43 protein-coding genes and 2 pseudogenes are annotated in these 45,614 nt (G+C 66.8%); 32 read left to right on the plus strand and 13 right to left on the minus strand.

Translation table 11 applies throughout. The features are described 5' to 3' along the window. The 13 genes from AC1DWT_RS26715 to AC1DWT_RS26775 all read left to right on the plus strand — a co-directional run. Positions 1 to 310 (plus strand): VOC family protein (locus AC1DWT_RS26715; protein ID WP_477922937.1); only part of this gene is annotated, 310 nt, incomplete at its 5' end. 34 nt (positions 311 to 344) lie between these two features. Continuing rightward, a complete protein-coding gene (locus tag AC1DWT_RS26720) occupies positions 345 to 2,747 on the plus strand; it encodes a LuxR C-terminal-related transcriptional regulator (RefSeq protein WP_072943422.1) in 2,403 nt (800 codons plus the stop codon). Positions 2,748 to 2,888: 141 nt separating this feature from the next. Beyond that, positions 2,889 to 3,320, plus strand: coding sequence for a nuclear transport factor 2 family protein (locus AC1DWT_RS26725; protein ID WP_072943420.1), 432 nt, complete (start codon positions 2,889 to 2,891; stop codon positions 3,318 to 3,320). Next, the gene (locus tag AC1DWT_RS26730) at positions 3,317 to 3,826 is read left to right on the plus strand and encodes a nucleoside deaminase (protein WP_206012358.1); all 510 of its coding nucleotides are present in this window, start codon (positions 3,317 to 3,319) and stop codon (positions 3,824 to 3,826) included. The genes AC1DWT_RS26725 and AC1DWT_RS26730 overlap by 4 nt, the downstream gene beginning before the upstream one ends. After that, positions 3,823 to 4,527, plus strand: coding sequence for a dienelactone hydrolase family protein (locus AC1DWT_RS26735; protein WP_206012359.1), 705 nt, complete (start codon positions 3,823 to 3,825; stop codon positions 4,525 to 4,527). Before AC1DWT_RS26730 ends, AC1DWT_RS26735 begins: the two co-directional genes overlap by 4 nt. 158 nt (positions 4,528 to 4,685) lie before the next feature. Beyond that, complete coding sequence (locus AC1DWT_RS26740) at positions 4,686 to 5,648, plus strand: ABC transporter substrate-binding protein (RefSeq protein WP_477922940.1); 963 nt, start codon at positions 4,686 to 4,688, stop codon at positions 5,646 to 5,648. A gap of 6 nt (positions 5,649 to 5,654) precedes the next feature. Continuing rightward, positions 5,655 to 6,482 carry an ABC transporter permease gene (locus tag AC1DWT_RS26745; protein WP_206012361.1) on the plus strand — a complete coding sequence of 276 codons (828 nt, stop codon included), beginning with the start codon at positions 5,655 to 5,657 and terminating at the stop codon, positions 6,480 to 6,482. Further along, positions 6,479 to 7,267, plus strand: a complete 789-nt coding sequence (locus AC1DWT_RS26750) for an ABC transporter permease (protein ID WP_206012362.1) — start codon at positions 6,479 to 6,481, stop codon at positions 7,265 to 7,267. Before AC1DWT_RS26745 ends, AC1DWT_RS26750 begins: the two co-directional genes overlap by 4 nt. Continuing rightward, the gene (locus AC1DWT_RS26755; RefSeq protein ID WP_095864083.1) at positions 7,264 to 8,079 is read left to right on the plus strand and encodes an ABC transporter ATP-binding protein; all 816 of its coding nucleotides are present in this window, start codon (positions 7,264 to 7,266) and stop codon (positions 8,077 to 8,079) included. Before AC1DWT_RS26750 ends, AC1DWT_RS26755 begins: the two co-directional genes overlap by 4 nt. Positions 8,080 to 8,172: 93 nt before the next feature. Next, positions 8,173 to 8,700: a flavin reductase family protein gene (locus AC1DWT_RS26760; protein ID WP_072943410.1), complete on the plus strand. Its 528-nt coding sequence runs from the start codon at positions 8,173 to 8,175 to the stop codon at positions 8,698 to 8,700. A gap of 26 nt (positions 8,701 to 8,726) precedes the next feature. Further along, positions 8,727 to 9,935 (plus strand): acyl-CoA dehydrogenase family protein, encoded by a 1,209-nt coding sequence (locus AC1DWT_RS26765; RefSeq protein ID WP_072943409.1) that lies wholly within the window; start codon positions 8,727 to 8,729, stop codon positions 9,933 to 9,935. A gap of 41 nt (positions 9,936 to 9,976) precedes the next feature. Next, a complete protein-coding gene (locus tag AC1DWT_RS26770; RefSeq protein WP_206012363.1) occupies positions 9,977 to 10,282 on the plus strand; it encodes an NADPH-dependent FMN reductase in 306 nt (101 codons plus the stop codon). Further along, the gene (locus AC1DWT_RS26775) at positions 10,279 to 10,437 is read left to right on the plus strand and encodes a hypothetical protein (RefSeq protein ID WP_206012364.1); all 159 of its coding nucleotides are present in this window, start codon (positions 10,279 to 10,281) and stop codon (positions 10,435 to 10,437) included. Before AC1DWT_RS26770 ends, AC1DWT_RS26775 begins: the two co-directional genes overlap by 4 nt. A gap of 56 nt (positions 10,438 to 10,493) precedes the next feature. On the opposite strand, the pseudogene AC1DWT_RS26780 reads toward AC1DWT_RS26775, so the two are convergent. Continuing rightward, a pseudogene (locus AC1DWT_RS26780) lies at positions 10,494 to 10,948 on the minus strand (hypothetical protein). A 33-nt stretch (positions 10,949 to 10,981) separates the two neighbouring features. Then, positions 10,982 to 12,214 (minus strand): DUF6745 domain-containing protein, encoded by a 1,233-nt coding sequence (locus tag AC1DWT_RS26785; protein ID WP_206012366.1) that lies wholly within the window; start codon positions 12,212 to 12,214, stop codon positions 10,982 to 10,984. Positions 12,215 to 12,542: 328 nt separating this feature from the next. Here AC1DWT_RS26785 and AC1DWT_RS26790 point away from each other — a divergent pair, with 328 nt between their 5' ends. The 3 genes from AC1DWT_RS26790 (at position 12,543) to AC1DWT_RS26800 (ending at position 14,528) form a co-directional block, all read left to right on the plus strand. Further along, positions 12,543 to 13,139: an FHA domain-containing protein gene (locus AC1DWT_RS26790; RefSeq protein WP_206012367.1), complete on the plus strand. Its 597-nt coding sequence runs from the start codon at positions 12,543 to 12,545 to the stop codon at positions 13,137 to 13,139. A gap of 117 nt (positions 13,140 to 13,256) precedes the next feature. Beyond that, positions 13,257 to 13,688, plus strand: a complete 432-nt coding sequence (locus tag AC1DWT_RS26795) for a hypothetical protein (RefSeq protein ID WP_206012368.1) — start codon at positions 13,257 to 13,259, stop codon at positions 13,686 to 13,688. 135 nt (positions 13,689 to 13,823) lie between these two features. Continuing rightward, the gene (locus tag AC1DWT_RS26800; RefSeq protein WP_206012369.1) at positions 13,824 to 14,528 is read left to right on the plus strand and encodes a hypothetical protein; all 705 of its coding nucleotides are present in this window, start codon (positions 13,824 to 13,826) and stop codon (positions 14,526 to 14,528) included. 32 nt (positions 14,529 to 14,560) lie between these two features. Here the strand turns inward: AC1DWT_RS26800 and AC1DWT_RS26805 are convergent, their stop codons facing one another. Continuing rightward, positions 14,561 to 16,591, minus strand: coding sequence for a TerD family protein (locus tag AC1DWT_RS26805; protein WP_206012370.1), 2,031 nt, complete (start codon positions 16,589 to 16,591; stop codon positions 14,561 to 14,563). Between the two features lie 428 nt (positions 16,592 to 17,019). Here AC1DWT_RS26805 and AC1DWT_RS26810 point away from each other — a divergent pair, with 428 nt between their 5' ends. From AC1DWT_RS26810 to AC1DWT_RS26840, 7 genes are all read left to right on the plus strand, one after another. Then, the gene (locus tag AC1DWT_RS26810; protein ID WP_206012371.1) at positions 17,020 to 18,093 is read left to right on the plus strand and encodes an agmatine deiminase family protein; all 1,074 of its coding nucleotides are present in this window, start codon (positions 17,020 to 17,022) and stop codon (positions 18,091 to 18,093) included. Then, the gene (locus AC1DWT_RS26815) at positions 18,090 to 19,085 is read left to right on the plus strand and encodes a nitrilase-related carbon-nitrogen hydrolase (RefSeq protein ID WP_477922944.1); all 996 of its coding nucleotides are present in this window, start codon (positions 18,090 to 18,092) and stop codon (positions 19,083 to 19,085) included. Before AC1DWT_RS26810 ends, AC1DWT_RS26815 begins: the two co-directional genes overlap by 4 nt. A 71-nt stretch (positions 19,086 to 19,156) precedes the next feature. Beyond that, positions 19,157 to 20,797: an ABC transporter substrate-binding protein gene (locus tag AC1DWT_RS26820; RefSeq protein ID WP_206012373.1), complete on the plus strand. Its 1,641-nt coding sequence runs from the start codon at positions 19,157 to 19,159 to the stop codon at positions 20,795 to 20,797. 1 nt (position 20,798) lies between these two features. After that, positions 20,799 to 21,746, plus strand: coding sequence for an ABC transporter permease (locus AC1DWT_RS26825; RefSeq protein WP_477922946.1), 948 nt, complete (start codon positions 20,799 to 20,801; stop codon positions 21,744 to 21,746). Beyond that, entirely contained in the window at positions 21,746 to 22,624 is an 879-nt protein-coding gene (locus tag AC1DWT_RS26830) for an ABC transporter permease (protein ID WP_206012374.1), read from the plus strand. Before AC1DWT_RS26825 ends, AC1DWT_RS26830 begins: the two co-directional genes overlap by 1 nt. After that, positions 22,621 to 23,673, plus strand: coding sequence for an ABC transporter ATP-binding protein (locus tag AC1DWT_RS26835; protein WP_206012375.1), 1,053 nt, complete (start codon positions 22,621 to 22,623; stop codon positions 23,671 to 23,673). Before AC1DWT_RS26830 ends, AC1DWT_RS26835 begins: the two co-directional genes overlap by 4 nt. Further along, a complete protein-coding gene (locus tag AC1DWT_RS26840; protein WP_206012376.1) occupies positions 23,666 to 24,493 on the plus strand; it encodes an ABC transporter ATP-binding protein in 828 nt (275 codons plus the stop codon). Before AC1DWT_RS26835 ends, AC1DWT_RS26840 begins: the two co-directional genes overlap by 8 nt. Positions 24,494 to 24,509: 16 nt before the next feature. On the opposite strand, the gene AC1DWT_RS26845 is transcribed toward AC1DWT_RS26840, so the two are convergent. From AC1DWT_RS26845 to AC1DWT_RS26860, 4 genes are all read right to left on the minus strand, one after another. Then, complete coding sequence (locus tag AC1DWT_RS26845) at positions 24,510 to 25,085, minus strand: TetR/AcrR family transcriptional regulator (protein WP_477922949.1); 576 nt, start codon at positions 25,083 to 25,085, stop codon at positions 24,510 to 24,512. A gap of 67 nt (positions 25,086 to 25,152) precedes the next feature. Next, positions 25,153 to 26,274: an agmatine deiminase family protein gene (locus AC1DWT_RS26850; RefSeq protein ID WP_206012377.1), complete on the minus strand. Its 1,122-nt coding sequence runs from the start codon at positions 26,272 to 26,274 to the stop codon at positions 25,153 to 25,155. A gap of 138 nt (positions 26,275 to 26,412) precedes the next feature. After that, a complete protein-coding gene (locus AC1DWT_RS26855; protein ID WP_206012378.1) occupies positions 26,413 to 27,435 on the minus strand; it encodes a glutamate ABC transporter substrate-binding protein in 1,023 nt (340 codons plus the stop codon). Then, positions 27,435 to 28,775 (minus strand): hypothetical protein, encoded by a 1,341-nt coding sequence (locus AC1DWT_RS26860; protein ID WP_206012379.1) that lies wholly within the window; start codon positions 28,773 to 28,775, stop codon positions 27,435 to 27,437. Before AC1DWT_RS26860 ends, AC1DWT_RS26855 begins: the two co-directional genes overlap by 1 nt. 328 nt (positions 28,776 to 29,103) lie before the next feature. Between AC1DWT_RS26860 and AC1DWT_RS26865 the strand changes: the two are divergent. Further along, positions 29,104 to 29,466, plus strand: a pseudogene (locus AC1DWT_RS26865) (type 1 periplasmic-binding domain-containing protein); the annotation flags it as partial. Between the two features lie 82 nt (positions 29,467 to 29,548). Here the strand turns inward: AC1DWT_RS26865 and AC1DWT_RS26870 are convergent. After that, on the minus strand, positions 29,549 to 29,974 hold the full coding sequence (locus AC1DWT_RS26870) for a hypothetical protein (protein WP_072943395.1): 426 nt from the start codon (positions 29,972 to 29,974) through the stop codon (positions 29,549 to 29,551). A 197-nt stretch (positions 29,975 to 30,171) separates the two neighbouring features. On the opposite strand from AC1DWT_RS26870, the gene AC1DWT_RS26875 reads away from it, so the two are divergent. After that, on the plus strand, positions 30,172 to 31,044 hold the full coding sequence (locus AC1DWT_RS26875) for a hypothetical protein (RefSeq protein ID WP_072943393.1): 873 nt from the start codon (positions 30,172 to 30,174) through the stop codon (positions 31,042 to 31,044). Positions 31,045 to 31,047: 3 nt separating this feature from the next. On the opposite strand, the gene AC1DWT_RS26880 is transcribed toward AC1DWT_RS26875, so the two are convergent. Further along, positions 31,048 to 32,130, minus strand: coding sequence for an aldo/keto reductase (locus AC1DWT_RS26880; protein WP_206012380.1), 1,083 nt, complete (start codon positions 32,128 to 32,130; stop codon positions 31,048 to 31,050). A 155-nt stretch (positions 32,131 to 32,285) separates the two neighbouring features. Between AC1DWT_RS26880 and AC1DWT_RS26885 the strand changes: the two genes are divergently transcribed. Then, the gene (locus AC1DWT_RS26885) at positions 32,286 to 33,209 is read left to right on the plus strand and encodes an AraC family transcriptional regulator (RefSeq protein ID WP_095864068.1); all 924 of its coding nucleotides are present in this window, start codon (positions 32,286 to 32,288) and stop codon (positions 33,207 to 33,209) included. 84 nt (positions 33,210 to 33,293) lie between these two features. On the opposite strand, the gene AC1DWT_RS26890 is transcribed toward AC1DWT_RS26885, so the two are convergent. Beyond that, positions 33,294 to 34,037 carry a Clp protease N-terminal domain-containing protein gene (locus AC1DWT_RS26890; RefSeq protein ID WP_206012381.1) on the minus strand — a complete coding sequence of 248 codons (744 nt, stop codon included), beginning with the start codon at positions 34,035 to 34,037 and terminating at the stop codon, positions 33,294 to 33,296. 141 nt (positions 34,038 to 34,178) lie between these two features. Here AC1DWT_RS26890 and AC1DWT_RS26895 point away from each other — a divergent pair, with 141 nt between their 5' ends. The 3 genes from AC1DWT_RS26895 to mreB all read left to right on the plus strand — a co-directional run bounded on the left by AC1DWT_RS26895 (position 34,179) and on the right by mreB (position 36,988). Further along, entirely contained in the window at positions 34,179 to 34,541 is a 363-nt protein-coding gene (locus tag AC1DWT_RS26895) for a PadR family transcriptional regulator (protein ID WP_477922953.1), read from the plus strand. Then, positions 34,541 to 35,887: a permease prefix domain 1-containing protein gene (locus tag AC1DWT_RS26900; protein WP_206012382.1), complete on the plus strand. Its 1,347-nt coding sequence runs from the start codon at positions 34,541 to 34,543 to the stop codon at positions 35,885 to 35,887. The genes AC1DWT_RS26895 and AC1DWT_RS26900 overlap by 1 nt, the downstream gene beginning before the upstream one ends. A 111-nt stretch (positions 35,888 to 35,998) precedes the next feature. Next, positions 35,999 to 36,988, plus strand: a complete 990-nt coding sequence (gene mreB / locus AC1DWT_RS26905; RefSeq protein WP_072943386.1) for a rod shape-determining protein — start codon at positions 35,999 to 36,001, stop codon at positions 36,986 to 36,988. Here mreB and AC1DWT_RS26910 read toward each other — a convergent pair whose 3' ends face one another. The 3 genes from AC1DWT_RS26910 to AC1DWT_RS26920 form a co-directional block, all read right to left on the minus strand. Further along, positions 36,989 to 39,820: an FtsW/RodA/SpoVE family cell cycle protein gene (locus AC1DWT_RS26910; RefSeq protein ID WP_206012383.1), complete on the minus strand. Its 2,832-nt coding sequence runs from the start codon at positions 39,818 to 39,820 to the stop codon at positions 36,989 to 36,991. Between the two features lie 15 nt (positions 39,821 to 39,835). Beyond that, positions 39,836 to 41,068, minus strand: a complete 1,233-nt coding sequence (locus AC1DWT_RS26915) for a hypothetical protein (protein WP_072943383.1) — start codon at positions 41,066 to 41,068, stop codon at positions 39,836 to 39,838. A 176-nt stretch (positions 41,069 to 41,244) separates the two neighbouring features. Next, positions 41,245 to 42,780, minus strand: coding sequence for a hypothetical protein (locus tag AC1DWT_RS26920; protein ID WP_477922957.1), 1,536 nt, complete (start codon positions 42,778 to 42,780; stop codon positions 41,245 to 41,247). Between the two features lie 172 nt (positions 42,781 to 42,952). On the opposite strand from AC1DWT_RS26920, the gene AC1DWT_RS26925 reads away from it, so the two are divergent. From AC1DWT_RS26925 to AC1DWT_RS26935, 3 genes are all read left to right on the plus strand, one after another. Continuing rightward, complete coding sequence (locus AC1DWT_RS26925) at positions 42,953 to 43,435, plus strand: DUF1931 family protein (protein WP_072943382.1); 483 nt, start codon at positions 42,953 to 42,955, stop codon at positions 43,433 to 43,435. A gap of 188 nt (positions 43,436 to 43,623) precedes the next feature. Then, a complete protein-coding gene (locus AC1DWT_RS26930) occupies positions 43,624 to 44,022 on the plus strand; it encodes a hypothetical protein (RefSeq protein WP_072943381.1) in 399 nt (132 codons plus the stop codon). 277 nt (positions 44,023 to 44,299) lie between these two features. Then, the coding region (locus AC1DWT_RS26935) for an APC family permease (protein WP_477922959.1) at positions 44,300 to 45,614 on the plus strand (1,315 nt) is incomplete at its 3' end.

Below are 45,614 nucleotides of genomic sequence, written 5' to 3' on the forward strand. Positions count from 1 at the left end.
GGTCGACGACATCGACGAGGTCGGCCGCGGCGCCCACACCATGCTCGAGAACAACCCCGAACGCCACATCTGGGGACTCGGCCGCCACCACGCCGGCGCGAACTTCTTCTGGTACCTCAAGGACCCGGCCGGGAACTTCTCCGAGTACTACTCCGACATGGACACCGTCCCCGAAGACGAACTCTGGTCCCCGGAAGTGCTGCACGGACTCCAAGGCCTCTACGCCTGGGGACCACCGCCCCCGCCGTCGTTCCTCGAACCCGACGACCTCGCAGCCCTGATGACCGGAGCGCATTCCGCGAAGGGGTGACTGCGGGCTTCGTCGACATCGAGAGGGTTCTGCCATGGACTCGGACACATTGCCACCACGCGCGCTCGTCGGCCGGGACGACGACGTTGCCTCGATCCTCACACTTCTCCGCGACCCCGCGGTCAGGATGCTGACCGTGGTCGGCACCGGAGGTGTGGGGAAGACCGCGGTCGTCGCCGCAGTGACGAGGGAACTGGTGACATCGGGCACCGACGTCACGCCGGTAGATCTGTCGGGATGCGAGTCCGCGACAGACGCGGTGACCCAGATCGGCAACACCATGGCGACGCCGCCCGAATCGGAGAAACCACACGTCGTCGTGGTCGACAGTCTCGAACGGATCCGCTCCGAGGTGCGCGCCCTCGGCGCGCTCCTGACTGCCCACCCGCACGTCCGGCTCCTCGCAACGAGCAGGGCCGCGACCGATCTGTCACACGAATACCGATATGTACTGCGCCCTCTCCCCTGTCCGGACGCAGACGGTGCCCCCAACATCGACGCGTCGACCAGTCCAGCGCTGAAACTCTTCCTCGATCACGCCCGCCGGGTTGCCTTCGAACGAGACCTCGGGGCCCAGGCCCACACGGTCGCCTCGATTTGCCGGCAACTCGGCGGGCTTCCCCTCGCCCTCGTGATCGCCGCCCATCAACTGAGCACGTTGACGCTGGACGCCTTGGCGGCGCGGATCGAAGACGGTTGGTCGCCGAACATGCGTGGACCCGCTGATCTTCCCGACCGTCACCGCACCTTGACCCGCACCGTTGCGGACACCGTGTCGCTGCTCGAGCCGGTCGATGCCGCCTTGTACAAGGTCCTTGCGGTTTTCGACGGCGTCATCGAACCTCGAGCACTGTCAGCGATTCTCGCCGATTCGGTGGGCGAACTGCATGGACCTGCCGAAGTCTGTTCTCCGCACGCGGTGGTGGATCACCTCGACGAATTCGTGCGCCTCAGCCTGCTCACTCCGGTGCCCGATCGGCCGGACCGTCGCAGACCCGCCTTCGCGATGGCGCAGACCACGCGCGACTACGGCCGGCTACTACTGCGGTCGGAACCACAGCCCGCGACCGCCAGAACTGCCCACGCACAGTACTTTCTGCACAGAGTGCTCGACGGCGCGGACCTCGTGGGGCCTGCCGCCGACGACTGGCTCACACGCACCGACGGTGACCTCGGCGACATCAGGTCGTCACTACGGTTCTACCTCGAACTGGGCGACGAACGCGCAGTCGACCTTGCCGCAGGAATGCGCAGCTACTGGCTCGCGAGAGGTCTCCTGCAGGAGGGCTTGCACTGGCTCACCGACAGTCTTCGGCTCACGGGAGACAGGCGGTCCGTGCCAGCCGTGCGCGCCCGCGAGGCCCGGGCAGTTCTCACCGGTGCCGCGTCGTCATATGCGCATGCGCTCGCCGAACTGGACGAATGTGCACGTCTTTGGCAGGAATTGGGTGAACCGACCACGCGAGCCCGCACTCTCGTCGACCTTGCCGCCGCCCGATTCGAAGTACACGGATTCGACGCCGCCCGCCCGCTCTTCGAGGAGGCCATCGCCAGCCTCGACGACGCGGACGACCAGTGGTGGGCAGCCCGCGCCCGCAGCCTCTTCGGCGCCTCGGCCGCCGCGACCGGCCACCACCGCGAGCTTGCCCGCAGCACCCTGGACCGTGCCGTCGAAGGGTTTCGCGGTGTCGGAGACAGCTCGTACACCAACGTGCCACTGCAACAACTCGGCCGCATTCTCCATGAGGACGGCCACGACACTCAGGCGACAGCGCTGCTCGCAGAGGGACTACGTCTGGCCCAGGACGCCGGTGATGCCTGGAACAGTTCGGTCTTCCTCAACCTCATCGCCGAGATCGAACTGGGCCGTGGCACCGTCGTCGCGGCTGCCACCCATTACCTCGAGAGCCTCGCTCTGGCGGCCGCGATCGGTGCGAGACCACGTTTCATCTGGTGTCTGGAAGGTCTTGCCGTGTGCCTCCACGATCTCGGCGACAGCGACTATGCCGCCCGGCTGGTAGGTCTGGCCATGTCTGTCCGCTCGACATTGAATCTGCATGACTGGATCGAATTCCCCGCCAGAGCGATAGATTTGACCGGAATCCTCACCGGACCGCCGTCCAATCTCTCGGTGCTGCACGCAGAAGGCTTCCGAATGACAGTCGGTGACGTCCTGGCCTACGCACCGCAGCTCGTGGCCGCCCGCAGCGCCCGGCGTAGTCGACAGGATCGCTATCCCGACGGTCTGACCGCCCGCGAGGTGCAGGTGCTCCGGTTGATCGCGGCCGGTTCGACCAGCCGGGCGATCGCCACCGAACTCGTCATCAGCATCGAGACCGTCGGCAGGCACATCAGCAACCTGTATCGCAAGATCGGGGCCTCCGGGCGAGCGGACGCAACCGCGTATGCCATCAGATCCGGGCTGATGGACGACTGACGCCCGCCACGACTCGAGTGCGGTCGGTTGCGCACGGGGTGCGGTTCAGAGCCGGAGTTGACGAGAACTTGTGATGCGCCGACCGGTGTTGTCGGAGAAGGCTTACGAGCGATACGACAACTTCGACTGAAGGAGCGACTGGTGCACGCAATCCGCGGCGACATCGACACCCCCACGCGATCGGCGATACACGACCTCGTCGTCGAATTCACCTGGAAGCTCGACCATGCGGAGCCGGCCGGRTTCGCGGAACTGTTCGAGACAGACGGAAGGTTCGTCACCGGTCAGGCGGTCACGGCCGGCACTGCCGCACTGCAGGCGTTCGCCGACGGACGCACAGCAATGGCTCGCACGTCCCGAAGCGTGCTCAGCAACCATCGCCTCGTTCGTCTCTCCACCTCGTCGATCGAGGGCACGGTGCTCGTCACCTTGTACATGCACGACGGACTCGAGGCTGGTGAACCCATCGCACAGTCGGTGGCGGAATACCGGGACATCTACGTTCGGGGCGCCGACCATGTGTGGCGTTTCCGTGAGCGGCGCTCGGTTCCGATCTTCACGAGGTCGGTGTGAATCCGGCCGGCAGCACGGTCGGCGAGGCCACCGATCGAACGCACCTGCTGCACACGTTGGATCTGGCGAGAACGGCGCGCGCCGACGGCAACCGGCCATTTGGTTCCCTTCTCGTCGATGCCGCAGGGATCGTTCTGCTGACGGCAACGAACACCGCAGTCACCGACCGCGACGTCACTGCGCACGCCGAGACCAATGTGGTGCGCGCGGCGTCGGCGTCCAGGTGGGCTTCGGCTCTTGCCTCGACCACGCTGTACAGCAGCGCGGAACCGTGCCCGATGTGCGCCGGCGCGATCTATCTGAGCGGCATAGGACGCGTGGTGTACGCACTCGCAGCCAAGGATCTGGCGTCATTTCCGGGGGCATCGGACCAGGTCCGCACGGTCCCTACGCCCATGGCGGAGGTGCTCGCAGGTGGCGATGGTCGTCCGGAGATCCGGCATCATCCGATGGGACAGGCCGCCCTCGAACCCCACCTCGACTACTGGACGGGGCAGGCACGATGATCCTCACCTCGACGGTTCGCCTCACTGCCGGGGACGGCCACACGTTCCGGGCCTACTCCGCGGGACCCGAAACACGTCACCATCGCGGTGGAATCGTTCTGCTGCACGAAATCTTCGGTATCAACCGTTACATGCGGACCATGGCTGAGATCTTTGCGGCGCAGGGGTTTCAGGCGCTCGTCCCCGACTTGTTCGCCCGCCAGGAGGCTGATGTCGAACTCGACTACACCGGGGAGGACTTCACTCACGCGATCGAGCTGCGGGACAACCTGGACCTGTCCACCGCCGGCCTCGACATTTCCGCGGCAATCCAGTGGCTTCGCCGAAGCGACTGGGGCAATGGGCGGGTCGGTGCGCTCGGCTACTGCCTCGGCGGCGGTCTGGCTATCCTGGCCGCCGCGAATGCCGACGTCGATACTGCGGTGAGCTACTACGGCGTCGGAGTGCAGGACCGCCTCGACGTGGCCGAACAGATCGATGTCCCCGTCCTGTTCCACTTCGCCGAAAATGATCACTATTGCCCGCCCGAGGCACGAACCGCCATCGCGGAGGCGTTCGCCGGGAACCCGGAGGCGGAGTTCTACCGGTACCCCGGTGCGAACCACGCGTTCGCAACCTTCGGACGCGACACGTTCGATTCCGAAGCAACCGATATCGCGTTCGAGCGCACCCTGCTGCATCTGCAGCGGTGGCTGGACTGACCTGACACATCCCGAGTTCTCGTCATTGCGTCCACAACTCGAACCCGCCAGGCTCAGTACAACGAGACTTTCGCCACACCGCCAGTCTCGAAAGATCGCGCGAACCGCGAGTCCCTTCAGGTCCCCGACCTCACTATTCTCGGAGAAGGAAACGACCGATGCACATACTGCCCCGACACGCCGTCATCGCCGGCCTGGTCACACTTGCCCTGGTATCGACGGCAAGTTGTAGTTCCTCGGACACAGAGTCCCGAACCGATGGCCTTCTCGACGTCACGGTGGGTCAGCTACCCATCGTCGACTCCGTTCCCTTCACGTTTGCGGTCGACAAGGGATTCTTCCGCGAGGAAGGGATCAACGCGACCGCAGACTTCACCAATGCCGGTGCCATGATCACGAACTTGGTCAACGGCTCCGACCAGTTCGCTCTCGGAGAGACAGCGATCGTCATCCAGGCGTTCGACAAGGGGCTCCCGCTGCGGATCGTCGGGGGCGTGACCAAGAGCACCGATCTCCCCGCTGAGGACACCGGAGTCGTGCTCGTCGCGAAGAACAGTGCCGTCAAGACACCCGCAGACCTGACCGGAAGAACCGTCGCGGTCGGGGCACTGAAAGGCAGTGGCGAACTGTCTCTCCGTGCCGCGCTCGACAAGGCCGGGGCGGACAGCGACCAGGTGAAATTCCTGGAAATGCCGTTGTCGGACATGACCGACGCCCTCGCCAAAGGCCATGTCGACGCCTTCAGCACGATCTCACCGTTCGATACCGCCGCGCTCGCCCAGGGTGCCACCCGCTTGATGTCACCGGGCGCAGAGGCGGTGCCGGGTGGCATGCAGCTGACCGTCGCCACCTCGCAGAAGTTCGAACAGGAAAATCCGGAGGCAGTGCAGGGCTTCGTCCGGGCACTGAACCGGGGCATCGAATACGCCGCCGCGCACCCGGACGAGGTGCGGGCAGTGCTGCCGGCGATCAGCCCGGTTCCCGCTGAACTGATTCCGGCAATGCGGCTCCCTGTCTTCGACGCCGGCGACCCCCGCGCCGCACTGACGCTGTGGACCGGGCTGATGGAGCAGTATCAGTTCGTCTCAGGAGACGTCGATGTCGACGAGTTGATGAGCTGATCGATCATGACCACGCTCACGCGCACGCCTCGGCCCCCGGCCGCAACCTCACCCTGGTTTCCACTCCCCCAGCGACGCCTGGCCACGCGGGCAGCGGTCATCGTCGCAGCCCTGGCAGGCTGGCAACTGGCGGTGCAGTCCGGGCTGTTGCCCTCGAGTTCGATACCGACTGCCACACAATCACTGTCGGCTCTCGCGTCGATGACGACCACGCCGGAATTCTGGATGACGCTGGGCCAGACCGCGGTGGGCTGGGTTGCGGGCCTCGCCCTGTGCGTCGTCCTCGCCGTCCCCGTCGGACTGCTGATCGGAACATCCGAGTTCCTCACCCGCAGCACACGCCTGATGATCGACTTCCTGCGCACCATTCCCGCGGTCGCACTCACCCCCGTTCTGCTGCTGATCCTCGGCTCGACGATGGAGATGAAGGTGCTCCTGGTCGTGTTCGGGGCGTGCTGGCCGCTACTGACGTCCACCGTCGACGGTGTGCATAACGTCGACCCTGTCGCCGCCGACACCGTGCGGTCGTTACGACTCTCGCGGTTCGATCGCATGACGCAACTGGTCCTGCCGTCCGCGCTCCCCTTCGTGGTCACCGGATTACGCACTTCGGCCGCCATCGCGCTGATGCTGACGACGGCGGCCGAGTACCTCGGCTCGGCTCCGGGACTGGGCAAGTCACTGGGCATAGCGCAGCAGGCCGGTGGTGTGGACGTGATGTTCGCCTGGCTGATGGTCGCGGGACTGCTCGGTGTTGCCCTCAACGTGGTCTTCCTCCACCTCGAACGCCGGGTGATTCCGTGGTCGCCCGCCAACAGAGAGACAGTGAAATGATACGGAGAACAGCACGAGCGGCAGCCGTCGAACTGTGGCTGCCCATCGTGGCCGTCGCCGTGGTGTGGGTGGCGACAACACGCAGGGAGAGTTTCTATTTCCCTCCACTTCAGCAGGTGGCGCATACCTTCCAGCAGATGTGGTTGTTCGACCGGATCGGATCGGATGCCGTTCCCAGCGTGCGGAACTTCCTCGCCGGTCTGGTGATTGCGACAGTGATCGGAATCGGTGCCGGGTTGGTGCTGGCGCTGCGCGAGGGTCTCTACGATGCCGCTCACCCGGTGTTCGAGTTCATGCGCTCGGTACCTGGGATCGTGCTCGTTCCCGTCGGCCTCGTGCTGATGGGTGTCGGGGACGAGATGAAGATCGCGGTTATCGCCTACGGGACGATCTGGCCTATCCTGCTCGGCACGATCGACGGTGTCCGCTCCCTGGACCCGCTCGTACGAGACATGATGCGCAGCTATCACATTCCGTTCCACCATCGGTTGCTGCGGGTCGTCCTGCCGGGGGCAAGCCCGCAGATTCTGGCCGGAGTGCGGATCAGCGTCGCGCTCGGCGTGGTGTTGATCATCGCCAGCGAATACGTCGCGTCCACGCACGGAATCGGATACGTGCAACTGCAGGCCGAACGCACCTTCGCGATTCCGGAGATGTGGTCGGCATTGTTACTTCTGGGAATTCTCGGTTACACGAGCAACGTCGTGTTCCGCGGCATCGAACGGTATCTACTCCGCTGGTACTACGGGCTCAGGAAAGCTGGGCAAGGAGGTTCTGCATCATGACCACATCCACCACCACCCCGGCCGCAGCCACCGACCCGGATGTGCCCGCTCGTCTCACTCTTGATGTGCGGGCCGTGGCAAAATCCTATGGTCGCGGGACCGCCTCCCGGCACATCCTGGCCGACGTCACGTTCACGGTCCATCAAGGGGAATTCGTCACCGTGGTCGGCCCCTCGGGGGCAGGCAAGACCACCCTGTTGCGGTGCCTCGCGGGACTGCTCTCACCGGACGCCGGCGAGGTCGCACTGGAGGGAGAGAATGTCACCGCTCCCCCGAAGGGCCTGGCCCTCGTCTTCCAGGACTACTCACGGTCCCTGCTCCCCTGGATGAGTGTGCTGGGCAATGTCATGCTCCCGCTCCGCCGTTCGGGCCTGAAACGAACAGAACGCCACCGCATCGCCGAGCAGGCGCTGCAGGCGGTGGGCCTTGCACACGCGACGAACCTCTATCCCTGGCAGATGTCGGGCGGGATGCAGCAACGCGCCGCCATCGCCCGCGCAGTCGCGTGCCGGCCCGAAGTGCTGCTGATGGACGAGCCCTTCGCATCGGTCGACGCGCAGACCCGAGCAGATCTCGAGGACCTGATGCTCAGACTGCGTGAGGAACTGGGGATGACCGTCGTTCTCGTCACCCATGACATCGACGAAGCGGTGTACCTGGCCGACCGCGTCATCGTCCTCTCCGGCGCTCCGACGTCGGTCACCGAGATCATCCAGGTCCCCCTACCCGGCCCCCGGGATCAACTGCACACCAAACTCGAGCCGGCCTTCGCCGAGCTACGCGCACATGTCCTCGGACTGATCCGGCGCTGAAAAATCCCGAGTTCCGGGGATGAACCGACGTTGCCGACCCGAGCAGTATCGAGCAAGAACACCTCCCACCACTGACCTGAAGTGAGGGCACGAATGTCGATCAGCACAGACACCCCCGACCGGACCGACACCACCTCGATCGCCGACGAATTCAAAGACACGATGGCATCCCTGTGCGCCCCGGTCACGGTGATCACCGCCATGACCGAGGACACGCCCGTGGGTGCCACTGTCAGCGCCTTCGGCTCGCTGTCGCTGACCCCGCCCATGATCACTGTCGCCCTCGACCGCCGCTCGCGGGTGCTGACCGCTGTCACCGCCACCGGCCGACTGGGCGTGAACATCCTCGGCGAGCACGATGAGGAACTCGCCCGCATCTTTGCTACCAGCGGCATCGATCGATTCGCCGACGCACCCTGGCGGATGGACAGCGGCCTGCCCCGCTTGATCGACGCCCCCGGCTGGCTCGGATGCGACGTCGCCCGGATCGTCGGCGGCGGCGACCACGTCATCATTCTCGGGCAGGTCAGAACGGTCGAAAACCGGCCCGCCCGCACCCTCTCCTACAGCAAACGCCGATTCGGGATCCATACTCCGCTGCCCGCCTCGGCCCGTCCGTGATACCCCAACCGCAAAGGAACCGACCGATGACCTCCACCACCACTGCCCCGCTGACCTCGTGGCCGCTCGCCCGCACCGATCGGCGCGCCGCGGCCCTCGCCGCGGTCGATTCCATCCGTGACGAACTCGCGATCGGCGCAATCGAATCCGAATCGGGTCGGCGCCTCAGTGACCGCTCCATCGCAGCACTGCGGCAGTCGCGCGTGCTCGGAATCATGACTCCCGACGATCTCGGCGGCAACGTCGTCGATGCCGTCACCGCGTTCGAGGTAATCGAAAAGATTGGGCACATCGACCCCGCCACCGCCTGGACAGCCACGATTCTTCTCGAAGGTGCCGGCGAGCTCGCCACCGTGGTCAGCGAAGACACAGCCCGCAGGATCTTCGCCGGCGGCATCGCCCTCAAGGCGGCGTCCCTCAAGCCCGGCAGCGCGCAAAGGGTGGACGGCGGCTACGTGGTCAGCGGTCGGTGGGACTTCGTCAGCGGTCTCTACCACGCTGACTACGTCACCGCGACGTTCCTCATCGCCGATGAGGCCGGCAAACCGGTACGCCGGGCCGCGCTCCTGCCGCGTGGCGAGATAGAGATCCTCGACGACTGGCAAGTACTCGGCATGCGTGGCACGGGCAGCAGCAGCTTCCAGGCCGACCATGTCTTCGTCGCCGACGACATGATCTACGACCCGATGGGTGAAGGCTGCCGCACCGACACCCCGCTGTCCCGCCTCGGCATGGTGCCCTTCGTGTTGCAAATGCACCCCGGCATGGTCCTCGGCGCGGCCCGCCGGGCTCTGGACGAAATTGTCGGCGCCGCGCCGAAGATCCGGCGCGGTGGGCGGATCAACCTGCATCAGCCTCCTGCCCTGACCGAACTCACCTGGTTCCAACGCGAACTCGGCGAACTCGACGCCCGCGTCCGCGCCGCGCGCAGCCTCTGCATCGATACCCTCCACCAGGTCAACGATGTGATCGACGCAGGAGACCGTGTTCAGCTCCCACTGCTCGACCAGATGCAGACCGCCGCCTCGCTCGCCGCGAAGACCTCGGTGGAAGTGGTCACCCGCGCGTTCCGGCATGCGGGTGCCGCCGCGATCCTCGACGACAGTCTCCTGTCCAAACTCCTCCGCGACCTCAACACCATCTCCGCTCATGGGGTGATGGGTGAGGCCGGTTTCGAAAGCCACGCAGAATTCATCCTCGGCCTCCAGACCGACGAGAACCGCCGGATGGTGTGACCGCGCGACCCTCGGACCCGTCACTCGAAGGAGGAACAGCGTTGCCCAAGCTCGACATCATCGTCGCCAGCACCCGTCCAGGCAGAATCGGTTTGCAGGTAGGACAGTGGGTAGCATCGGATGCCGATGTTCACGGGGGATTCTCGGAGGTCGAACTCGTCGACCTCCGAGAGGTGAACCTGCCGTTCATGGACGAACCCCACCATCGACGACTGAGCCAGAACACGCATCAGCACACCATCGACTGGACCGCCACGGTCGCCGAGACGGATGCGTTCGTCTACGAGCCGGTCGGCCTGGTCAGCTGCGGCGGCATCTCAGCCGGGACACGAGCGCCGCACAGATGATCAAGCAGGTTGTCACGACAGTGAACATGACCCCGGTGGCGGAGGCGGTCGCGATACCGTTCGTCGCCCAGTTCCTCGACGAGAAGCGCAACTTCGTCCCGACCCCGCCGTGTCCGCATCGGCCCAGGCAATGTTCGACGAGCTTGTCCGGGTGAGCCGGCCCTGCGTCCCCCGCGCGGCACGTAGAGCCGAATCGGACGGATCCCGGACGTCAATCGACGACGAAGTGCGTCCGCTCGAAGAACCGCCCGACGCCCCGTTCCCGCTGTCGTCCGATGACATACCGACCGGGGGCCATGCCGGTGGCTCCGTGCTCGGGGTGGATGAGGTAGGCGGTAACGCGGGTGTCGAGGATGCCGAGCGCGAGGCGCCGGGGGTCGTTCACCGGTGTCGACCATATGCACATGCCTTCGTCGGCGACGAGGCTGTGCGGGTTTCCGCCCGCCGCGCTCCGCAGCAACTCCACTCCCGACAGCGGGACGTTCTCCGACCGCGTCCATGGACCGGGCGTGACGACGTCGGCGACAAGCGAATACGGGACTACGATGAGGTCGCCCTGAGCCTGCATACCGTCGATGACGGTACGGATACCTCCTGATCGAGATAGTCGAACACATCGAGGCCCGTGAGGGCCGTGAGATCGGACAAGGTCATGATCGAATTCATGCGAATCACCTTCGGAGTTCGGGTTTTCGGGTTTCAGGTTCGACGAACGAGCCGGGCGTAGTCGGCGCCATTGATGCCGTAGGTCCAGGCTGCGGCATCCAACGCCGACGAAATTCGTGTCGGCACATAGATCCCGTATCGTCGCCGACGGCCGTCGCGTTCGGGGGAACCGTTGACGGCGAGCAGGATGTGATCGCTGCGGCCCCAGCCGTCCGATATCACGTAAAGCTGCAGCGTGTGACCGACATTGCCGGGATCGTCGGCTCGGTCGATCAGCGCGAGTCCGGCCGCGTCGATGTAGGTGTCCCATCCGATGCGCTCGATCGCGCATCGGCGGACCTCGACATTACGTTCGCGGGCGATACGTTCGACCGTCGGCTCGAGGACGACCCAGTCGGGGACGACAGTCCCGTGCTGCACGAAAAGCGCCCGACCATCTTCGAATTCCAGCGCAGGCGCATCCGGGTGATGCAACCGGTGCTCGTTGTGAACACGGCCCGGTATGGGCTCAGCATGCAGGGCGGTGGGCCGTTCGGCAACGACGCACACATTGTCGAACGCCCACCACCACCCGGTCGCGCCGGTCAGGGCGGTATGGACGTCGAGTAGCTCGACATCGTCGGAGCGGAACCTGGCGAGCCCAAACCGACGGTACGCGTCGTAGTACGCGACCCGATGGGCCTCTTGCTGTCCATACCAGCTCACGCCGCCGACGACGGCGGGCATCAGTGTCCGTATCGCAGCCGCGGCCCCATCGAAAAGGCTCGTGCGCAACGAATCCCACACGGCGGCTCGAATGATTGCATTGGGGCTGATGCCGACGCGGGCAGAGTTGTCGGGCGACTGGGCTCGCGCGGTCTCGATCGCCCGGCGTTCGTGCGGCCAGTCGGATCGCCCTCGGGCGATCAATGCGTCCATGCGTCTGCGCGATTTCGAAAGCATGGTTGCTATTCGGGCGGAGACGCACTGAACTCCGTCGCCGGCAAACGACAGCGTCGTCGCCAACCCCTCGGCGGCGATCAGGTCCGATCCCGCTGGAGGTGACGGCACCCAGACGAACTCCGGCCGGCTGAATCCGGCTCGACGATAAAATGTTTCGACAGCCGATTCCGCCGTGGTGCGATCGGATGGGCGTGCACACAACCCGTGCGCGAGCCATGCGTCACGCGCAGCTTCGACACCGAACATGTATTCGGCGGAGTGATCAGTGTTACCGGTGAATGTCGCTCGGTGTCGAGTCGCCGAGCGAAACGGTGCGGCGCTCACGCGACTGTGGCGGAGTCCGCCTTTCCCATAGTCATGCGTACGAGCGTGGCACGCGAATGCCTCGAACGCAAGACCTCCGGCTGACCCCCGCGATCTGTCGAGGGCCGCATCCCTCGCCGACTCGGTCCAGAGGGGTGGCCAGACACCACCCCCAGGGGGTCTAACACGACCCGCCCCTGCGCGCCACGATGGAGGAACCGGAATCGACAACACCCGCCCCGACCGCCAGAAAGCACACCATGACGTCGACCAACTACGGCGACCCGCCGACCGACGGAGCCCGGCAACACACTACCTCAACGGGCGCACTCCGAAAGGGGAACTCCCAGTGACGGACTCTGTTCTCTCGTACACCGACCGTGGGCGTACCGACGAGATGACTCTCGTCCCGGACCACTCCCCGATCGTCATCGGCCGCTCCTCGTACGCCGACCTGTCGCTGCCCACCGACCCCGACATCTCACGCCTGCACGCGACCATCGAACGCATCGGCATCCACTGGACCATCACCGACGACGGCCTCTCCCGCAACGGCACCTTCGTCAACGGCACCCGCGTGCAAGGACGCCAGACACTGCACCCCGGAGACGTCATCCAAGTCGGCGAGAGCATGCTCACCTACCATGGGGAGCCTGGCACCGACTGCGGCGTCACCCACATCGGGGGCACCGTCGACGCCGACATCGTTCTCACACCCGCGCAACGCACCGTCCTCACCGAACTGTGCCGGCCATTCCACGACGGCACCGACCACCCCATCCCGGCCTCGAACCGACAGATTGCCGACGCCCTGCACCTGAGCACCGAAACCGTCAAGACCCATCTCCGTGCCCTCTTCAGCACATTCCAGATAGAGGACCTCCCTCAGAATCAGAAACGCTCCCGACTCGTCACTCTCGCCCTCAACAACGGCATCCTCAACTAGGGTTCTGATCGGTTCCAAGCCGAAGGGGGTCGATTTCCAACCCTAAGATGCGTTTCGATGCGCGGGAGGTCCGGCGGATCCTGTTGTTGCCAACAAAATCTATCAAGCGAGGAATGCATGGATCCGATCATCGTGATTCTCGGTGGTGTGGTGGGCGCCGTCGCCGCATATGTCGTGCCGCTCTGGCTGATTCGAAGCGGCCGCAGTCCGCGGCTCGCCGCGAAACGTGAGGTGTCCACGGCGATCGACAACGGCGCGCTGCCACCGAACGCAGACATCTGGTCATGGCGAACGCGAGTGGTCGAGAACCGACAGTCGGTCGCCCGCGGCAGCTGGGCGATGCTCGCCGCCGGTGTCCTCATGTCATTCGTCGCGCTCGCCAACTTCGCCGACGAGGGTGACTCCTTCCTGACGTGGGTGTTCGTATGGTTGGCCGCCACGTTACTTGCCGCGGTGTTCGGGATGCATCGCCAGGTGAAGCGGGCGGATGCTCTAATCGCGGCTATCACCGCAGGACCAACTGGAACAACTAATTCCGGTCCTCGTTGAGTAGACACTCGCATTCGACATTCGGTCGTACGGCGACGCGCGCGAATAGGACGAGCGCGAATAGACTGTGCCCGCAGGTACGCTCGCCGATCTCGGCGGAGCCCGATACTCGCGAGACAAGGAGGACGCATTCGAATGCGACGCGTCGTGCGGGCCTTCTGGGGGCCGCGGCCGGAGCCGGTCGAAGCGCTGGCGGGGCGGTGGCGGCAGACTGTGGAACAGGTCTCGCAGCTGCTGCCGGAAGTCGCGTCACCGGTGGAAGGCAACTGGCGGCAGGTGCACGCGTCGGGACCGGATACCGCTTGTGCGCCGGATGAGCTGACAGCCGTTCTCCTCGTCGCGCAGGAGGCGGAGGCGTGGTCGGATTTGACGGGCACCGGGTTGCGGTTGCTCTGTACCGGTGAGGCCGGGTGGGCGGTCGAACTCTCCGGCGTGGCCGGAGGTACCCCGCAGTTTCTGTTGCAGTCAATGGTGATGAGTGTCGACGCGCCCCACGGTGCCGTCGTCCCCGAATCTGAACTGCTCACGATGCTTGCGTCGACGTGGGAACCGGACTTCGGCGACGTGACCGACGACGACACTCTCGATGCCCTCGAGGACGACGCCGGATTCGTCGTCGGCGATCCTGTGGTCGGCCGGTCCGGCTACCTGTGCTCGGCCCGCGCAGTCCTGATACCCGACGGCCTGGAGGCGAGCCGTCGGGCCGTTCCGGACGGCGGCGTGCTTCTTCAGATCGCAGCGTCGGGCGAGATCGACACGGTGGTCAGCGTGTACGAGCAGCTGCGGGACGCGGGCGCACTCGCACCGCTCCCACGGCCGCTGGACCGGCCGACGCTGTGAGGTCGCGGCAAGCCGCGCATGTCAACCGAGTTCTACTCGCCTTCGGGTTCTGCAGTCCTCGGCTGCTCGGTCTGCTTGGGTGCAGCCGGCACCCATTCCCGTAGTTGCTGCACCACCGTCCCGTAGAACGCGTCCGCCGAGGACGTCACGCTGCTGATGAAACTCGCCGCCGTTCCCGACCTTCGACCGCCCATCGGGAATGACTGCTCGAGGCAGAAGGACACTATGTCCCCGGACCGGCCGGCGGTGAGCACTTTCGGATCGGCCCGCACCGCCGCGATGTGCTCGCAGGCCTCGTTTCCCCGCTCGGAAAACACCGCCTCCACCTGCACATCGCCGGGGACATCCTTGAGTTGCTTGAGCAGCCACGACAGCCGGCGACCGGAGGTTCCCTCGTTCGGTGCGTCTACGGTGGTGCGGCACCGGATCTTGTTGGTCCGCACATCCGCGATCACCACCAGATCGCCCGCAGTCTCCGGGATCCGCAGGACCGCCTCGAACACGCCGTCGGCCGACAACCGCTCGGCAACCGCCGCATTGCGGGCCACCGGATCGGTGCTGTGCCTGCGCGGCAGGACGTGTTTGACGGTGACCCCCAACTCGGCCGTCAGTCGCAGTGCGAGATGCCGGGACAGGGACACCCAGGTGTCGGCCACGGAGGCGGCTTTCTGGTCGCCGGCGCGCAGGGTGCCGGCGGTGACCGCGTCGCGGACCGTGACCCAGTGCCTTCCCATGTCGACGAACTCGACCGCCCCGGAACGCGGATGGTCCAGGTACCGCACGAACTCGGCAAGGACCCACGCCTGCAGATCGTCGTCGATTCCGCCGTGGGACAGCAGCATCCGCGCCTCGTGCGCCACCTCCGCCCACGACAAATGCCGTAGAGCGACCTTGGCGAGCTTGCGCCGATCGACCTCCACCGGCAGCTCCCCCGCGCTGGCCGGGACGTCGTTCGACAAGCTGACCACGACGTCGTACTTCTTCTTCCGAGCTACGTCGAGATAGTTCTCGAGCTGCTCCTTCTTCAGCTTGCCGCTGCCGGTCTTGACCTCGAGCAGACCGGTCCACACCCTGCTGCCGCGGGCGACCTTCAACACGGCATCCGGAATCACCTTCGTCTCGCCCCGCTCGTACGCCACCTCCACGTACCCCTCGAAGGTGCCCGCGGGAGCCCCCACCCGGGCACACACCGCGCGTGCGAACGGACGCACCGCCTGCATCGTCGCGATCAGTGCGGACGTGGCACGCCGCTCCTGCTCCTCACCCGCGCCGACGCCGATGACCGAGAACAACCGCGCCGGCTGCCAGGTGTCCTGTTCGGCGAGGCCGAACACGAGTGGCTTCGACTTCTTCACCGCCCGCTTGGCAGTGCGGACACCCCGGGTCGTCGCTTTCCGTGGTGCGGCCGGTGTCGTGGGCAGTTCGGGCACCAATTGCGGGGCGTCGCCGGTGGAGCCGGGCGGCGCCACCACGGCGGATTCCTCACTGTCGGATGGGGTGTCGGCGGTCGCGGTGAGTTCGGGGTCCTGGTCGTCGTCGATGTCGACTCCGAAATCCGTGGCCAACCCCGCCAGCCCGGACTCCCAGCCCTGCCCGACCGCCCGAACCTTCCAGTCGCCATTGCGGCGGTACACCTCGCCGAATACGAATGCCGACTCGGTGGTGGCATCGGCAGTGACGTACTCCGCCAACGTGTGCCCGGCACCGTCGACGACCCGGAGGGCGAGTTTGCCGAGGTCACCGAACCCGCCGGCAGCGACACTGCCGCCGAGGGCAACGGTGTGCACATCGTCCGGCACGGCGGACAGATCGATCGCGATCCTCGCCTGCGCCCCTTCCTCGGTGCCGCTCGCGCCTAGGAACCGAATCGATCCGTCGGTCGACTCCGGCTGGTTGTAGAACACGAAATCGGCATCGGAGCGCACCTTCCGGTCCGCGTTCAGCAGCAATGCCGACGCGTCGACCTCGACGTCCGACTCGGTCCACCCGAGCACCACGTCGATCTGCTCCACGTCAGCGGGCAGGGACAGGTTCTGCCCCTTGGACAGCATCGGAAACTCCACCAGAACCACCTTTGTTCGACCCGGTACCGCAACGACCTGTGCCGCCGGACAGGGCCTGTGCCGACAACCGACGTCCGTCGCATCAACTGCGCATACTAATCGGTTCGTTTCGCTCACGGACACCACCCGGCAAACATCGTGTCGCCGCGGGCATTCACGCCGTCAGCGGGTCGACAACACCCCCGGTTCTGTGTCGGCTGCGTGAATGACACTGCCGAACAGACGAAATGAGCACGGATCGACGACTGCCGAACACCAGCAGGTTTCAGCATTCGCAGCCGCGCGACCATGCCCCGCCGACGAGGCTCACCCTGTGCAGCTATCCCCGTGACCGCGCCGGCGGAGGTTCACGAGCAGGCCGCCGGAGGCCGTAGCGCACCACGAAAATGACCATTGACTAATTTTTTAGTCAGTGTGATGATTTCGCCATGACCAACACGCCACAACTGCAGAAGACCACCGGAAGTACCACCTCGACGATCTGGCAGATGCCCGCCGAATGGGCGCCGCACGAACGGTGCCTCATGGCATGGCCCACCCGAGAAAGCCTCTGGGGTCCGTACTTCGAAGAGGCAAAATCCGAATACGCTGCGACCGCGAACGCGATCGGCGAATTCGAACCCGTACTCATGATCGCCAACCCCGGCCAGGCCGGCGAAGCCCGCGCCGCGTGCAGCAGCCGGGTGGACGTCGTGGAATTGGCGATCGACGATTCCTGGATCCGGGATTCGGGTCCGTTGGTCGTACTCGACCGGACGGGGCAACGTTCCGCCGTCGACTTCGGCTTCAACTCGTGGGGCGAGCGTTTCCAGCCATACGACAAGGACGCCACCATCAGCCGGCGAGTGCTCGCTGCCCTCGGGATCGACCGCATACCGTCGGGCATGGTCCTCGAAGGCGGATCGATCACCATCGACGGCGAAGGCACCCTGATCACGACCGAGCAGTGCCTGCTCAACGAGAACCGCAATCCGTCGATGTCGCGGGCGGAGATCGAGAACGAATTGAAGACGCGTCTGGGTGTGTCGACAGTGATCTGGCTCCCCTACGGTCACTTCGACGACGCCCACACCGACGGGCACGTCGACGGCGTGTGCACATATGTGCGGCCGGGAGTCGTGATCGCCCAGACGTGTGAAGATCCCGAGCTGCCCGATTTCGAGCGCATGGCCGCGAACCTGCAGGTCCTACGCGAGTCGACGGATGCCGCGGGACGGCAGCTCGAGATCCTCGAGTTGCCCCAGTTCCCGGTACAGACACTGCCGGACGGCACCGCGACGATGGTGGCGTACGCCAACTTCTACGTCGCCAACGGCGGAGTGGTCGTTCCGATCGCCGGGCACGACCTCGACGAGCAGGCGCTGGCGACGCTGCGCCTCGCTTTTCCCGACCGCGAGGTAGTCGGTGTGCCGGGCAACATCGTCGCGTACGGCGGCGGCGGCGTGCACTGCATCACCCAGCAGATCCCCGCGGCCCACTCCGCTCGGGAGACGGCGCGATGAACCCTCGTGACAACGGCGCCCTTGCGGGGGTGATCGGTCAGAATGTCGTGGACGCCGGCGCCTTCGTCGTCGTGAGTGCGGTCGAGACCGTGCTGCCCTCGCCGGCCCGCGACCGGCCGTCGACAAGGATGCCGGTCCGCGTCGGCGCGGTGCAGACCTCCTGGCACCCGGGCCCCGTAGAACATCGGGCCGTCCTGGCGAGCGGGGTGCGGCGGGCCGCCGACTTGGGTGCACAGGTCGTATGCCTGCAGGAGCTGACCCTCAGCCCGTACTTCGCGACCGTCCCCGACAACACCGACGCCGCGAATCACAGCGAGTCGATCCCGGACGGCCCCACGACCTCGTTCGCGCGGGAACTCGCGGCCCGGCACGACATCTTCGTCCACGCCTCGCTCTACGAGCACAGCGACACCGGACGCGGGTTCAACACCGCGATCCTCGTCGCCCCGGACGGCGCGGTGCTCGCGCGGACCCGCAAACTCCACATTCCCGCCTTCCCCGGCTACCACGAGGACCGCTACTTCGACTCGGGTGACAGCGGATTTCCGGTGATCCCGGCTGCGGGTGGCCAATTCGGGTTCCCCACCTGCTGGGACCAGTGGTTCCCCGAATTGGCGCGAGCGTATTCGATGCGGGGCGCCGAGATCCTCGTCTATCCCACGGCGATCGGGAGCGACCCCGAGCTGAAAGATTTCGACACCCAACCGATGTGGCATCAGATGATCTCGGGGAACGGCCTGGCCAACGCCACCTTCATGGTTGCCGTCAATCGAATCGGCGACGAGGACGGGATCACCTTCTACGGATCGTCGTTCATCTCGGATCCCTATGGGCGCACGATCGTTCAGGCGCCCCGTCACCGCGACAGTGTCCTCGTCGCGGATCTCGATCTGGATCAGCGCCGTGACTGGCTCACGTTCGGCTTGTTCGACACCCGCCGGCCCRCCAGCTACCGCGATCTCGTCGACGAGTCGCATGCAACCACGCCCTGACGGGCAACTGCCGTGCCCGCGGCTCGCTCCGCGGCACACAACACAGGTTCACCACTTTCGAGGGATCGAACATGCGCATCAACAAGTTACGGATCGTGGCGGTCGCCGCGTGCACGGTAGTCGTCCTGGCGGGTTGCGGGGGTCGGCCGGAGCTGGTCCCCGCAACCGGAAACAACACGACCTTCCTCAGTCTCCCCCCGACCACGGATGCTGCCACCGGTCACACCGACAGCGCGACATGGGCGCTGTACCGCGACCCCACCACCGTCGATCCGGCCACCGCATTCGACTATCCGGAGAACACGGTCATATCGACCATGTGCGAATCGCTTCTGCGGCAACAACCGGACGGCGCCATCACGCCCGGACTGGCGATTGAATACCACTACACGTCACCGACCACACTGGTACTGAAACTGCGCTCCGGCGTGCGCTTCTGGGACGGACAGCCCCTCACTCCCGCCGATGTGGTGTTCAGCTTGCAGAGGAACAAGGATCCCGAGGTCGGTGGCTTCTACGGCACCGTCCTCGATCGGATCACGTCGATCAGCGCCGACGGCCCCGACACCGTCACGCTCGTGCTGAGCAGCCCGGACTACTGGCTGCCGGGTGAGCTCGCGGCGATGCCGGGGGTCGTCGTCCAGGAACGGTTCGCCCGCGCCCGGGGCCGTGATTACGGGACACCCGGCGGCGGCGCCATGTGCACGGGCCCGTACCAGTTGGCGGAGTGGACGTCAGGGAAGACGCTGAAGGTCGAAGCGAACCCCGACTACTGGGACTCGTCCCTGAAGCCGATGACCCGCGAGATCGAGTTCCGCGGTGTGTCCGACGCGGCGACCCTGACGACGGGTCTGGCGACCGGCGAGATCAGCGGCACGTGGATCACCGACACCTCCACCCTGCCGCAGCTGCAGCGGACGAGCAACGTCACCGTGCACGTCGGGCCGTCGTTCGAGACCGAGTTCTTCATCCCCGCCAATCTCACCGGCGTCCTCGGCGACCGCCGTGTGCGACAGGCGTTGTCGCTCGCGTTCGATCGGCAGAGCTTCGACGGTGCCGTTTATCAGGGCAACGCGGTCGGCCCGCGCCTGTCGACGAACCCGGGAACGTGGGGATACGCCAGGGACACGTTCACCGCGGCCTGGGACGCCGCCCCCGAACAGACACGAGACCTGGCCAGGGCGAGACAGCTCGTCGACGAGGCAGGCGCGGCCGGCAAGCCACTGGTCATCGGCACATCCACCGGGCTCGCCACCGTGAACACCGCCGCGAACGCGTGGCTGGAGGCGGCCGAGGCGATCGGGCTCGACGCGAGCCTGCACAACGTCTCGCCTCAGAACTACATCAACTTCTTCACCGATCCGGACGCGCGCGCCGCCGTCGACGCATTCAGTTCGACGACGTACGGCGACTACGCGGATCCTGCGGCGTTGATCGCCTCCTACGTAGAGCCGAACGGCGTCCAGAACTACTCGGGTTACGCCAACCCCGACCTGTCTGCGGTGCTGGCCCGGGCCCGCACCGAACCGGACCCCGCACGCCGGGCCGAGGCGACGATCGAGGCCGACCGACTGGTCATGCAGGACCTGCCCTGGATCCCGATGTCCCACCCCGCGTCGTTCCTGGTTCTGGACAAGCGGCTGACCGGCGCCCCGTCGTCGTTCGCCTACATGCAGGCCCCGTGGCTGGCCCAACTCGGCGGCGGGAGCTGACATGCGTGGATTCATTTTCCGGCGCGGCGCCCTCCTGCTCGGGACCTTGGCGGTGGCCAGTGTTGCGATCTACGTCGCCCTGGACCTGGCGCCGGGTGACCCGATCGCGGTGCTGACCGGCGGACGGCAGGTCACGCCGGAAGCACGGGCCCTGCTGACGGCGCGATACCACCTCGACGACCCGCTGCCCGTGCGCTACTGGTATTGGCTGACCTCCGCGCTACAGGGGGATTTCGGGTACTCGCTCGCCGGCAAGGAAGACGTGTCGACCCTGATCGCGCAGCGTGCACCCACGACGATCGAACTGGTGGCCTACGCGTCGCTCATCATCGTCGTCGTCGGGATCGGCATCGGCGTTCTCAGTGCGCTGAAGCCCGGTCTCGTCGACACCGCGGCCCTGCTGGTCACCAYGGTGCTCGCCGCGATCCCGTCGTTCGTCGCCGCCCTCATCCTGATCAGCATCTTCGCGGTCAACCTGAACTGGTTCCCCGCGTTGGGAGAAGGCGAGGGGTTCGCCGACCAGATCGTCCACCTCACGCTCCCCGCCGTCGCGCTGGCCTGCTCCTCCCTCGCGCTCGTCGCACGCATCACCCGCGCGTCGGTCCGTGACGAGGCCAAGCGTGAGCATGTGCACACCGCGATCAGTCGGGGACTGCCGTACCGGGCCGTGTTGCGGCGTCACATTCTCCGCAACGCCGCCATCCCGATCACGACCGTCACTGGCCTCACCATCGCCACGCTGATCGTGCTGGTGTCGATCGTGGAACAGGCATTCAACCTCAACGGATTGGGGTCGACGTTGGTCACCGCCGCACAGAACAAGGATTTCGCTGTGGTTCAAGCTGTCTCGCTACTCATGGTGGTGGCGTTCGTGATCGTCAACGGCATCGTCGACGTCCTCTACGCACTGCTCGACCCGCGCGTGAGTCTCGGAACGGCGGCGGCGTGATGGCCACCGGGCACTCCCCCGTCATCGGAGCCGCCACAACCACCCGCAGGCCCGGAGTTCCAGGCCTGCGCCGGGTGGGATGGCTGGGCTACACGAGCGCGGCGATCATCGTGCTGGCCGCAGTCATCGCGGTGTTCGGCCCACTCCTCGCGCCGTACCCGCCGAATCAGAGCGATCTCGCCCACGCGTTCGTCGGGGCCGGCCCCGCCCATCCGCTGGGATACGACTCCCAGGGCCGCGATATTCTGTCGCGTCTGCTGGTCGGTGCGCGCTCGTCCATGCTCGGCGCCTTCGTCGTCATCGCTCTCGCAATGGTCGCCGGGACGGTTCTCGCCGTTACCGCGGCCTGGCGAGGGGGTTGGGTCGACAGCGTCACCTCCTCGGGTTCGGACCTGGTCTTCGCCTTTCCCGGGCTGTTGCTCGCGGTGCTCGCCGCGGCGGTGTTCGGTCCCAGCCAGTGGTCTGCGGCCCTGTCACTGGCGGTCGCATACACCCCGTACGTGGCGAGGATCGTCCGAGGAGCGGCGATCCGGGAACGATCGCTGCCCTATATCGAGGCACTCGAGGTTCAGGGAAGGGGTGCCTGGGCCATCTGCGTTCGGCACATCGTCCCCAACATCGCACCCATGCTCGTCGCGCAGGGAACCATCCTCTTCGGCTGGGCCGCACTCGATCTGGCCGCGATCTCCTTCCTCGGCCTCGGTGTCCAGCCACCACAGGCCGACTGGGGCGTGATGGTCTCGGAGGGACAAACCGGTGTGTTGCAGGGATTCCCCGCCGAATCGCTGGCCGCAGGCACAGCACTGGTGCTCGTGATCGTCGCGTTCAACATTCTCGGCGAGCGGCTCAACGACAGACAGGCGAAGGAACTCTCATGACAGAAGCGATATCCCACCTCGCATCTCGTTCGCCCATTTCGGCGGCGCCGGCGCCGACCGCCCCGCTCGTCGCCGTCGAGGGGCTGAACCTGACGCTCGATGTCGCCGGCCAGACGCGGCAGGTTCTCCGTGATGTGTCACTGACGATCCAGCGCGGCGAGGCCCTCGGGCTTGTGGGTGAATCCGGTGCCGGCAAGTCCATGACCCTGCGGGCGATCGCCCGGCTGCTACCGGAGCGGGCGACCACGAGGGGCACCGTCCGGTTCGAGGGACACGAGATGCTGAGTCTGCGGGGCGAATCGCTGCTCCGGGCCCGCAGCGGAATTTCGGTGATATTCCAGGACCCCCGGGCGTACATCAATCCGGTCCGGCGCGTCGGGGACTTCCTCACCGAACAACTCCGAATCGTCGCCCGCGTCGACCGGCACGAGGCGACCCGCCGTGCCCAGAGAATACTGTCGGAGGTCGGCATCACCGACACCGCCCGGCGGATGCGCCAGTACCCCGGCGACCTGTCCGGCGGGATGCTGCAGCGGGTGATGATCGCCTCGGCCCTGCTGTCCGACCCGAAGCTGATCCTCGCCGACGAGCCCACCACCGCCCTCGATGTCACCACGCAGTCGGAGGTGATGGCCATTCTCGACGAACTGCGTCACGATGCGGGTGTCGCCCTGCTGTTCATCACTCACGACCTCGATCTGGCTGCCGCCGTGTGCGATCGGACCTCGGTCATGTACGCAGGCCAGATCGTGGAGACCCAGGCCTCCACCGGACTGCACCATCATCCGCGACACCCCTACACGGCGGCACTCGCCGCGGCCCGCCCGGATCTGGACCATCCACGGCCCAGGCTCGCCGCCGTCCCCGGCCGCCCGATCGGAGCATGGGAGGCCGCAGAGACCTGCGCATTCGCCGACCGGTGCCCCCGCAGGCTCACACTCTGCACGGAGTCGGGGCCGGTCCCCCTAATCCGAGAATCCGACCACGCGGTGCGCTGTCTGCGCATCGACAATCACGATCCACTTCAGGAAGGAACTCCGAATGACTGACCCGGTGCTGACGGTGACCGGTCTCAGCAAGACCTTCGGCACGTTCACGGCGGTCGACGGTGTCACGTTCGAACTTGCCGCGGGCTCCTCGCTCGGCGTCGTGGGCGAATCGGGCTCCGGCAAGACGACCGTCGCCCGCATGATCATCGGCCTGGAGCAGCCGAGCGCCGGCACCATCACCTGCTGCGGCATCGACCGCTCCCTCCCGTCCCGGGCGACCCGTGCCCGGCGCGCGCGGGCACGCGAGGCGCAGATGGTGTTCCAGGATCCGTACACGAGCCTCGACCCGCACAAGACGATTCAGCAGACGCTCACCGAGGCGGTGCGGCTGTACGACACCCACTCGGGAGCAACGCAGTCCGATCGTGTGCAGGAGATCGCCGACCTGGTGTCGCTCGATACGCGGCTGCTGGCCTCCATGCCCGGCCACCTGTCGGGTGGCCAGCGGCAGCGCGTCGCGATCGCGCGTGCCCTCGCAGCCGAACCTCGCGTGCTCGTGCTCGATGAAGCCGTCGCGGCTCTCGACGTGTCCATCCAGGCTCAGATTCTGAACCTGCTCGCCGACATCCGCGACGCGACCGGGATCTCGTACGTATTCATCACCCACGATCTCGCAGTCGTCCGGCAGGTCACCGAACACGTCATCGTGATGCAGAACGGGCGAATCGTCGAGAGCAGTCGAACGGAGGATCTGCTCCGCGATCCCCGGCACCCCTACACCCGCACGCTGCTCGACAGCGTTCCCCGCCCCGGATGGAGACCACAGCGGCGGCGGGTGCGGCCCGACGATTCCAGAACGCCCACCGCACCCGGAACGTAGGTGCGAGAGCGCACCGTCAGGGCCGGGGTCCGAGTTCTGCGGTGATCGCTCCGGCGGCGAGCTGCTGGGCCCGTTCGAGGGTGATGGATCCGCTGAGCCAGCGTTCGCTCAGCCCCTMGATGAGGGCGGTGAGGCGTTCGGAGGCGTCGGCGGGGTCGGCGTCCGGGTCGGCCAGTTCGACGGCCTGCGCCTCGACGATGAGGGTTTCGACGTCCTTTGCCCAGGCGCGGGTCGCGTCGCGGAGTTGGTCGCGGAGGTCTTCGTCGAAGATTGCGGTGGCCCGGAGTTCGCCCCAGGCGATGCTGTTTTCACGGACGGAGGGGGTGTTCTGAATCTCGAGCAGGAGCGTCTGTTCGAGCTGGGTCCGGGGGTTCGTCGAGGCAAGGGCCTCCGTGGTGTAGCGCTCGGCCCTCTCGTTGATGTGCTCGAGGGCGCGGCGCAACACACCTGCCCGGTCCTGGAAGTGGTAATAGATCAGGGCGGTCGAGACCCCGGCCTCGGCGGCGAGCTTCTCGATCCGCAGCCCGCGCACACCACTTTGCGCGATCACACGGACGGCTGCTTCCAGAATCAACGTCTGACGTTCGGACACGGAACCTCACTTTACGGGAAGGCGGCGGGGCGGCCGGTGCGGAGACCTCGGTTGACGCAGCGCGCGATCAGCCCGCGGGCTCTTGCTGGGTGGTGCAGTGGATTCCGCCGCCGCCGGCGGCGATGGCGTCGATGGTGATCTGCACCACACGACGGTCGGGGAAGAGTTGTTCGAGTTCCTGTCTGGCGGCCTCGTCCGCGGCCGGGTCACCGAACTCGGGTGCGATCACGGCGCCGTTGCAGACGTAGAAGTTGATGTATCCGGCCGCGAAGTCGTCCGATTCGAACTCGGGCCGAACGGAACCCGGCGCCTCGAGTACCACGACCTCGAGCGGGCGGCCTTGCGCATCCACCGCCGCCTCGAGGATCTCGAGGTGGCGGGTGGTCACGTCGTGGTCGAACGATTCCGGATCCGGATCGTACCCGGCGACGACCACGCCGGGACGGGCGAAACGGGCGTAGAAGTCGGTGTGGCCGTCGGTGATGTCCTTGCCCTTGATCCCGGGCAGCCAGATGATCTTGTCGAGCCCGAGCAGCGGTCCCAGTTCGGCCTCGACGTCCGCCTTGGACCATCCGGGGTTGCGGTTGTCGTTGAGCACGCAGCTTTCGGTGATGATGGCGGTTCCTTCGCCGTCGACCTCGATCCCGCCGCCCTCGAGGATGAGGTCGGTGGGCAACGATTCGACGCCGGCGCTGCCCGTGACGATGTCCGCCACTCCCGCATCCTGGTCGAAGTCCTGCTTCTCACCCCAGCCGTTGAAGTTGAAGTTAACCGCGGCCCCGGTCCCGTTGCCCCTGACGAACACCGGCCCGGTGTCACGCATCCAGAGGTCGTCGAGCGGGGCCACGACCAGTTCGACGGCGGGGCCGACGAGCCCGCGGGCCAAGTCGAGTTCCTCTTCGCGTACCAGCATCGAGACGGGCTCGAACTGCGCGATCGCCTGGGCGATGGCGGCGAGGTTGCGGCGGACCTCGGGAAGCAGCTCGGCTCCCCAGATCTCCTCACTCGCACCGAACGCCATCCAGGTCCGCTTGTGCGGTTCCCCCTCCTCGGGCATTCGCCACATCCGCTGATCATCCTCATCGGCGCTGCTGCCACCTTCGAGGTAGGACACCGGGTCGGTACACGCTGCTACCAGCAGCCCACCGATAGCGCCCAGCCCCGACTGGATGAAGCGCCGTCTGAGCATCACTCTGCTTTCCCCCTTTTTCCTTCCATCGCAACTCCGGTCCAGCCGATAACCCATTGCGACCATACTAGACTGACTAACTTTTTAGTTAGAGGGGATGCGCGAACGCATGAACACTCGTGGTGCGACCCCGTCCTTTCAATCTCGATAGGTGGCCGGGGGTGGGCCTGCGATCGGCCCGAGCGAAGCGGCGAGCCACCGGTCGTACAGGCGCATCCACGTGCCGTCCGCGCGCAGGCGGTCGAGGGTGCCGTTGACGAACCGCACCAGGTCGTCCTTGTACTTGTTGACACCGATTCCCCAGTGCTCTTCGTCCTCCATCGGTGGCCCCACGATCTGAAAATGCGGGTCCTGGGACACCAGGCCGGCCAGGAGCGAGTCGGAGGTGCTGGTCGCGTCGGCCTGCCGTTTCTGCATGGTGACGAGGCAGTCGTCCCAATCGGGGACCGCGACGATCGTGGCCTCCGGCGCGACCCGTTGGACGGTGGGAAGCGACGTGGTGTCGACGAACGTACAGACCCGCTTTCCGGCCAGGTCCGCCGGTCCCGAGATGTCGGAACCCCGCGGGACCATGATTCGTTGAAAGGCGCGGAAGTACTCGGTGGAGAAGGCGACGCGTTGGGCGCGTTCGCACGTGATCGCGGTGGCGTGAACGACGACGTCGACATCGTTGTGCTCGAGTGCTGTGAACCGGCCGGCCGAGGTAAGCAGCCGGAATTCGACTTTTGCCGGATCGCCGAAGATGTCCTTGGTGATCTCCTTCGCCACGTCGATGTCGAAGCCCTGCAGGGTGCCCGTGGTCGGGTCGCGGAAGCTGAACGGGTTCGTGTTCTGGTCCACACCGACAATCAACCGGCCGCGCGACCCGATCTCGGCGAGTGACCCACCGGGCGGCATCTGACCGGGCGGGGGCTGCGGGCCGGGCCGCAGGCTCGCGAGGGCTCCGCACGACTTGGGGGACGGTCCTGCAGGCGGCGGGTTGTTCGTGGGCGGGATGATCTGTGCGCCGTTTGTCATCGGTCGTGTGGTGTACGTGCCCGCGACCGTCGGGGTGAGTGGGTCGGGTGTTGCGCAGCCGGCGAGGACGGCGACCGCGACAATGCCGACCAGGAGCCGAGCACGCGGCGTCGCCCCCGGTCTCGAAATCCTCACCTGCGTCATCAGTGGTACTCGTTCAGTCGCGGCCAGATACCCCCGCCGACGGCGAATCCGCAGGACACGCCAATAATCATGCTACCGATCGCCAAGGACGACATCGACCGATAGGCGTCGGTCACGGCGCTTGCCTCGTCGTCGCGAAGTCGGTCGATCGCCTTTCGGAGGGCCGCGTCCATGGCCGCGAACTTCGCGGCCGACGTGCCGGAGCCGGACCCGGCGGCGATCGCCGCGGCGGTCGGGTAGTCACCGCGCTCGAGGGCGATCTCGATGTCCCGGTGCGCGGCCAGCCAGCCGTCGCGGGCCGCCACGGCGTCGCGGAGGTCGTCCGCGGCGACGTCGCCGTGCGAGCTGTCCAGCTGCCGGGTGAGCTCGTCGGACAACGCCTGGGAGTGCCGCATGTAGTCGACTTCCGATTGGGTGTCGGCCCCGCGCTGCAGGAGGGCGAGGGTCTCGTCGGCGCGGGCTTGCTGCGCCAGGATACGAGCGCGCGCAACAGTGTTGATGGGTTGTGTTCCTTCGGTTCTCGCGTGTTCGCTGGCCGACGTCGACACCAGGCTTCCGGCGATCAGCCAGACCAGGAGTCCCGCCATGAGCAGCGTCCCGACAGCGAGCCCGGGGTTGAACCGGCGCTTGCTCTTCCGCACGACGTACAGCTGGGCGAGAACGAGCGCGACGACGGCGGCCGCGGTCACCGTGAACGCGGCCGCGGGCAGTTGGGCCGTGTGCGTCTGAGTCTCGGCGACCGCCTCGGCCTGACGGACGTAGAGCTGCTCCGCCAACGGGAGGATGGTGTGCTGCATGAGCGCGGACGCATCGGACAGATAGGCCACCCCGACGGGGTTTCCGGCCCGATCGTTCGCTTGAGCCGTGGCGACAAGGTTGAAGTACTCGGCGAGGTTGCGCACGACGTCCGACAAAAGTGCCAGCGATTCGGCATCCTGAGACGACACCCCATTGGTCGCCGTGACCAGCGCATTCGACGCGTCCCCCACCGCCTGCGTGAACTGCTCCGCGCCGGCACCCGACTCGCCACCGGAGATGAAGGAGGTCGTCGCGGCGGCATCGGCGATCGACAGTGAGCTGTAGAGGGCCTGGGCGGCGTTCGCCAGGGGCTCGGTGTGGGTGCGCAGTACCTCGACTCGCTGTTGCCGCGCACCGACCGCCGCCGAGGTGATCACGCCGGCGGCGATGACCACGGCGATGAGCGCGATCCCCAGCACGGACAGCCGTCCGGGGGTGGACGTGAGGAATTCGACCCACGGGCGGCGCCCCTCGGGCTCGACGAGCAGATCCTCGTCGAGCGTCGGGGTTTCGGTGACCACGTGGTCGCCGCGGTGGAACATCCGGCCCTCCTGCACCGCCGCCGCGATTTCGGTTGAGCACCGATCCGGGCAGTGTGGCTGAGTCCAGTGTGCACCGAAGGTGGTGGTCGACGGACCGACATGATGGTCGTCGGTTGCGCTCAATCGGAGCGTGCGGGTGAACCCGAGGTCCTGCGGGGTAGCAGGGTCGGGTCGAGCAAGCTGACCGTACGCGCGGCTTTCCGGTCCCTCGATGCGAGCGACGAGCTTCTGCACGGCGCAGTTTGCCCATCTCGACGTAGGCCGAGCGTTGATCCCGCCGAATCGGAGACCGCACGATGAAAACCACCCGCACTCTGACCTCTCCCGCGGGATCGCACTCACCCTGGCCACACCTGACGCCATGGGCCCGTCGGTCCGCGCCGCCGAGGACGCCCGCAGAACGCTCTGCATCAACCACGAACAGGGCAACGTCTCCCTCGAAGCCCGCTGCGCCGGTGTGGCGCAGGGCCTGTCGGGGGGCAACAGCGAGGTTCTCAATGTCAACAGCCAAGACATGACATCCGTCGAGGCGTCCATCACCGCCAAGCTCCAACAGGACCCTACGATCGACCACGTCGTGGCGCTCGATGCCGCCATCGCCCTCACTGCCGTGCAGTCCAAAGAGACCGCCGGCAACGATGCCACCATCGTCACATGCGATACCAACGCCGACCTCGTCAAGGTCATCCAGCGGGTGATGTCGAAACGCCGCCGACGGCACACGCTGAGCGCGAGACCCCGCGCCCAGTGATCGAGCCCTTCGGTGCACCCGGTCATACACCGAGGAGCAGCACCCCGGTTGCGAGCAGAGCGACGACTTTCACCACTTCCAGACCGATGTAGACGTAGTGCGCGTGAGACCGCGGGACGTCCTCGCCGGCGAGGACGCGGTCGGATCGACGTGTCAACCGGGGCCGAACCCCGACCAGCTGAACCACCAGCACCGCGACCGCGGTCGCGCCTGCCACCGCCACCCGGACCGGTGGCCCCTCGATGAGGAGTCCGGCGACGAGCAACGCTGCCCACACCATCTCGGTGACGTTCAGCGCCCGGAATACGAGACGGCCGATCCCCAGCCCGAGCCGCACCGTCACCCCGGGTGCACGGAACTTCAGCGGCGCCTCGAGGAACGAGATCGCGAAGACCATCCCGAGCCAGGTGAACGTCACCGCGATCGAGACTGCATGAGCTGCGGTCATCTGCCCCTCCCTTCGTCCTGCTCTCGCCCGTGCAGCGGGTGCGATTCGGAACTCTGCAGGCCAACATTGTTTGTCGGTATAGCTGTCTAGCGTGAGCCAGTCTCACTCGAAAGAGTCAGGCGGGTGATCATTGTCGCGGAAGTGTCGAATCCGTTTCGAGCTTTCCTCCCGGACCGGTCGGGTCCGACAATGGGACGGTGAGTTCGCGAGGTTCCGCCGCAGACTGGGCACTCGGCCAGGTCCACGCCGTGCGTGACGACCCTGATGCCCGCCTCGAGCTGAGCGCCCGCACGTATCACGGTCCGGTGGGCAACGCACCGCGGCATTTGCCGTTTCGCCGTGCGGCGCTGTCGTTCATGCGCTGGCAGGTCGGCCGCGGCGTGCTGGCCGCACTCGAGGCGACGCCCCCCGGGAGTCCGTGGTGGCGGGCAGTCAACGAGCGACTGCTGCGCGACGGGTGCGAGGCCGTCGCCCGGAGCGGCGGAATGGGAGGGACGCCGTCATCGCACGCGGTCGACCTGTGGATGCTGTTCGTTGCCGATCCGACCGCACGCACCTGGTACCGGGCCCACAATGCGAGCATCGTCTCCGCCTACCTCGACCATCGCGACCTCGCCGACACCGAGAGCCGTCCCGAGCGCTTCTTTCTCAACGTCGTGCTGCTCCGCGTTCTCTTCGCCCACGCCTTGGTCGCGGCTCCACGTCTGGCGCTCGGGCGGCTCGCGCCGGCAGGCCCCCTGCTCGGCGATCCGCGACTGTCGATGACCGGGATCTTCCTCTCCCTTTCGCGGATTCTCCCCGACCGCTATCCACTCGGTGACGACGTCGCCACGTACGTCGCCGCCGAGCACAACCTCGGCGAGCTGCTGGACTACGGCCTGATCGGGCCGCGCCTGCAGGACCTGTACGAATGGTCGGCCGACAAGCTCGACGAACCGCGGCTGCTCGACTGCATTCGCGACGGCAGCCCGACCTATGCCTGGTCGTACACCGATCGCGAAGTGTGGCATCCGGCGCGACCGGCCGCCACGATCCGCGCGGTCCGGCGCTTCGTACCGGCGCGCCGGTAGTTGTCAGTACCGCACGTCGCTCTGCAGCAGCGGCGGGTACACGGTGGACCGCTCCCCGTCCACGGTGCTGCCGGCGAACTGCAGCATCGCCCGCAGTTCGCCGTGCATCGGCGCCGGATAGTTCAACGTGGGAGCCGAGACCTCGTCGAGCACGCGGAGATGCTCGGGGCCGAGGCTCACCTCGAGGCCGGCGATGTTGTCCGTCAGGTGTTCGACGCGCCTGGCGCCGAGGATCGGCACGACGGTCCCGGATCGGCCTCGCAGCCAGGCCAACGCGACGGCAGCCGAGGTGGTCCCGAGTTCGTCGGCGATTGCGGCGACGGCGTCGATGACGACGAACTCGGCATCGGTCGGGCCGCCGACGAAGGCGGTGCGGGCGGAGTCGGTGACCTCGGTGCCGCGCCGATACTTGCCGGAGAGGAACCCGTTCTTCAGTGGGCTCCACGGCACCAGTGCCATTCCCTGATCGAGCGCGAGGGGCGCGAGTTCGCCTTCTACAGTCCGTGCCAGCAAGGAGTACTCGACCTGCATCGCGATCAACGGCGTCCAGCCGCGCAACAGCGCTGTGGCCTGGGCCTGCGCGGTCACCCACGCCGGGTTGTTGGAGATCCCGACATAGCGGATCTTGCCGGCACGGACCAGGTCGTCGAGGGTGCGCAGGGTTTCCTCGATCGGGGTGTGGCGGTCCCAGTTGTGTAGCCAGTACACGTCGAGGTAGTCAGTGCGGAGGCGGCGGAGTGTCTCGTGCAGCTGGGCGATGACGGCGGCGCGTCCTGCACCGCCCCCGTTCGGGTCGCCGGGGAACAGGTTCGCGAAGAACTTCGATGCCAGCACCACGCGCTCGCGGCGTCCGCGGTGGGCGGCGAAAAAGTCGCCGAGAATCTTCTCCGAATGGCCGTTGGTGTAGAAGTTGGCGGTGTCGATGAAATTCCCGCCGAGATCGAGATAGGTGGCGAGGATCTTCTCGGATTCCGCCACGCTGCAGCCGGCGCCGCCGGCGTCCTCGCCGAAAGTCATGGCACCGAGGGCGAACGGGCTGACCCTCAGCCCTGAGCGGCCGAGGGTGACGTAGTGATCGAGTCGCATGATCTGCTCCATAGGGTGTCGGTCGGAATGTGCATGTTCATCGAAACGCGAACTGCGGTGACGGTGGTAGATCGATCCACGCCGGGGATTGCACGATCCTCTCGAGATCGCCGCGATCGGGTTGCCGGACTGCGACGCGGATGTTTTCGTGAAGTGTGCGCACCTCACCCGACCTGCTGGACGAAATCCGCAGCAGCATCGCGGCCCATGCCCGGCCCGATCTTCGGACGCCGATCGCCGGGCTGTTGTTGTCGAAAGTGACGACGGACTCGGCGGCGCCGGAGTATTCGTTGACGGCGCCACTGCTGGTGATCATGGCCCAGGGCGGCAAGCGACTGCTGCTCGGCGACCGGGTGTTCGAGTACCGGGCCGGGCAGTGTCTGGTCGTCACCGCCAACTTGCCCGTCACCGGCAACTACATCGACGTCGACGACGGCGCGCCGTCGTTGGCCATGGGCCTGGTGCTGCGCCCGGCCGCCCTCGCCGCGCTGGTGCTGCAGGCCCCCACCGAACGGTGGTCCCGTGGAACGAGCGGCCTGCCGGCGATCGCAACCGGCGTCGCAGACGACGATCTACTCGACGCCGCGGCGCGGATGCTGCGGCTGCTCGATCATCCCGCCGATGCACCCGTGCTCGCTCCGCTCGTCGAGCAGGAGATCCTCTGGCGACTGCTCACCGGCCCGCACGGGAGCACCACCCGCCAGATCGGCGTAGCCGACAGCGACCTGTCGCATGTCAGCCGGGCGATCCACTGGATCCGCGATAATTACGCCGAGCCGATGCGAATCGACGATCTCGCGCGGTTGTCCAGCATGAGCACATCCGCATTTCACCGGCACTTTCGTGCCGTTACGGCACTGAGCCCCTTGCAGTTTCAGAAGCGAATCCGACTGCAGCAGGCCCGCTCGATGCTGGTTGCCCATCCCGGTGACGTCGCCGGTGTCGGACATCTCGTCGGCTACGACAGCCCCTCACAGTTCAACCGTGAATACCGCCGCCTGTTCGGTGCCTCCCCGGGGCAGGACGCCCAGGGATTGCGCACCAGGACCGCACTGTCCCACGCCGGACCGCTGCCCTGACCTGTCGCCTCTTGCCCATCTCGATGCAGCGCATCGACGGGTTGCCCCGGCCGCGGGCGGCGCCGCCTACGCTGTGTCGGGGGATCATTCCTTGGTGCGGGCGGCGACGATGGCGGCGAGGTTGGCGGCAACGTTCTCCTCGACGGCGGCTTTGTCGACGCCCAGGCCGGCGAGCACACCGACCCCGTCCTCGACCTCGAGTAGGGCGAGCAGAATGTGCTCGGTTCCGATGTAGTTGTGCCCCAGACGAAGTGCTTCACGGAACGTCAGTTCGAGCGCTTTGCGCGACTGGGCGTCGAAGGGGATGAGTGCGGGTACCTCCTCGGCGGCGGGCGGCAGCGTCGCGGTCGCGGCGTGCCGGACCGTATCCAGATCCACGCCCTGTGCGGCGATCGCCCGGGCGCCGAGTCCGTCGGGGTCGGTCAGGAGTCCGAGGACGAGATGCTGGGGCAGGATCTCGGAGTTGTTCGCGGCCCTGGCCTCGTTCTGCGCGACGACAACGACCTGCCGTGCGCGGGGAGTGAATCGGCTGAATCCCTGATTCGGATCGAGGTCGGAGGCCTGCCCGGGGTCCTTGGGGACGAACCGCTTCTGTGCGGCCTGCTTGGTGACTCCCATGCTCTTGCCGATTTCGGTCCACGACGCCCCCGAACGGCGGGCCTGGTCGACGAAGTGACCGATGAGGTGGTCCGCGAGTTCGCCCAGATGCTCGGCGGCGAGAACCGCGTCGGTGAGTTGCTCGAGCGGGGCCTCCGAGTGCACCTTCTTGATCGCCTCGATGAGGTCGTCGAGGCGGATGGGCGGGGTGGCGGGCGTTGAATTCTCCATGCGTCAACTCTAAGTTGACGCTCTCGAATCGTCAACCCCAGGTTGTCGATCGACGCATTCACGCCGATCCGCCCCGAGCGGGCAATGAGCGACGGGCGGTCTGCTACGTTGATGACTAGCAGATCTAGGGATAGGTGTTCTATGCATATCGAGAAGGACCTGGTTGCCGCGTCGGCCACTCCCCTGGTACTCGGAATTCTCGCCGAGGGCGAGTCCTACGGGTACGCCATCCTGAAGCGAGTCAACGACCTGTCCGGCGGACGGATCCAGTGGACCGACGGCATGTTGTACCCCCTGCTGCATCGGCTCGAACGGCTGGGATTGGTGTCGGCGTCGTGGGGCGCCTCCGACAGCGGGCGCCGGCGCAAGCACTACACGATCACCGATACGGGCCGGGAAATGMTGGCGGAACGGCGCGCTCAGTGGGACGTGGTCGCGGACGCGCTGAGCCAGGTGTGGCGCTCCGTCCAACTGCCCCCGGCACCCGCGGAAGGATGGTCGTGATGGATACCGACAAGGAACTCGAATCTCAGATCGGTCAGTGGCGGGGGTACGTCGAGCGCCGTCACGCGATATCGTCCGCCGACACGGATGAGATGGAAGACCATCTACGCGATCAGATTTCGGATCTGTCCGCCGCCGGCCTGAAGACCGACGAGGCGTTCCTGGTCGCGGTCAAACGGATGGGCAACGTGGACGACATCTCCCGCGAGTTCGCGCGGGAGCACTCCGATCGGCTGTGGAAGCAACTCGTCCTGCTGCCCGCCGCGCCCGACGGCGGTCGCACCCGCCCCACCCGTGAACTGTTCGTCGTTCTCGGGTTCGCGGTCGGCGCAGCACTCGTCCTCAAGGCAGGCTTGGCGACACTCGACGAGCAGGACCTCGCCCGCAACGTCAGCCTGTTCGTTCTTCCCTTCCTCACCGGATACTTCGCGTGGAAACGGAAGGTGACGCACCGACTGGCCGCGGCACTGGTGGTGCCGTTCGCCCTGGCGGCGGTGCTGTTGAACGTCTTCCCGTTCGTCTCGAACGGCTCCACCGAGGTGATCGCGGCGATCCACACACCGATCGCGTTGTGGTTCGCGGTCGGCGTCGCGTACGTCGGCGGCCAGTGGCGGTCGGACCGGCGGCGGATGGATTTCATTCGATTCACCGGCGAATGGGTGGTCTACCTGACCCTCCTCGCCCTTGGTGGCGGCGTGCTCATCGGCCTGACCGTCAATGCTTTCGACGCCCTCGGCCTGAGCGTCGAGTGGGTCGTCGAGGACTGGGTGCTGCCGTTCGGAGCGGCCGGTGCGGTCATCGTCGCCGCATGGCTCGTGGAGGCGAAACAGAACGTCGTGGAGAACATCGCCCCCGTCCTCACGCGTGTGTTCACACCACTGACGACTCTCATGCTGCTGGTGCTGCTCGTCGCATTCGCGACGACCGGCAGCGTGGTCGACGTCGACCGGAACCTGCTGATCCTGATGGACCTCATCCTGGTCGTCGTCCTGGGCCTGCTGCTGTACGCGATTTCCGCCCGCGACCCCTACCTGCCGCCCGACCTGTTCGACCGCCTCCAACTCGTCCTCGTTGCGAGCGCCCTCGCGGTCGACCTGCTGATGCTGTTCGCCATGCTCACTCGAATCGCGGAATTCGGCTTCACACCGAACAAGGTGGCCGCACTCGGAATGAACCTGGTTCTCCTCGTCAACCTGACCTGGTCGGCCGTTCTCATCCTCGGGTTCCTGCGGGGCCGCCGCGAATTCGGCTCCACCGAACGCTGGCAGACCCGTTACCTCCCAGTGTTCGGTGTGTGGGCGGCGTTGATGGGCGGCGTGCTTCCACCACTGTTCGACTTCGCGTGACGACGTCGTGACCGCTTACCGGGATTCTTCCAATGCGCGCGATACCTTCCGAATGACGCTGCCGCTGCGTAACATCAAGCACATCTCGCTGGAATCCCTCTGGAGGCCGACGTGGGTGGACTTGGTATCGATCTCGGAACTGCCAACACTGTCGTCGGAACTCCCGACGACGGCATCGTACTGAACGAGCCTTCTTTCATGTTGGTTCGGACGAAGGAACCGAACCGTGCTCTCGCCATCGGCACCGAGGCGCGAAGTCTCGTCGGCCGTACGCCTATCGGAATAACTCCGGTGCGGCCGTTGCGTGACGGGGTGATCGTCGACCTGGAGTCGGCGCGGACCTTCGTGACGGCGATCGTCAAACGGGTGTCGCCGGGCAGGCGATACGGGGTGCGGCCCAAGGCCGTCATCTCGGTGCCCGCCGGCGCCACTCCGCTCGAGCGCAGGGCACTGCTCGAGGTCGGGCACGAGGCCGGCCTGCGAAAAGTGGGGTTGGTGCCCGAGCCGGTCGCTGGTGCCCTCGGCTGCGGAATCAACCCGCTCGAACCGCGCGCCCACCTCGTCGTCGACATCGGTGGCGGCACTTCGGAAATCACCGCCATCTGTTTCGGTGGCATTCTCTCCCACCGCAGTTGCCGACTTGCGGGCGACGAACTGACCAACGCGCTGTACCACTACCTGCGGGAGGAGCACAACATCGTCGTCGGCGAGCTCACCGCCGAGCGCGCGAAGCTGGGCGCACCGGACACCGACGAAGGGCAGTCGCTCGTCGTCGAGGGCCGCGACGCCGCCACCGGCCGGGCACGGTTCGTCACTCTCGAAACCGAGGAGATCGTGGATGCGTTGCGGGCGACCACAGCCGGAATCGTCCATACCCTGACCGAATGCCTCGAAGACCTTCCGCCGCAGGCGATCGGCGACGTGATGTCGGAAGGGCTGCTCGTCATCGGCGGCGGGGCGATGCTGCGTGGCCTGTCGCAACTGCTCGAGGAGGCGTTCGGATTCCCGGTGAAGACGGCCGAACGCCCCCTCACCTGCGTCGCCGAAGGCGCCACCGCCTGTCTCGTGCACCCCGAGGTCGTTGCCGCCTACAGCAGCTGATCACCGGGTCGGTGCCGGAGCAGGTGGTCGCGGGAAGTAGTGCTCGAGAATCTTCTTGACCACGGGGCCTGAAGTCGCCGACCCGAAACCACCACCACGGACCAGCGCCGTCACCACGATCTCGGGGGCATCGAATGGCGCCACCGCGGAGAACCAGGCGTTCAGTCCCTCCCCCGGCGCCGACGGATCCTCCGCGGTTCCCGTCTTGGCGCCGGCCGGTACCGGGAGGTCCGCGAGTTGCCCGGCGGTCCCGGCCGCCGCAGACGCCCGCATTCCCGCCCGGACAGGATCGAGACGGTCGGCGAACGCGAGCCGCTGTGGGGCCGCTGTGGGGATGGGGATCAGTTCCGGCCCGTACGCCGCGGCGAGCTGAGGGGTCACCATCGCGCCGGTGGCGATCCCGGACGTCCATCGCGCGACCTGGATAGGGGTCGCGCTGACCGTGCCCTGCCCGATACCCATCAACAGCGTCGACCCGGGATACCACGTGGCTCCGATGCTTCCGACGTTCTCCGGGGTGCCGAGAAATCCCTCCGCCTCGCCGGGCAGGTCGATCCCGGACCGCCGTCCCGCGCCGAGTTGGCTCGCGACGTCCGCCATCTTCTCCGGGCCCAGGAGCTCACCGAGCTTGTAGAAGTACACGTTGTCGGACCATTGGATCGCCTGCAGCATATTGTTCGGGCCCATCGGCTGCCAGTTCCGGAAAGTGTGCCCACCGTAGGTGTAGGCAGCGCCGGTCTCGATCACCTCGTCGGGCGACAGCACCGGATACTGCATATCCGTCGACGCGACGACAATCTTGAATGTCGAGCCGGGCGGGACCGCGGTCTGGGTGGCGTTGTTGACCAACGCACTCGGGCCCGGGGTCTGGCTCTGCGCCGCGAGCGCGACGAGGTCGGCCGGGGGTCCGTAGACATTGTTGTCGGCGCCCGGGACGCTGGCGAGAGCCAGCACGGCCCCGGTCCGCGCATCCATCACGACGGCGGCGCCGAGGTCGCCCTTACTGGTGCGCATCGCCTCCACGAGCGCATCGGTGGCCAGGGTCTGCACACCGATGTCGAGGTGCAGGCGCAGATCGTGGCCCCGCACCGGGTCGACGCGCTCGCCGGTGGCCACCGGATTGCCGGACGGATCGACATACATGCACTGTGTGCCGTCGCTGCCGCGGAGCAGAGCGTCGTACTGCTTCTCGAGTCCCGCTTTGCCGACCCGTGATCCGAGTGCGAGGTGAGGCCAGCGTTCCATGTCGTCGGCGTCGGCGACCCCGACGTGTCCGAGGATGGACGCGAGTACGGCACCGTACGGGTACTGCCTGCGACCGGACGGCACGACGAGGACACCGGGAAGGTGCGCATCCACGATGCGCCGAGCCTGGTCGGGCGCGACTGTGCCCACGGCCACCTGGGTTTCGCCCTCACCGCCGGCGTCGATCAGGTCCGACAACTCGTCGGGTGACTTCGCGAGCAACGCGGCGAGCCGGTTGCGGGCGTCGTCGTCGCTGTCCTCGAACATCCGAGCGACCACCGCGACGGCGTACTCGGCGACGTTCACTACGAGAGGGACACCGTTGCGGTCGACGATCAGTCCGCGTTCGGCAGGCAGGCGGATGCACCGCATCATCTGTGCATCACTCATCGCCCGATATTCCGCACCCCGGTCGTGCTGCACCTGCCAAGCGAACACCGACATGGCGACGAGTGCGGCGATCATCGTCATCGTGCCCGCCGACATTCCGCGTGGGCGGCGCCGGCGCCGGGGGTCGGGGGCCCACAGCGGTCGCGCGACGCCGTCTCGGCGCACCGCGAGTACCAGTCCGATGGCGGCGAATCCGACGATCGCGGCCGTCCCGCCGTAGCTGAAGAGCGGAATCGGCATTCCGGTGTGGGGCAGCAGCGACAGACTCTGACCGATCGACACCAGCGCGTGGATTCCGAACAACCCACCGATTCCGGCAGCGACGAGTGCAGCCTCCCGGGTCCGTGCCGTGCGCGCGGCGAGTGCGGCCCGCCACACGATCACCGACGTCGCCACCACGACGGCCAGGCCGGCGATCAGACCCCACCCGTACACCAGGCTGGCGAACGCCAGATCGTGCTCCGATTCGGGGAGAAACTGTGCCCGCACGTCGTACAGCGGGTCACGCGCCAGACCCCACAGGCCGCCACTGCCGATCGCGATGTTCGCCTGCAACTCAGCCCACCCCGCGCCTGCCGGGTCGGCGTTGCTCGACAGGAACACGTGGACCCGTTCGAGCTGATACGGCCGGAGGAACAGCACCGCGAGCGGCAGCGACGCGATCCCCATCACGAACAACGGGACCAGCGGCAGCAGCGGGACCCGCGCGAGGATGAGCATGAACCCGGCCGTCGCAACGAGCACGACGGCCGTCGACAGGTCGGGCTGGACCGCGACGAGTGCTACCGGCACCGCTGCAATCGCCAGGGTCGCGACGAATCGTGCGAGGGTGAACCCACCCGCGAGCATGCCCGCGGGCACCAGAATCAGGGCAAGCTTGGCCAACTCGGAAGGCTGAACGGTGAACACGCCGAAGTTCAGCCAGCGCTGCGCGCCCTTCGTCGCAACCCCCGCCAGGGGAACGGCCGCAAGCAACAGGGTCGCCACCGCGAACACCGCCCAGCCGAAGGCGCGGAGGTCACTGATCCGCAGGCGGGACACCACCCACATGATCGCGAGTCCGGCCACCGCGAAGAGGAGATGGCGAACGGCGTGCCCCGTCATCCCGGTCGCCGTGAGATTCAGGAGTCCGAGCACGACGAGGACGATCGCCGCCCCGACTATCCACGGGTCGGATTCACGCTTGCCGTCCTGCATGGCTGCCCCCGGCACTCAGCAGCGTGCGTTTTCGGCGGGCATCAGCAGCGGCTCGGACGCGGCTGTTGCCGGGGCGCTCGTGATCGCCGCGACGGCGAGCGCGGCCCCGGGCGGCAGATCGGTCCGGACGATGCCGTACACCTGCTGCGACCCGGGCTGAACGCGCTCCGACACGTCGCCGCCCGCCCGCACCTCGCCCGAACAGCGGTCGTACACGTTCACCCTCCAGGTCACGGCATCGACAGTCGCCGCCGGATCGAGGTGGACGTCGATCCGGATCTCGCACGCCTGCCCGGGCCCGCACTCCCCGTTGGCGCGCGTGGCCGTGACGAGCGTGATCGGCCCGGCGCTGCCGGGAGCACCGACGTCGACGGGTGGCGGCACTCGTCCGGCATCGGTCGTAGCCGGCGTGGGCTGTTCGGCCGGGGGTTCCGGTGGCGGCGACACGGGTCGAATCTGATTCTGCTCCTCGGGATTCACCGGATTCAGGACGGCGTCCCAACCTCGCCGCAGGTCCGACCACGCCCGCGGAGCCATCCACACTGCGGCGAAAAGTATCAGGATCGCGACGAGCCCGAGGGCTCCCTGCCTCCGCGAGGGCCGTCTCTTCCTGCGATGCCACGGATTCCGGGCCGGCGGGAACCAGCCCGGCGATGCAAGGGTGGAACCGGTGTCCACCGGCGGCGGCTTCTCACCGGCCGTCCGCTCCTCCACTGTCCGGTCGTCCGGGCGCGGCCGCCCCCTGGTCGCCGCGACCAGCCGGGCGAGCTGGCAGCGTTTCCGACTCTCCTCGGCGGCATCGACGTCGGGTTCGACAGCCAGACGAACTCGCTGCAGCAGCACGTCGAGATCTGTTGTTTCGAGCAGCGATTCGTGCAACCGGCCGGGCAGTGCCGAACCGCGACAGTTCGTCGCGATGCTTCGGAACAGCCCGGTAACCTCCTCGGTCACGTCGTGGCCGGACACCGCACCGCGCGCGTACTCGATCGTGAGATGCCCGCTGTCGGACACCGTCACGTTCCGGAGACGGATGCGGTCCTGCCCCTCGCTGCGCGCCGGTTCGAGCTGATCGAGCGCATCGGCAACGAGCAGCGACGCCTGTGCCGGTGACAGTATCGCCGCCGCGAGGAGCCTTCCGAGTGCCACACCACTGACAGGGGCGGCGTGATCGGGTTGTTCGGGCGGTTCGGATCGAGCATCGGCGGGTTCGTTTCTCCTCGTGAGGAGCCCTGTCACTGCTTCGATCATCGCGCACCCCGACGCTCGGCCTCCCGCGCCGTGGGAACGAGACCGGAGCGGACGGCGACGGACCTTGAGTTGGGCTTACCCTGTGCCGAAATCCTTTACGCCTGCGTCATTCCATTTAACTCCGGCCGATGCTCCGGCGTCCGCGAAATCGTCCCGTCCGCTTCCGCACATTCTCGTCAGCGTGCACTCGGGGGCACACCGAAGGCCTGCATCACGACCGCACCCCAGTCCCGCCATACCGGGCAGGGCACAGGATCCCGGTGGTTCAGGAACCGGATCACCTCATCGTTGAAGGCAGCGGAGGTCGGTAGAGACGAGTGCGCGGCGCGAACCGGGCAACCGTTGCGTTCGACGTCCAGGCGCCAGCCGTGCGGCATCAGCGGAAGATCGGCGGCCGACGCGATACTCAGCACGCGCACGTCCTCGGGCAGTACCTCACCGAAAACGGCCTGTGCGGTACCCGCGGTACCGAGCAGTTGGCGCGCGGCGGGTGTGTCCGGGTCGAACTGAAAGAAGACGAAGTCGATCGCGGGCACCGCCCACCGCAACAGGTCGCCGAACACCCTGCCCGGTCGGTCGACTTCCGGCGGCGGAAATCCGAGCGGGGTCTCCGGGAACACACCCACCAGGATCAGCACGTCCACCTGTGCCCGACCTGTGGCGACCGCTTCCCACGCGATCCAGCCGGCGTGCGAATGCGCGGCAACGGTCAACGGCCGCTGCAGGTTCGCCGCCTGCTCGGTGAACACGGCGACCTGTTCCTCGACGGGTCGATGGGTGTCGGCCGGTTCGTAGGGGGCGCCCGTTCGGATCGGGCAGGTGGCGTCGCGTCGGGGCTGCCCACCCCCGGTTCCGGCGTAGGAAAAGTAGTACACCTGTTCGCATTCATACCCCAGCCGCTGCACGTCGGCCCGGTGGATCGTCCCCTCCCCCGAACGCGAGTCGATGCCGGACATGACGAGCAGCGAACCAGCCTGTCGTGGTCCGGGTTCCGGATCGTCGTAGACGCGGGTCCGAACGAAGATCACCGACACGATCGTCGACGCGACGAGCACCGCGGCGAGCGCCGCGACGGGCCGCCTCAGCGGCGCACGGCCCATCGCCCACACCGTCAGTCCCGTTGCCGCTGCCGATACCGGCACGAGCAGCACGGTGAGGGCAGGCACGCGGTCGGCCAGGGCGCCCAGTGCGAGGATCGCCGCGCAATACGGCACCATCACCTCGATTCGCAGGCCCCGGCGCCACGCCCGCCCCATGGCCGCGCGCAGGCCGGCGCCGCCCTGCCACGGCACCGGCCCGAGTATCGACACCAGCACCGCGACGAGCGCTACCGCCGGCCAGAACGCCCGCGAGTACAGCATCGCGTAGGCGGTCGCATCGGCGCACGACGCCAGCAGGACGGGACCGAACGCAGTCGCGTAGAACGCCACGGCGAAGCGGATACGCCTCGTGTCGAGTCCACCGAGCAGCCAGGCCATCAGCATGATCCGCACGGCCGACACGACGCCCAGCAGCACGATGCACTGCGACCACGAGTCGGTGCGTACCAGCAGAAGTCRCAGGTCCGCGAACTGATCCAGCGGCGGCAGCGCGACGAGGTGCAACAGTCCCGGCCACACGGGGACCACCCCGCACAGCGCCAACACGACGACCAGCACCGCGGCGGCCGCCAACGGCCACCACCGCGCCCCGCGCCGCACCCACCGGGCCATACCCTTCGCTGTACTCGCAGTCGGTGGTCGTGCACAACCCGGTCGGCCGGCCACGCAGGACTTCGTGCCGGACAACGCGATTCCAGAGCGCGACATCCGTGACCTCGGCATGACATCGGGCGGAAGAATGAACATGACATAGCCGGGGCGTATCGGGGAGGATGATCACCTGATGGACGGTGCGGAGGTCGGAAGCCACGGGTCGCTCATGACGTTCGACCAGTTCGAGGACATCTTCCGGGTGGCCGCCAGTATCGGCGTCGTGAGGGACGACTTTCACCGATTCGACGACGTCGTCACCGGGAAACTGTACGACCTGCTGCTGGTCGCCCAGTCGGATGCAGCGGCCCAGCACCGGCACGTCATCGAACTCACCGACCTGCCGATCACCAGAGGCCTGCAGGAGAACATCGGGTTGTTCCGGGAACTCGGCCCGCACCTTCGGGTCGACCCGATCCTCGCGCGACTGGCCGCCTACCCGCCGCTCGACGGCGTCCTCGCGGTCGACACCCGATCAGGGCTCCCCGACATCACCGGCGGACTGGGCGTCGCCCTCGCGCGCACCTTCCGCATCGTCTACCCCGAGCTGAGGACCCTGCGGGCCCGGACCACGCACTGGTCGCTGGTCAGCACCCTCGTCGACCTTTATCTCTGACGTCACCGGCGGCGGGCCACTGTCCGTTCACAGCTGTGGGAACACCCCTGGGGGTGCAAACATCCACCCCCGGATGGACGGCCGACCACCCCTCTGGGGGGAGTTGGCGGGGCCCTGTAACGGCGAAGACTGGTGTCAGTCCACAAGGGACACGGAAACCCACCCCCACCACACTCAGGAGAAACGCAATGAATTCGACCAAGACACGCATCGCCGCAGCCGCCGCAACAGGCGCCGCCCTCGGACTCGGAATGTTCCTGGGCCAGAGCGCCACTGCCGTCGCCGCACCCGCGCAGTCGACGTCGCCTCAGGTCGTCTCCCCGGACTCCGGGCTCTCTCCGTACAAGGTCGAGGTCAGGGACCGTATCGGTTGCGCCAATGCATGGCCCATGGTCGCATGCGACGCCCCCGACGAGGACGTGCCCCCGCAGGTCACCCTCGTCGAGCCGGGCACCACCCTGGTCGAGCCCGGTGGCACGTCCCTCTTCGGACCCGCATCCGCGACCATCCATCAGGTCAATTACCCCCTCGAGCCCGACGACGGCGTGATCTCCCACCCGCTCGATCCCGACATGCCCTGGATGTGATGTGACGACGACCTGGAGTAGACGACTCTGGATTGATGGGTCTGCAGATTCTCGGCCGCCGGAGCCAATGGCACCGGCGGCCGAGGTGTGTGCGACGACGCGTGCCGTGCGCAGCCGGAGTATTTAGAAAGACGAACCATCACTGACATCCGTCCCCGCGAGGAGGACGATGAAACAGACCGGTCTCGCTCCGATCGTGGAACGAGTCGCGTTGTCGCGATCTTTTCGAAACGATTCACCCTCTCCGCAGTTCCCGATCGAACGTGAGGCGGCCGAGATGACGGCAGAAAACGTGTTGGGCTCGCAGACCGCCGATCAAGAATGTCAGGACTGCGGCTACGAACCGGAGCTGAAGCGAACTCTGGGCTCCTTTCAGGTGTTCGCTGTCTCGTTCGCGTTCATCTCGGTGGCGGTCGGGATCTTCGGCACCTACGACGACGTACTTCGCGACGCCGGGCCGGTGGGGATCTGGCTCTGGATCGTCGTGGCGTTGGGGCAGACCCTGGTGGCGCTGGTGATCGCCCAATTCGCGGCCCGCATCCCACTCAGCGGCTCCTCATACCAATGGGCGTCACGGCTCGCCAACCCGAAGGTCGGCTGGTTGTTCGGATGGCTGACCTTCTGTTACCTGGCCCTCGGCGTGGTGACGGTCGACAATGCGATGGCAAGCTCCGCCCTCATGCCGCTGTTCGGCATGGAGCCCGACGAGGGCACGGCGCGCATGATCACGCTCGCCGTGGTGCTTGTCCAAGCGGTGCTCGTCGTGTTTTCCACGCGCCTCGTCGGCTTGATCACGTCGGGCGCGGTAGGGCTCGAACTGGTGATCGTCGTGGTGCTGGCGATCGGGCTCTTCGTCGCCGTGGCGCTCACGGGCGAAGGCTCGGTCGGCAATCTCACCTCCCGCGGTGTCACCGAGGGCGCCCCCAACTATTTCGCCGTCGGCGGCGGATTGATGGCTGCGACGATCATGGGGCTTGCCACCCTCGTCGGCTTCGACTCCGCGGCGAACATGGCTGAGGAGGCCAAGGATCCGTTTCGCAGCGTCCCACGCGCGATCGTGGGATCGGTCGTGGCGGCGGCGGTGCTGGGACTGGTGTTTCTGATCGCGCTCACGATCGCGATCAAAGATGTTCCCCGGATCAGCGACAGTGACACGCCGGTGGCGGCGATCCTGCGCGATCAGCTGGGTCCGGTGATGGAGAGGACACTGCTGGTCGCGATCGCGTTCGCCTTCTTCGGCGCGGGAATGGTGACCTTGGCGACCTGCTCGCGGATGGTGTTCGCGATGTCGCGCGACGCGCGTTTCCCCGCTCACCGGCTGATGCGCCGGGTCAATCCGCGCACGCAGACACCCATTCCGGCGACCATCTTGATCGTCGTCGTGGGGGTCGTCCTGATGGCCGCGCTGCCTGGCGGCGCACTGCTGGAGTTGCTCACGGTGGGAACGGTCATCTCGGCGGTCCTCTACGGCGGGATAATCGTCCTGTATCTCGCGGTCCGCAAACGATTGGATCGTAGGGCGGGCRCGTTCGATCTCGGGCGCTTCGAACTGCCGATCGCAATCGGTGCACTGGTGTGGTCGGCCTTCGTGG

It is taken from the genome of Rhodococcus sp. P4_B6 (assembly GCF_056402215.1).

Coding starts and splice junctions, on each gene's coding strand:
- AC1DWT_RS26880 (WP_206012380.1), bottom strand. CDS start 32,130: ATGCGACTCGATCACTACGTCACCCTCGGCCGCTCAGGGCTGAGGGTC.
- AC1DWT_RS26870 (WP_072943395.1), bottom strand. CDS start 29,974: ATGACCGCAGCTCATGCAGTCTCGATCGCGGTGACGTTCACCTGGCTC.
- AC1DWT_RS26930 (WP_072943381.1), top strand. CDS start 43,624: ATGAATTCGACCAAGACACGCATCGCCGCAGCCGCCGCAACAGGCGCC.
- AC1DWT_RS26840 (WP_206012376.1), top strand. CDS start 23,666: ATGACTGACCCGGTGCTGACGGTGACCGGTCTCAGCAAGACCTTCGGC.
- AC1DWT_RS26810 (WP_206012371.1), top strand. CDS start 17,020: ATGACCAACACGCCACAACTGCAGAAGACCACCGGAAGTACCACCTCG.
- AC1DWT_RS26735 (WP_206012359.1), top strand. CDS start 3,823: ATGATCCTCACCTCGACGGTTCGCCTCACTGCCGGGGACGGCCACACG.
- AC1DWT_RS26775 (WP_206012364.1), top strand. CDS start 10,279: ATGATCAAGCAGGTTGTCACGACAGTGAACATGACCCCGGTGGCGGAG.
- AC1DWT_RS26850 (WP_206012377.1), bottom strand. CDS start 26,274: ATGCTCAGACGGCGCTTCATCCAGTCGGGGCTGGGCGCTATCGGTGGG.
- AC1DWT_RS26860 (WP_206012379.1), bottom strand. CDS start 28,775: ATGTTCCACCGCGGCGACCACGTGGTCACCGAAACCCCGACGCTCGAC.
- AC1DWT_RS26765 (WP_072943409.1), top strand. CDS start 8,727: ATGACCTCCACCACCACTGCCCCGCTGACCTCGTGGCCGCTCGCCCGC.
- AC1DWT_RS26740 (WP_477922940.1), top strand. CDS start 4,686: ATGCACATACTGCCCCGACACGCCGTCATCGCCGGCCTGGTCACACTT.
- AC1DWT_RS26830 (WP_206012374.1), top strand. CDS start 21,746: ATGGCCACCGGGCACTCCCCCGTCATCGGAGCCGCCACAACCACCCGC.
- AC1DWT_RS26795 (WP_206012368.1), top strand. CDS start 13,257: ATGGATCCGATCATCGTGATTCTCGGTGGTGTGGTGGGCGCCGTCGCC.
- AC1DWT_RS26755 (WP_095864083.1), top strand. CDS start 7,264: ATGACCACATCCACCACCACCCCGGCCGCAGCCACCGACCCGGATGTG.
- AC1DWT_RS26915 (WP_072943383.1), bottom strand. CDS start 41,068: ATGATCGAAGCAGTGACAGGGCTCCTCACGAGGAGAAACGAACCCGCC.
- AC1DWT_RS26760 (WP_072943410.1), top strand. CDS start 8,173: ATGTCGATCAGCACAGACACCCCCGACCGGACCGACACCACCTCGATC.
- AC1DWT_RS26750 (WP_206012362.1), top strand. CDS start 6,479: ATGATACGGAGAACAGCACGAGCGGCAGCCGTCGAACTGTGGCTGCCC.
- AC1DWT_RS26900 (WP_206012382.1), top strand. CDS start 34,541: ATGGATACCGACAAGGAACTCGAATCTCAGATCGGTCAGTGGCGGGGG.
- AC1DWT_RS26820 (WP_206012373.1), top strand. CDS start 19,157: ATGCGCATCAACAAGTTACGGATCGTGGCGGTCGCCGCGTGCACGGTA.
- AC1DWT_RS26720 (WP_072943422.1), top strand. CDS start 345: ATGGACTCGGACACATTGCCACCACGCGCGCTCGTCGGCCGGGACGAC.
- AC1DWT_RS26855 (WP_206012378.1), bottom strand. CDS start 27,435: ATGACGCAGGTGAGGATTTCGAGACCGGGGGCGACGCCGCGTGCTCGG.
- AC1DWT_RS26890 (WP_206012381.1), bottom strand. CDS start 34,037: ATGGAGAATTCAACGCCCGCCACCCCGCCCATCCGCCTCGACGACCTC.
- AC1DWT_RS26800 (WP_206012369.1), top strand. CDS start 13,824: ATGCGACGCGTCGTGCGGGCCTTCTGGGGGCCGCGGCCGGAGCCGGTC.
- AC1DWT_RS26925 (WP_072943382.1), top strand. CDS start 42,953: ATGGACGGTGCGGAGGTCGGAAGCCACGGGTCGCTCATGACGTTCGAC.
- AC1DWT_RS26835 (WP_206012375.1), top strand. CDS start 22,621: ATGACAGAAGCGATATCCCACCTCGCATCTCGTTCGCCCATTTCGGCG.
- AC1DWT_RS26910 (WP_206012383.1), bottom strand. CDS start 39,820: ATGCAGGACGGCAAGCGTGAATCCGACCCGTGGATAGTCGGGGCGGCG.
- AC1DWT_RS26745 (WP_206012361.1), top strand. CDS start 5,655: ATGACCACGCTCACGCGCACGCCTCGGCCCCCGGCCGCAACCTCACCC.